Origin of the sequence: Noviherbaspirillum aerium, assembly GCF_008929045.1 — a bacterium.
Lineage (GTDB): Bacteria > Pseudomonadota > Gammaproteobacteria > Burkholderiales > Burkholderiaceae_D > Noviherbaspirillum > Noviherbaspirillum aerium.
In genome coordinates, this window is sequence record NZ_VFAH01000004.1 from 344,393 (window position 1) to 388,358 (window position 43,966).

A 43,966-nucleotide genomic window follows, 5' to 3' on the forward strand; every position below is an offset into this window, starting at 1 on the left:
CTGCGCCGGTACCGGTGGTCGAGGAAAAGCCGCAGCAGAACCGCGAGAGAAACGAGCGCGGCAACCGCAACCGCAATCGCGGGGGCCGCAGCCGCCGCGAGCGCGGCGACGAGCGCGATGTCAACCGTACCGAGAATCCCGGCCGCGAGGAAACCGCCAAGGCCGCAGTGCCCGTCGCGGAAACGGCGCCGGTTCCACGCCAGCCGCGCCAACCGAAGGAGCCACGCGAACAGCGGGAGCAGCGCGAGCCGAAGGAACCTAGAGAACAGCGTGAACCGCGCGAAGCACGCGAACCCGCCGAGGGCCGCCGCGAGCGTGGCGAACGCCAGCAGCGCCAGCGGGAGGAGCGCAAGGAAGCTCCAGTCGAGGAATTGCTGAATCCTTCACAGGTCGCTGGCAACGCCGATTTCCCCGCAGCAGTACCCGTTGCGGAATTCGCATCGATGGAAACAGATGCGGCAACGGACGGCGATGGACCGGACGAGGGCAATGGTGAGCAAGGTGAAGAGCGCCGTCGCCGTCGCCGCCGTGGCGGACGCAACCGTAATCGCCGCGACCGCGAAACCGGCGAACTGTCTGCCGTGGGTGGCGAGGCCGGCGAACTGGAAACTTCCGACGCCGGCATTCAGGTGGAGATCACCGAGGTCACATCGCAAGTCACGGTGACAACTGTCAGGGAAACCATCGAACCCGCAGCAACGTCGGCGGCCAATCCGCGGGAACAAGCGGAGGCCCATCCGGCGTCGGTGTCAATGAATGAAGTGGCGCCCGCGGCCGCACCTGCAACGGAACCGGTGGCGGTACAGGCCGTCCCGCAGCCGGAAGCCGAAACAGCTCCGCAAGCCGAGGTGCCCCAAGCCGAAACCATGTCCGCTCCCGTGGCGGCACCGGCGGAACCGGCCAGCGAACCCTCCATGGCGGCCGAGCCGGCACCGGAAGCGGTAACCGAATCGGCACCGGCAGCGGCTCAAGCCGAGATCGCCCCTGTCGTCACGGCTCCCGTCGAAACGGCGGCCGAGACGATGGCCGAACCGGTAGCGGCATCCGCGTCCACTGCGCCGGCCCATGCCGACGTTGACCGCCTGCAGGAAGTGCTGGCGAGGGCGGGACTGACCCTGGCGGTCACCGACCCGGACAAGCTGCGTGCGGCACAGGAAGCTGCTGCGGCGATCAGCCCCCCGCCACGCGTTCCGCGCGAGCGCAAGCCGCTGCCGCCGGTGTCCCAGGAACCGCTGATCCAGGTCGAAACCCGACGTTAAGCAGCAAGGAAGCGCATCGTTCACGATGTTATTCCACAAACATGAAAAAGGGAGCATGAGCTCCCTTTTTCATGTGCTCAGACTTCATCCAGGACAACGAATACGCAGATAGCGCCTGACAAGGCCGCTTGTTTCAACATGCACCCGACTTCCACTGTTCAGCCACACGATATCAGCCTGAAAGAAGCCTTTTGGTACTGGCTCAAACTGGGTTTCATCAGCTTCGGCGGACCTGCCGGCCAGATTGCCATCATGCATGCCGATCTGGTGGAGAAGCGGCGCTGGATCTCTGAGCGGCGCTTCCTTCACGCGCTGAACTATTGCATGCTCCTGCCGGGGCCGGAAGCGACGCAGCTTGCCATCTACATCGGCTGGCTGCTGCATCGGACAAAGGGCGGCATTCTTGCCGGCGTATTGTTTGTATTCCCTTCCCTGCTGATCCTCGCGCTGCTGTCATGGATTTACATGGTTTTCGGCAACGTGCCGGTCGTCGCAGGCATACTCTACGGGATCAAGCCGGCCATCGTTGCAGTCGTGCTCGCAGCGGCATGGCGGATCGGCATGCGCGCACTGCGCAACGGCATCCTGATTGCCATTGCAATCGCCTCCTTCCTGGCCATCGCCGTGGCCGATGTGCCGTTTCCGGCCATCGTGCTCGCAGCCGCCCTCATCGGCGTGATCGGCGGATTTGCAGCGCCGCAAAAATTCAGTGTCGGCGGCGGACATGCCTCCACGAAGAACATATCCTACGGACCGGCATTGATCGACGATCACACGCCAACGCCCCAGCATGCACGCTTTTCATGGGGCAAACTGGCAACGGTCGTGCTTGCCGGCGTCGCTATCGGCGTGGCTTGCGGGGCTGCTCTTGCCGCCAGCTTCGGTCTGCACGGCACCCTGACGCAGATGGCATGGTTTTTTACCAAAGCCGCCATGCTTACCTTCGGCGGTGCCTATGCCGTGCTGCCCTATGTCTACCAGGGTGCCGTTGATTCCTTCCAGTGGCTCACCGGCGCGCAAATGATAGACGGGCTCGCACTCGGAGAAACCACCCCGGGCCCGCTCATCATGATTGTCGCCTTCGTCGGATTCATCGGCGGATGGACGAAGGAGGCTCTGGGCGCCGGCCATGTTCTCGCCTCGGCGATGGCCGGCGCCGGCGTCGCGACATTTTTCACCTTCCTGCCGTCATTCGTCTTCATTCTCGCCGGCGGTCCGCTCGTGGAATCAACCAGGAACAACCTGAGGCTGACCGCTCCGCTGACGGCGATCTCGGCCGCTGTCGTCGGCGTCATCGTCAGCCTTGCCCTGTTCTTTGCCGATCATGTCTTCGGGTGGCGCCAGCCGGTCGGTGAATGGGACCTTGCCGCCATGGCGATCGCACTGGCAGCGGGAATTGCGCTGTTCCGCTTCAAAGTGGGCACCATTCCTCTGATCGGGGCATGTGCACTGGCTGGGCTCGTGGTATCTTATCTGCACTAGCGCAATATCGCGCATCTCCTTTTGCAAAAGCATGGCAGAGCGAATCATTCCCCTTGCCGACCACCGCCTGCTCAATGCAGCGCCGGCCATCCCGACCATCCTGGAAGCCCCGACCGGCTTCCTTGCCGATACGCTTGCGCGGCCGCTGCAGGACTTGCGGATCTCGGTAACCGACCGCTGCAATTTCCGCTGCGTGTACTGCATGCCGAAGGACGTGTTCGACAAGGATTATTCATTCCTTCCGCATTCGTCGCTGCTGTCCTTCGAGGAAATCACCCGCATCGCAAAAATCTTCGTCGCCCACGGCGTACGCAAGATCCGGCTCACCGGGGGTGAGCCGCTGCTGCGCAAGAATGTGGAGAAGCTGATTGCGATGCTCGGCGAATTGCGGACCATCGACGGCGAAGCACTTGATCTGACGCTGACGACCAATGCCTCTCTTCTGGCGCGCAAGGCGCAGGCATTGAAGGATGCCGGCCTGAAACGCGTCACGATATCGCTCGACGCACTGGATGAGACAACTTTCCGTCGCATGAACGATGTCGACTTCCCGGTCGCTGACGTGCTTGACGGCATCGACGCCGCACACAAGGTCGGCCTTGGTCCCATCAAGATCAACATGGTGGTCAAGGGCGGCATGAACGACCGGGAAATCCTTCCCATGGCGCGCTACTTCAAAGGCTCGCCTTTCATCCTCCGCTTCATCGAGTACATGGATGTCGGTGCGAGCAATGGCTGGAAGCTGGATGAAGTTGTGCCGTCGTCGGAAGTCGTGCGCCGCATCCATGCCGAAATGCCACTGGAGGAAATCGAGCCCAACTATACCGGAGAGACGGCCGAGCGCTGGCGCTACCAGGATGGCGGCGGCGAGATCGGCTTGATTTCCAGCGTCACCCGCGCCTTCTGCCAGGATTGCTCACGGGCACGGCTTTCAACCGAGGGCAAACTGTACACCTGCCTGTTCGCTACCGGTGGACACGATCTGCGCGCCTTGCTCCGGGCAGGCCGCAGTGATGAGGAAATCTCGTCGGCTGTCGCCCATCTCTGGCGCGCGCGGACCGACCGGTATTCCGAACTGCGCACAGCCAATACCGAAGGTCTGCAACGAGAGATCAGGAAAGTGGAAATGTCCTATATCGGCGGATGAGCGCAGCGCTGCTCTTCCGCCCTTCCCTGCATGCCATGCCGTGGCGCACCGCGCCCGTTCTCATGACGACCCTCTGGCCAGATGCGAGAGAGCTTCCTCGCTGCTTGCATAGAGCGAGGATTCCGCGCGATGCCGCCGGAACGCACTGCCGAAATAGCTGCGCATGAACGCGCTGCTGGTATAGCGGGTGACATTGCTGTAATAGCGGTCGGCGAGTCCCTGCACCATATCCACATAGGTATCGAGCAGTTCCGGAGTGATCGTGAAATTGTCGTAGTTGACGATGGCCGGCAGCTTTCTGCCCAGCGGGTCTAGCATTGCCGCCACCTGCCTGCGGATCGCTTCGATATCGCTGACATTGCGCACTTCAAAGCCTTCAAAATTCACGAAGAAGACATCCCGCTTGGGATCGTGCGTCAAGCGCTGTTCGAGCGGCAGGTAGAGGATGTCGTTGCGCAGTCCCATCGGCGCCGGCAGGAAAATGCGGCTGTCCATCAGCTTGAGGTCAGGGCTGACGACCGGCCGGAACTGCATCCGTGACAAGACATCCCGCTCAAGGTCGATGCCCGGCGCAATTTCCATCACTTCCAGCCCGGCCTCGACCAGGCGGAACACGCAGCGTTCGGTGATGTAGAGCACCGTCTGGCCGCGCCGCAGCGCGTAGTCGCCGCTGAAGGTGCGATGTTCGACCTCGTCGACGAATTTGGCCGATACCCCTTCGCGCCGGACATGCAATTGCCCGATGCCGATCGCAACCTCAAGGCCGCCGGCCGTGAAGGTGCCGACAAACACGACCTTCTTCGCATTCTGGCTGATGTTGATGAAGCCGCCAGCGCCTGCCAGGCGCGGCCCGAACTTGCTGACATTGAGATTGCCGCGCCGGTCCGCCTGAGCCAGGCCGAGGAAGGCGACGTCCAGTCCGCCGCCGTCATAAAAGTCGAACTGGTATGGCTGGTCGATGATGGCTTGCGCATTGGTCGCGGCGCCGAAATTCAGGCCGCCCGCCGGTATGCCGCCGATGACTCCGGGCTCGGCGGTGAGGGTGACCAGGTCCAGCACCTTTTCCTCCGCGGCGACGCTGGCCACGCCCTCGGGCATGCCGATGCCGAGGTTGACGACGTCGTTCGGCTTGATCTCCAGCAGCGCCCGGCGCGCAATGATCTTGCGCTCGCTCATGTCCATGGAACGGATGGATGACATCGGCACCCGGATCTCGCCAGCGAAGGCCGGACTATAGGGCTCGACGAAGGTCTGCATCTGGTATTCGGGCTTCTCCGCGATGACCACGCAATCCACCAGGATGCCGGGAATCTTCACCTGCCGGGGATTGAGCGAACCGCTTTCCGCAATGCGCTCCACCTGCGCGATGACGATGCCGCCGGAATTGTGGGCAGCCATGGCGATGGCCAGCGCTTCCAGCGTCAGCGCCTCCTTTTCCATCGTGATGTTGCCATCGGGATCGGCCGTGGTGCCGCGGATGATGCCGACGTTGATCGGCATGGCCTTGTAGAACAGATACTCATTGCCGCCCACTGTCAGCAATTCGACCAGGTCCTCGGTGGTGGAGTCGTTGATCTTGCCGCCGCCATGGCGCGGATCGACGAAGGTGCCGAGTCCGACCGTCGACAGGAGGCCCGGCTTGCCGGCAGCGATATCGCGGAACAAATGGGTGATGACGCCCTGCGGCAGGTTATAGGCTTCGATGCGGTTGCCGATGGCGAGCTGCTGCAGCTTCGGCACCAGCCCCCAGTGCCCGCCGATCACCCGCTTGAGCAGCCCTTCGTGGCCGAGGTGATTCAGGCCGCGCTCCCGTCCGTCTCCCTGCCCGGCTGCATAGATCAGCGTGAGATCGCGCGGAGAAGCGGCTGCCGGGGAAGCCTCCCGGCTTTGAAGAAACCGCTGCTCCAGTGCGACCGCGATATTTTCCGCAAAGCCGATGCCGACGAAGCCGCCCGTGGCAATAGTATCGCCATCGTGAATGAGGCACACCGCCTCGGCGGCGGTAACGATCTTGTGCCGGCTCGGCTGGCGTGATCCGCCCGACATCGGGTTGGAAATGCGATGTGCCATTGGGATCCTTCGAGGTCAGGAGTCAGGATGGTCTTTTGCAACGCCACAGATTATGACGCAATCAATCCGGCCGGGGTTCGTTTCCGGACACGATAGCAATCGCGATCCTTGACAGCCAGGTGCAATTGTGTTGAAGGCAACATCGCCGAGCTTCCGGCTCTTCCAGCGCGAAACTCAAGCCCATCCAAGCTTACATTGCAGGTGTCGCATCCTGCGCTTCGTTCGGCATCGGCGTTGCCAGCACCTTGTCGATACGTTTGCCATCGAGGTCCACGATCTCGAAGGTCCAACCTTCCCATTCGCAGCGGTCGCCGGTCAACGGCAAGCGGCCGAGCAGGAGCATGACCATGCCGCTCAAGGTGTTGTAGCGTCCGCGCTCCTCCTCCGGCACGATTTTCAAGCCAAGACGGTCCTTGAGCTCCGGAACCGGGATCAAACCGTCGAGCAGCCATGAACCGTCATCACGCTGTACCGCCCATGAATCTTCGGCACGGTGTGTCTTGAATTCGCCGGTGATGGCTTCCAAGACATCCTGCAATGTCACGATGCCTTGCACCTCGCCGTACTCGTCAATCACGAAGGCAAGCTGTACGCCGGAATTCCTGAAATTCTCCAGAAGCTCCATGCCCGTCAGCGACTCTGGCACGAACACCGCCGGTTGAAGATTGTTTTGCAATGTCGGCTTTTCTCCGCGCAGGGTCTGCGCCAGCAGCTGGCGCGCATTCGCCACGCCGACGACCTCGCTCCAGCCGCCGCGCAACACGGGAAAACGCGAATGGTCGCTGCTTTCAAAGCGCCGCAGGTTGTCTTCCAGCGTATCGTTGACATCGAAATAGACGATGTCGCTGCGCGGCACCATCAGCGACGCGATCTGCCTGTCGTCCAGCCGGAAGACATTGCGTACCATCTGGTGTTCATGATGTTCGATGACGCCCGCGCTCGAGCCTTCCGCCAGCATCAGGTTGATTTCCTCCTGCGTCACACTCGGTTCGGTGCTTTCCCTGACGCCGAAGCTACGAAGCACCAGCTGCGTGGAGCCGGACAGAAGCTTGACGAAAGGCTTGGTCAATGCCGCCAGCAGGAGCATGGGCCGAGCGACAAGGCGGGCGATCGCCTCCGGACTCATCTGCCCGAGCCGCTTCGGCACCAACTCGCCGAGCACGATGGAAAAGTAGGTAATGCTGAGCACCACGAGGCCGGTTGAAAGGTACTGATTGACCGGCGCCTGCACACCCATCCGGCCAAGCCATTCGCTGAACGGCTGGGCGAGCGTCGCTTCGCCGACAATGCCGTTGAGCACGCTGATCGACGTAATGCCGATCTGCACCGTAGAGAGGAAGCGATTCGGGTCGTCCCCGAGTTGCATTGCTGCAGCAGCCGACGAGTCGCCGGCATCGGCAAGACGCTGCAGACGTATTCTGCGCGCCGTCATGAGCGCAATCTCGGACATGGCAAAAATGCCGTTGAGAATGATCAGGCCCAGCAGTAGCGCAATTTCCATAAGAGGTGGATGACAGGGTTTGAGTCAGGGAAAGACCGCGCCGATGGGCAATGCATGCATCGACGTTGCGAAGTTATCATGAATTACAGACTGGACTTACCGGTTGCAGTTCGCACGAGTTATCCCAATCTCAAGTCATCACGTGCCATGCGACCGATGGATTTTTCGACTGGCGTGGCCTGGGTCGCAGATCAGGAATCCATAGCGGAGCTATGGATGACGAGCACAACCCAGGCAGGCGGAGAAGACGCGATTTCATGGCTTGGCCTGGCTTGGGATTGGAATTCCACGTTGGACTGGCGCGCGAGGGTTTCCAGTCCGCCTCAAGAGGCTGGAGGCCGAGCGATGACGGGTGCCCGTTCCCGCACATGCAAAAATGCCCGGCCGAACGGCCGGGCATTTAAAAGGTGTGTGGTCTATGAGGTTCGTGCGCTGCAGAATGCCATTCGCTCCGCCATCCCCTATTCCTCGACCGGATCCGCCAATTCCGTGCGCAGAAGCAGTTGCGCGGTTTCGCTAGGCAAGGCTTCCACCGACTTCAGCTTGCGCGTCATCTGGCGGGTGCGGGTTTCCGCCTGCTCAATATTCTTGGCGGCGCGTTCCAGGCTGGTCTTCGTGGCGGCGAGCACATCACCGAACTTGCCGAATTCGGTCTTGACCGCACCGAGCACCTGCCAGACTTCCGATGAACGCTTTTCCAAGGCCAGCGTCCGAAAGCCCATCTGGAGGCTGTTAAGCAACGCGGAAAGCGTAGAAGGCCCGGCAATGCTGATCCGACAGGAACGCTGCAATTCATCGGCAAGGCCGGGACGGCGTATCACTTCCGCATACAGGCCTTCGGTGGGCAGGAACATGATCGCAAAGTCGGTCGTGAGCGGCGGCGACAGGTATTTTTCGGCAATCGTTTTCGCCTCGATGCGCACCGCACGCTCGAGCTCTCGTCCCGCCGCCGCCACGCCTTCGGCATCGGCAAGCTCGGCCGCATGCGCAAGACGCTCATACTGTTCCTTCGGAAATTTCGCATCGATCGGCATCCAGACCGGGCGCATCCCCTCGTCCTGGCCAGGCAAGCGAATGGCGAACTCCACGCGCTCGCCGCTGCCGGGCACCGTCTCCACATTCTTCGCATACTGATCAGGCGTGAGCACCTGTTCCAGCAGCATCTCCAGCTGCACTTCACCCCAGGTGCCGCGGGTCTTCACATTGGTGAGGACGCGCTTCAAGTCGCCGACACCGATGGCAAGCTGCTGCATTTCCCCCAGACCCTGGTGTACCTTTTCAAGCCGGTCGGACACCAGCTTGAAGGATTCCCCCAGGCGCTGCTCCAGCGTCGCATGGAGCTTTTCATCGACGGTTTTGCGCATTTCCTCCAGGCGTGCGCCGTTGTCCGTCTGCAGATCACGGATCCGGGTCTCAAGAGTGCCTCGCACTTCCGCCATGCGCTGGGCATTGGATTCGGTCAGCTGCGCCAGCCCCTGTGACAGGGTATCGCCGAAACGCTTCAGGGAACCCGCCTGTTCCTCGCGGGCGGCCAGCGCATGCTGCGCGATTGACTGGCGCATGGCATCCAACTGTTGGGTATTGGCGTCGGTGAGCTTGGACAACTGTTGGGAGAAAGCGTCCATCTGCGCGTTCTGCAGGCGGGCAACATTGGTGAATTGCGTCATCAGCGTCTGCTGGAACTGCGCGAAGTTGCCTCCCAGTTCCTGGCGCGTTCCTTGCGCTGTCATCTGCACCTGATGACGCAGTTCCCGTTCGATGCGCTCTCCCGTCTGCAGCTCGTGTTTCTGCAGCTCCGCCTGCAAGTGCTGCAGCTGCGATGACATATCGCTACCGCGCGCGCGCAGCAGGATAAGAATTTGAAGCGCGATGACGACGGCAAATGCGGCCGCCATCAAGATGTCTGTCATGGTCATGGATTGTCAATGTTGATGATTGCACACAACGAAAGCCGGCATGCCGGCAGCGGCATCAGCCAGCCTTGTTGCGCATCCAGTCGGCAGTCTGGAAAAACGAATGCATCAGCCTTTCCTGCAGCGCCTCGTCGATACCGACGTCCTGCATTGCCCAGGCCATGCAGCGCAACCACTGGTCGCGCTCGACGGAGGCGATCGCATACGGCAGGTGCCGCGCCCTCAGCCGGGGATGGCCGAAGCGTTCGATATACATGTCGGGTCCGCCTAGCCATCCGCATAAGAACCAATACAGCTTGTCGCGGGATCCATCAAGCGGCGTGGGATGCAATGCACGGATGACGGCGAACTCGGGCTCGAGCTCCATGAGGTCATAGAAACGATCAACAAGCTCCCGCACTTTGCCGGCGCCGCCGATGTGTTCAAACACTGTCGTCTGCTGGGTATCTTCAGTAGTCATGCCGCGATCATAACGCATTCACCTGTCTCAGCGGAATCATGTCGCTCGGCATTTTTTCAAAGCCTCAAGCAGCTCAAAAATCGAATTAATAATTTTATTCCGCACGGAAATTATGCTCAATTTTTAAGCAGCAGTGTGGTGTTTTTGAGACTGCGCAACAGCAATTTTGACAGACAGCAACCGTCTCTTTGAGCGCCCGCAAGCAAAGATTACTTAGCGGTTCCCACCCAACTTTAATGATTACTATTGCTTAAAAGGTAATAACTGATTACCCCTGAAACGAATCTTTCGAACGATCTTGATCCGAGAAGAAAGATCCTTAAAGCAATTTCGGACCACCTTCAGCCCAGCTTACCGCAAGGTCCGGATCGTGCTTTGAGTTTCTTGCAACCGATGAACCTTTGACAGATATGCCATGCGAGACTTGATCATCACGAATTCTTCCCGGCTGGAATTTTCCATGCGACTCATGGACATTCTCGTCCTTGAAATCGCAGGAGCCATCGCGGCGCTGCTTCATTTCCATATTCCGCTTGCGGAAACACCGCCTATCCACACCGTGATGCTGCACTTCTGCAGCGCCCTTGCCTTCCTCCTCTTTCCGCAGTTCGAACTTTACGCATCGTGGCGCGGCCGTTCGCTCCCCGACATGTTCGTCCGCCTCGGAGCGGCATGGGGCGTGGTGCTGCTGATCGGCCTCTTCTTCAGCTTCCTTATCCACCATGTAGGCAACCTGTCGCGCCTGTGGATGTTCTACTGGTATGCCGTCGGCGTAACCGCTCTCGCCCTGTTCCGCTTTGCCGTCTACTTCGCATTGCGCTACATGCGGGCAAAGGGACTCAACAACAAGCGTGTCGTGATCGTCGGATACGGCAGCACCGGACGCGAGATGCACAAGCGCGCGCTGCAGCAGGACTGGACCGGATACGACGTCAAGGCCATTTGCGCCGATCAGGAAGATGCGGACAAACTCGTCGATCCGAACGTGGTGCGGATCAACAGCACGCAGGAAATTCACGACTATGTCGTCGCCAATCATATTCACGAGATCTGGATCACGCTGCCGCTGATGGCATCGCCCCGGCTGCAGGAGCTGCAGTACCAGCTGCGCAATACGCTGGTCGACATCCGCTGGGTTCCCGACATTCTCGGCCTGCAGATGCTCGGCAACAAGATGGGCAACTTCCTCGGCCTGCCGGTGGTGGACCTCAATCAGCCGATCTCCAGCGGCGTCAACGGCATCGTCAAAGATATTTTCGATCGCATGTTTGCGCTGGCCGCACTCATCTTGCTGCTGCCACTGTTCATTGTCATCGCCGTCATGATCAAGCGCAGTTCGCCTGGCCCGATCCTGTTCCGGCAACCGCGCCTGGGCCTGAACGGAAAGCCCTTCAACGTCTATAAGTTCCGCACGATGAAAGTGCATCAGGAACAGCATGTAGTAACGCAAGCCACCAAGAACGATCCGCGCATCACCCCTATTGGCGGCTTCCTGCGCCGCACCAGCCTCGACGAATTGCCGCAGTTCATCAATGTCCTGCTGGGCGATATGTCGGTTGTCGGCCCGCGTCCGCACGCATTGCAGCATAACGAGATGTACAAGGACCTTCTCGAAACCTACATGCTGCGTCATCGCGTCAAGCCCGGCATCACCGGATGGGCGCAGATCCATGGACACCGTGGCGAAACCGACACCGTCGACAAGATGGCGCGACGCGTCGAATACGACCTGCACTACATCCAGCACTGGTCGCTCTGGATGGATATCCGCATCATTATCTGGACCGCATTCAAGGGCTGGACTGGAAAGAACGCCTACTGACGCCGCTCCTGCCCTCCTCTGCCATGGCTGTATGCATGTTTCGCCTGCATACAGCCATGGCAAGCCCCTACCGCCGTCCCGGCAAATGCAAGAGCAAGGCAGATCGCCAATCGACGACACCAGCAACAGGAAATTGCACATGCGCAAATACAACCCTGCAAACAGAAGCCAGCTTCCGGCACAGGTCTCCGCACGGCAGCGGTGCCTGCCAACGGCCGCGATCCTGTTCTGCATGCTGATTTTCCTTGCTGCGATGCCTGATGCGCGGGCAGTGCTTTCCAGCCTTGCGGGTGAAAAGCTTTTGCGCTTCGTTGCCTACGCATTGCTCAGCACATTGCTGTACGCAGGCGTTTCCGGCAGCACGGTCGCACGCGCACTGATCACCCTGACTTTGGTCGGCGTCATGAGTGGTGTCGAACAGGCAATCCACTTGATGTTGCCTTATCACAGCGCAAATCTTCTTGGCTGGAAATTCGACATGCTGGTAGCACTGACCTGCGTAGGCATGCTCATGATGCTGCACCCGGTTTTCGCGGAACGCTCAACGTGGCAGCAGATTCGTCCGGCAAGAATTCCGACGCGATCGAGCCTGATGCGACAGCTGCATGAACGCGGGGACAGGCAGTAACAACGCAATTTTCTAAAGAATCAAGATATGCAAATCAAGATCAACAAGGCAGTATTTCCGCTCGCAGGGACAGGGGACGTCGCTCTTCCCGGCGCGAGGATGGGAAGCCTGCTGCCAATCATCGACAAGCCGCTGCTGCAGTACGCGATCGAAGAAGCGCTGGCTGCGGCGGTGACTGACATGATTTTCGTTGTGGAAGATGAAGAGCCGAACCTGCTGGCAACCATCTCTCAAATGCTGCCGGCCGGCGTCAAGGCCCGAGTCATCGCTGCCGGTACCTGCGAGCCGGTCGCTGCCCTTCTGTGCGCTGAAAAGCTGATTGGCAGTGAAGCCTTTGCCGTAATCTGCCCCGGCGACCTGGTCGATGCCGAGACACCGGCGCTGAATCAATTGCTCGCCATGCATGCATCGTATGGCACCAGCATCATCGGCGTGGAAACCATCGCACGGGAATACAGTGATGCGCATGCGGTCATTGCCGGCCAGAGCCTCGGCGAGCGCGCCATCGAAGTTCAGGACATCGTCAGCAATCCGGCGCCCATGCAGGCCCCTTCCACGTTGGCAGCCATTGGACGCTACGTACTGACGCCATCCATTTTCCACCACCTGCGGGTGCTGAAAGACACGGCACCGGGTCCGGCAGGATTGCACGGCGCGATCGCCTCGTCGCTGAAGACGGAGCGCGTCATCGCCTGCCAGTTCGAAGGCATCCGTTACGACTGCGGCACCACGCTGGGCTATCTGCAGGCCACGGTGCAGTTCGGCCTGCGGCACCCGGGCGTCTGCAATGAGTTCCGCGCATTCCTGCGCAATCTTCCCTTCATTCATCCCGCGCCGACTCTTCAGCTGGCTGCGGTTCTGCCTCAAGCAAACGAGGCGATTGCGATCGCGGGATAACCATGACAATGAAAAAGGATAACCCAATGACCACCAATCCCCAATTGCCCGAGCACCTGGTGCCGGCCCGACCAGCGCAGGTGCGCAAGGTCGCGCTGATCACCGGCGTGAGCGGCCAGGACGGGGCATATCTTGCCGAACTCCTGTTGAGCAAGGGCTATATCGTGCACGGCATCAAGCGCCGCACGTCGAAATTCAATACCGACCGGATCGATCATCTCTACCAGGGACCTCAGGAAGACGAACGCCGCTTCATCCTGTATCACGGCGACATGACCGACTCGTCGTCGCTGCTGCGCATCATCCAGGAAACACAACCTGATGAAATCTACAACCTGGCGGCACAGAGCCATGTTGCAGTCTCATTTGAGGAGCCGGAATACACCGCCAACTCGGATGCGCTTGGCCCCTTGCGCATATTGGAAACCCTGCGCCGCCTCGGTCTCGAAAAGAAAACGCGCTTCTATCAGGCGTCCACCTCGGAAATGTATGGGGAAGCAGCGCAGGCCGCCACGGAAACCACGCCCTTCCAGCCGCGCAGCCCCTACGCCATTGCCAAGCTGTACGCGCACTGGATCACGGTGAATTACCGCGAGGCCTATGGCATGTATGCATGCAACGGCATCCTGTTCAATCATGAATCACCGCTGCGCGGCGAAACCTTCGTCACTCGCAAGATCACCCGTGGCCTGGCTCGCATCATCCTCGGCCATCAGGACTGCCTCTATCTCGGCAATCTCAATGCGGAGCGCGACTGGGGTCATGCCCGTGACTATGTCGAGATGCAGTGGCGCATGCTGCAGCAGGAGCAACCGGAAGACTTTGTGATTGCCACCGGCATTCGTCACAGCGTACGCGATTTTGTCAACGCGGCGGCGGCCGAGCTTGGCGTGACGCTGCGCTGGGAAGGCAGCGGTCTCGATGAAACGGCATCCGTCGCCGATCCCGGCCGACATGCCAGCCTGGCGAAGGATCAGGTCATCGTCCGCGTCGATGCGCGCTACTTCCGCCCTACCGAAGTGGAATGCATGTTCGGCGACGCCGCCAAGGCGAGGGAAAAGCTCGGATGGAAGCCGACAGTCAGTTTCGAGGAACTGGTCAGGGAAATGGTGAGAGCCGACCTCGAAGCCGCCGGAAAGGATCACTTCTTCCAGCAGCACGACCACGTATCACACATCTACAACGTATGAATGTACGCAAGGCCGGTTGCGTCATTCATTGATTACCCCGGCAAGCGATCGCGAACAGCCATCAAGAGGAAGCACATGAAAAGCAATCTACAAAAACGTATCTATGTCGCCGGACATCGGGGCCTGGTTGGTTCCGCCATCGTGCGCGCCCTGCGCAAACGCGATTACACCAACGTCATCACCCGCACGCATGCCGAACTTGAACTGACTGACCAGCAGGCGGTGCGCCAGTTCTTTGCCGAGAACCAGATCGATGAAGTCTATCTCGCCGCCGCGCGCGTCGGCGGCATCCACGCCAACAATACCTACCCGGCGGAATTCATCTATGACAATCTGATGGTGCAGGCGAATGTCATCAATGAAGCCTACCGCGCCGGCGTCAAGAAGTTGCTGTTCCTCGGTTCCTCCTGCATCTATCCGCGCATGGCCGAACAGCCGATCCGCGAGGAGTACCTGATGAACGGCGCGCTGGAACCGACCAATGAACCTTACGCGATCGCGAAGATTGCCGGCATCAAGATGTGCGAGAGCTACAACCGCCAGTACGGCACCGACTATCGCAGCGTCATGCCGACCAATCTGTACGGTCCGGGCGACAACTACCACCCCGAAAACAGCCATGTGATCCCGGCACTGATCCGTCGTTTCCATGAGGCGAAGCTGAACGGCGCAAGCAAGGTGACCATCTGGGGAACGGGCACCCCGCGCCGTGAATTCCTCTACGTTGATGACATGGCCGATGCCTGTGTGCATGTCATGCAACTGGACCGTGATACCTACGATCAACATACGACACCGATGTTGTCTCATATCAATGTGGGTACCGGGGAGGACGTCACAATACGTGAAGTTGCAGAAATCATAAGAAAGGCGGTCGGTTTCCAAGGTGACATCGAGTTCGACACCAGCAAGCCTGATGGCACGCCCCGCAAGCTGATGAACACAGCGAAGCTGACATCTCTCGGCTGGCGGCCCGGCATGCGGCTCGGTGAAGGCATCAAGGAAACCTACGCGCATTTCCAGGCGGATTACAAGGCTTAACCATTTAAGGAAGCCCGATCCCGCCGTGAACAACGATAGAAAAGAGCGGGATCGGATCCTGCGGCAGCTACCTGCTGCAGGCCTGATCTCCGCGGTGAACCATCGGAGCATCAAGAATGCCGATTTGAGCTGATCCTGATCTGGCCCTGTTCACAGGCCCGCCGACAAAAGCCTGAACCTTATCGTGCAGGCCTGCAAGCGGCATTCCAGTGCGGCGCCTCGTCTCACATTCATCCAGCATAGCCATGATTACACCACCACTCACATCACCCACCGATGTCATGATCAACATGATTGCGGCCTTCGTCCTGATTTCGATCGTATTCGGTTTCGTGTTCAAGGCTCCCAAGTATGTGGTCTTCGGCTTTCTTGCCGTGCTGTTCATCTTCGCTGATTCGACCTGGGGACAGCTGAACGCCGACAGCGGCAACATCTATTCGCGCGGCGTAGGCATGTTCTACTTCTCGCTGCTCAATATCGTGCTCATCTTTGCCGGCGTGGCAGTGCTGATCAGAAGGCTGGCCTCTCCGCAAGGGCCGCAACTGGCGCCGCCGATGACCAAGTACTTTCTGGCATTCGCATTCATAATGCTCGGGCATATCGTGATAGGCCTGATGAGCGGCATCGATCTGAATGTGATTCTCAGCCTGAATGGCATGTTCAATGTCATCAACATGTTTGCCTTCATGTACCTGGCAATCCTGGCATTCGAGAACGATCGCGACACCGCGACACTGCTGTTCATGATCATCATCATTGCTGTCGGCCGCGGCCTGTACGGTGCAGTTCGCTATTTCGTGTTCGACGGCGACACTGCCAACCCTTACCGCAACTTCGAAGGCCTGGACATCAAGATCTTCTTCTTCGACATCAGCGACAACTTCGTTGCCGCCCTTGCCGCATTCTGCGCGGCCTGGCTGCTCACCACTCCGGGTGTCAAGCTCAATATCGTCACACGCATTTTCCTGATCGGTGTGGTCGTACTCGAAGTTGCCGCTGTCGCGCTCTCCTTCCGTCGTTCGTCACTGATCGGTCTGGGACTGATGTTCCTTTTCCTGTTCATGCGCCTGCCCGGCCGGCGCAAGGTTTTCTTCGCCTGCGCAGCTGCGCTCGCTCTGTCGCTGGTCGCCACCACCTTCTTCGAGCAGCGCCTGCAATTCAACACGACGCAAGGCGGCGGCATCCTGTCTTCCCTGATCTACGACATCTCGCCTTCCCGCGGGAGCATCAAGGACAGCCGCTTCTACGAGCTTTATGCCGCGGCGCAAAGCATGGATGGGAACTGGCTGTTCGGACGGGGAACTTGGGGCACCTTCACTGGCGACAGGGAAAGGCTTGCCTTCCATGAAGGAAACTGGGGCTTCGTCCATTCCGGTTTCGGCCACTTGATCCTCAAGGGCGGCATCGTGGCCGTGCTTATCTTCATCGGCATGCTGGCAAGCTACATTTCCTTCTACGTCCGGTATCGCAAGCACTTGTACGGCAACGCGGCCTTGCTGGCCGACGCCGGCTTCGCGGGCTTCCTCTTCTGGATTCCGACCCTGCTGATCGGCACCCCCATCATCGAATTCCGAACCATGCTGCTGTTGGGCCTGACACTGGCAATGCCGTTTATTGCCGTCGGACTGCAGAACTACCAGGTTCGCACTTACATCATGCGTACACAACAATATGCTGCTGCGTAATTCTCTCTGGAATCTGAGCGGTTCCGCCGTTCCCATGGTGGTTGCCCTGGCGACCGTGCCCCTGCTTATCCATTCTCTAGGCGTGGAAGGCTTCGGCATCGTGACCCTGGTCGGCTCGGTCATCGGTTACTTTGGCGTACTCGACATCAATCTCAGCGCCGGATCAATCAAGTACCTTGCCGAACATCACGCGGCCAATGACCGTGAGCGCTTTGCCGAAACCTTCTGGTTCGGCATTCTCTTCTACGGCGCACTGGGTTTGCTCGGAGCGCTTGGCATCTTCTTCGCCGCCGACATGCTTGTGGCAAGGTTCTTCGAAGTGTCTCCCGAGATGAAGGAGGCCACCATTACCTCCTTCCAGCTGGCAGGCCTCGGCTTCGCTCTCACGCAGGCGCAGAACTACCTTCTCGTCGTGCCGCAGGCATTGCAGCGCTACGACCGTTCCGCACAAAGCGAGGCATTCTTCGGCGTGCTCGTCAACCTCGCCTCGGTTGCCGCCGCCATCGGCGGCGCCGGCATCGTCGGCGTCATCATTGCCCGCGTCAGCGTATCGGCGCTCAACGTGCTGTTCCTGATCTGGCTGCTGCGCAGCTTCGACCTGAACCTGGAAATGCGCTGGCCGCGCCCGGATGTGCGCAAGGCGCTGACTTCCTTCAGCGCCTATGCCTACCTGAGCAAGATCGCCTCGACCTTGCATCAGCATGCGGACAAGGTCATCGTCGGCGCCATCGCCGGGCCCGTCGCCCTCACCTTCTATACGGTGCCGGTCACGCTTGCCGGGCGCATCCTCGGTCTGACCTATCGCCTCTCGAGCGTCATCTATCCGCGTGCTTCGGCTCTTGCCGGTGCAGGCCGCATCAGTGAACTGCGCCCCGTCTATCTCGGCGTGACACGCTATGTCACTTACATCAATCTGGCTGCCCTCGGCATCATCGTGCTGGCCGGGGACGAGTTCCTGCGCCGCTGGGTCGGCGAGGAATTCATTACCCAGGGCTACCCGGTCCTGGTGCTGATGACCCTTGCCCTGCTGGTGGATTCCCTGACGAACGTGCCGTCGCTGGTCAACGATGCACTCGGTCATCCACGCGTTACCGGACGCTTCGCGCTGGCCAACGGCCTGTGCGGGGTTGCCATGGTGTATCTGGGCACCCATTTCGGCGGCATCATCGGCGCGGCCTCAGGTCACCTGATTTCATCGATGGTGCTTGGCCTGGGATTCCTGCTGTTCGTCCACGGGCGCACCGTGCCGGTCAGCTTCAAGGAAAGCCTGGTCAGCGGATTCGGCCGCAGCCTCGCCATCGGCGCCGCAATCATCTGCATCCTGATTCCGATGAAGTGGCTGGTGCCCGGCGGTCTCCTGAGCACCGTCGCCATTGTTTCCGCCGCCATGGTTACGCTGGCGCTGGCAGGCTTGTTCTTCATTGTCAGCGTCGACGAACGCGCCGCCATGCTCTCGATGGCTCGCCGGCTGCGGTCATGAGGAGAAACAGCATGCGTATCCTACTTGTCAGTGAAGACATTCCTTATCCGAACATGGGCGGCCTCGCCAAGCATGTTCTGAACCTGGCGCGCGCGCTGGTCCGCGCCGGTCATCAGGTGGACCTGCTCGGCAACGCCGAAAATCCGATTGAAGTATGCGGCGATGAAGGCCAGTTCGGCGGGAGGTTCTTCGGTGAATTGACGGGTCATCATGCCGGATGGAAGGAAATCAGTTTCGGCATGTTCATGCCGCCGAAGCGTACTTCGATTGCCAGGCGCTTTGCGCAGATCATTCTGCGTCACGCCCCTGCTTACGATGTGGTTCATTACCATGGCCATATCCCGAACGTTGCCGCCTTTCTTCCCGAAAGCCTGAACTTCGTGCAGACCCGCCATGACCAGGGCAGCGATTGCTTCACGCATACCCGCTTTCATGAGGGACAGGTGTGCGAATCGCCGGATCCGGCCGTCTGCGCCCGCTGCATCACCAACGATCCCAACTTCGTCCAGCGCGCCGTCTCTACCGCCGCCGTCAAGCGCTACAGGGAGGAAGTTGCCGACAGCTTCCGCAAGCACAAGACGGTATTCGTGTCCGACATGCTGTTGCGCAACCTGAAACGTTCACTCGGCCCAGGCGATTGGGGAACGACGGTGCACAATTTCGTGGACCGCGCGAAGCTCGAAGGTGTACGTGCAAAGGCCGAGCTGCTCCCCGCCGCACCCGGCTTTCGGGTCTTCATCGCCGCCAAGCTGTATCCGTCCAAAGGCGTGGAGCCGTTCCTGAAGGCGCTTGCGCCGCGCCTGCCGCCGCACATGCACCTCTCCATCGCGGGAGACGGTCCGGATGAAAAGCGGCTGCGCGAGGAATTTGAAAGCGACAGGATCGAATTTCTCGGCTGGTGTTCTCCTGAGCAGACCCTGACACTTGCGGCGGCATCCAACGCCATCGTTGTACCTTCCGTCTGGGAAGAGCCTTGCGCCACAACCGTGCTGGAAGGTCTTTTCCTTGGCAAACCCACCTTTGCGCTGGAGCGCGGCGGCACGCCGGAATTGGCCAGATACCAGGCCGAAGCCGGGCAGCTGCGCCTGCACAAGGACATGTCGTCTCTTGTGGACGATCTGATCCGTTTCGATCCAAAAACCCGTTACGGCTACGCACTGGAAGGTTTGGGAGGCGCCGACAGTGCGGCAGAGCAATTGCTCGAGATTTATCGCATGCCATCACGCCATCCCGCCAGCTCCATCAGTTGAAAGGCATTACCCCATGGCGCTTACATTTTCTGTCATTACCTGCACTTGGAACAGCGCGACCTATTTGCAGGAGTCGATCGCATCCGTGCTTGCGCAAGACCATCCTCATATCGAATATATCTTCGTTGACGGCGGTTCCACCGACGGCACGCTCGAACAGATACGTGCGCTCAACCGCCCGTACCGGTTGCTTGAGAACGTCAAGGGCGGCGTGAGCCGGGCAATGAACGAGGGCCTGCAAGCCGCAACCGGCGACGTCATCGCCTACATCCATTCCGACGACTACTATCTTGCCCCGAATGTGCTGTCCACCGTGGCGCGCCATCTTGAAGAAACCGGGCGGCAATGGCTGTTCGGCCGCACCATGACCCTGACTGACGGCAAGCTGCAGGCCGATGAATGGGTCGCGCCCCGCTTCAGCTATGCCAACCTGTTGCGCGGCAACTTTATTCCGCATCCGGCCACCTTCGTCAAGCGAGACCTGATGCTTCGCGCGGGAGGTTTTTCGACGAGCCTGAAATACGCCATGGACTATGACCTGTGGCTGAAAATCGGCAAGCTGGCCGACCCGGTACAGCTCGACGAACCTCTGGCCGCGTTCCGCGAGCACGAAGGCAGCCTCTCAAGTTCATCACGTACACGCCTGGCGGCCATGGCGGAAGACTTCCGCGTCCGCCTTGCGTACTCCAGTTACAACCCGATCGAGCGGCTGGCGCATTATGCCCGTTACTATGTGCGCCGCCAGCGCGTTATCCATGCCAAGGGGAATGCATGAGAACACCTGATATTTCCTTGATTCTTGCGACCGTCGGCCGCACCGATGAACTTGGACGTCTGTTCGATTCACTGGCGGCCCAGACTTACAGCAACTTCGAAGTCGTGGTCGTTGACCAGAATGAGGATGACCGCCTCCTGCCGCATCTCGAGCGAGCCCGTTATCTCGGGATGGCGATACGCCATCTGAAGCATCATCCCGCCAACCTTGCGGCCGCACGCAATGTCGGTATCGAGGCCGCCACCGGTAAATGGATAGGCTTCCCCGATGATGACTGCTGGTATGCTCCGCAACTGCTTGAGCGCCTGGCCACCCGCTTTGCCGCCGCTGACCAGCCGACCGGAATTATCGTGCGCTGGGTTGAGCAAGACGAACAACCGCTGTCAGCAGCCGACTTGTCCTGGGAACGTTCCCGTGCCTTCCGTGACATTCCGGTGAGCTCGATCACGCTGTTTTGCAGCAAATCCCTGTTTCAGCAAATCGGAGGCTTCGACAGCCGGCTCGGCGTAGGCCAGTGGTTCGGCGCCGGAGAAGAAACCGATTTTGCCTTGCGCGCCTTGCGTGCCGGCGCGCATTTCACCTACGAACCTCTCGGTGAAGTCCATCATGCGGTCAATCCGCACAAACCCAAGGCCACGCCGCAGACCCGCATCGCCGTGCGCCATCGCGCCCGCGGCACCGGCGCCCTCTACGCGAAGCATCGCCTGCCGGTCTGGGTGGTGCTTCGCGGCCTGGCCGCCCCGCTTTTGCGCCCTTTGCTCAAAGGATCGTTCGGTGCTGAACTGGCGCTTGGCTACGACACTGTTCGCGGCCGCATTGACGGCATGATCGGGTGGCGTCGCCGCCACTCCTGAATCCGCACCGGAAGCGGTCCTTATCCGTTGCCGTGCTCTGCCACCCGCGGCCCGAGCACGGCTGGCACCTGCATACGTTGGAACGGCCTGCAGGTGCGTGTTCGCCCAACGTACGTGCACCCAGACTGTGCTTGTTAAGTGTCGCGAACGGTTGGGAATGGCGCTGAGGAACGGGAGTGCACGCGTACGGACGTACGGCGAGCACCATAGGCGCGGATCCGGACCGCACAGCAACTTGGCAAACACCGTCTTAGATTGCGCATTGGCGACGACAGCGTTTGCCATGCCCCGGCCAGCTATTCCATGGATTGCCTATTCCCGACGATGCGCGTGGCCTGCGGTGTACTTGCACGTCCGATCGATACCTCAGAACCCGAATGCCATCGCAGTACGCGGCCACGGGAAGCGATCACGAAAAAGACAGTGATTTTTGCAGAAAACCGACGAGGTTAAGGAAAGTTACAAAAGAGTCGCATGGAAATAACGGTCCTTTGATTTAACACCGGACGGCATTAATGATGGGATTCACAATGAAGTTCAGTACGGCAAATCCGCGATGGCATATTCAGGTCGGGTCGATTAACTGGAGTGCAGTAGATTGCTGTCAATTCAGAAGGGAGAACCGAACCGTACACCTACTGCCGAATCAATGCTTTCCGCCTGCGCATTAGTCTGAAGAATACTGGTTGTACCGCAGCGGGCAAAGGTACGGTGGCTGGCATTTCCAGCCCTGGAATCTGCTGCTGCGATCCCGCGGACTCGTCTTAATCGAATACGACACTTGCTGATGGAAGAATCAACGAACAACAAGAATCACGCAGCGCAAGTTACGGAACTCAAGCCCCATTCCCCCCGGAACGGCAGGAGTGCCGGGCTGAGAATCGCGCTCGTCACGAACCACCCGCCGCCCTTTCGCATTCCCATTTACGAACGCATTGCCCGTACACCGGGGATCGATCTGCACGCCGTCTTCTGCAGCGAACGCGAACCGAATCGACAGTGGGCGTTGCCGCCCCTGCGCTTCAATCATGTCTTTCTCAAGGAACGCTATATCTCGCGTGGCGCCAACTATATCCATAACAATCCTGACGTACTTACCGCGCTGAACAAGATAGCGCCTGATGTCATTGTCACGACGGGCTTCAATCCGACCTTCCTGTATGCCTTTGGCTATGCCGTTGTCCGCAACGTTGGGCATGTGCCGATGACGGATGGTACCGATATCTCGGAAGCCGCACTGTCGCGCTGGCATCGCGCGGTACGCCGCATTGTCTATGCACGCTCACGCGCGTTCATCGCTGCCAGCCTCGGCGGACTGCGCCTGTATGCCGATTACAGCATTGCCAGGGAGTCCAGTTTCCTGTCCTGTCTGTGCATCGACAACGACGCTTACGCCGAACAGGCCGACACCCAGCAGAAGCAGTACGATCTAATGTTCTGCGGACGTATGGTCGCTGACAAGAATCCCCTCTTCGCGCTTCAGGTCGCGGATGGCCTGGCGACCCGCCTGGGCCGCAGAACCAGCATCCTCTTCGTCGGCAGCGGCGCACAGGAAGCCGAACTCAATGCCATGGCAGACAAACTGGCCCTGCGCGTGGACGTCACCATCAATGGACACGCGGAGCAGCATGAATTGCCGTCGCTCTATGGCGCCGCCAAGGTCTTTCTTTTCCCTACGGCGCGTGATGTCTGGGGCGTGGTCGCCAACGAGGCCTGCGCTTCGGGACTGCCTGTCATCGTGACACCGGAGGCCGGTGTGGCCGGCGAACTGGTGCTGGATGGCGAGAACGGCTTCATCTGCGGCCTGGATCTGGCTCAATGGATCGATCGGGCGGAGCTACTGCTGACCAATCATGTGCTTTACCGGCGTTTCTCGACACGCAGCCGCACGCTCGCATCGGGCTACACCTTCGATCATGCCGCCGATGGAATCATCCAAGCCTGCCTGCATGCCGCCGGAAAGCGAAACGATGATGTGTTCGGTGCGCACGGAAGAAAGGTCGGGTGACGCAATGCATGCAGCGAGTCTTGATTTCAATCGACATGGGAGAACGCGATGAGAGTCCTGGTTGCCCATAATACCTACCAGCATCGCGGCGGAGAGGATGCCGTCGTCGATGCGGAAGTCGCACTGCTGCGCGATCACGGGCATGAGGTTGAAGTCTATGCGCAACACAATGACGCGATCAACAACATGCCGCGTGCCGCGGCGGCAATGACAGCCATCTGGTCGCAGCGTTCCGCGGGCGATATTGAAAGCCTGTGCGAGCGTTTTCAGCCTGATGTCATCCATGTGCACAACACTTTCCCCCTGATCTCGCCTTCCCTTTACTGGGCAGCGGCACGGCGCCACGTACCCGTGGTGCAAACCTTGCACAATTTCCGGCTGCTCTGTCCGCAGGCGATCTTCCTGCGCGAAGGGAAGGTCTGCGAAGATTGCATCGGCAAACTGCCTTGGCGTGCAGTGACCAGAAAATGCTATCGCGAATCCGCAATCCAATCGGCGGTAGTCACAAGCATGTTGGCAACCCACCGCGCCATCGGCACTTATCGCGATCGCGTCACACGTTATATCGCGCTCAACAGCTTTGCGCAGGCGAAGTATGTCGAAGGCGGCCTGCCCGCCGGACGGTTCCGCATCAAACCGAATTTCGTTGCGTCTTCCGCGCATCCGACGTGGGAGCGCCGCAGCGGCGGCATGTATGTCGGACGCCTGTCGTCGGAGAAAGGACTCGATGTTCTGGCGCAGGCCTCGCGGCTGGCGCCAGGTGTTGGCATTGACGTGATCGGCAGCGGCCCGCTGGAGCCCCTGGCGAGGGAAGCATTCGGCGACCGGCTGCTGGGCTTCCGCTCGCTGTCGGAAATCATGAACCGCATGGGTACCGCAGAGTTTCTGGTATTGCCCAGCATCTGCTACGAGAACTCGCCGCGCACCATTGTCGAAGCTTTTTCTTCCGGGTTGCCGGTAATTGCGAGCCGGCTGGGCGCCCTGATCGACATCGTGCGCGACGGCGAAACCGGGCTGCTGTTCAATCCGGGAGATCCTGCCGACCTTGCCGCCAAGATGACTTGGGCCGCCGCCAACCCGGAGCAAATGAAACGCATGGGCCGCGCAGCCCGCAGTGAATACGAGGCGAAATACACGCCGGAACGCAATTATGACTTGTTGATCGACATATATGAAGATGCAATTTCCACACTTACAAGAGAAGCCCATGCAGCGTAAGGGCCATGCAGTCCTGGAAGCATTTATCGACGCCGTTAGCTGGGATGAAGCGGTCGGGCAGATCACGCGCTGGGGAGCGGATCACCAATCGCGCTACGTTTGTATTTGCAATGTTCATTCCGTAGTCACGACAACCAGTGACGTCGAATTCAAGATTGCAGTGAACAATGCAGATATGGCGACTCCCGACGGTGCTCCCATCGCCTGGGCACTGCGCCGGCTCGGCCATCCCATGCAGGAACGCATCAACGGGCCCGACCTGATGATGAAATACCTGCACGAAGCGGAACGTCTCGACCAGGTCGTGTTTTTCTACGGGAGCACGGAAAGCACGCTGGCCAAGCTGCGCGTCACCCTCGCCAAGCAGTTTCCGCGTCTGCGCATTGGCGGTACGTATTCCCCGCCCTTCCGAGCCCTGTCACTTGAAGAGGATGAACAGATCATCGAGATGATCAATTCATCCGGCGCCAATGTTGTTTTTGTCGGCCTCGGCTGCCCGAAACAGGAAAAATGGATGGCCGATCATCGCGGGCGCGTCAACGCGGTGATGATCGGCGTCGGTGCCGCATTCGATTACCATGCCGGCGTGATCAAGCGCGCCCCGCTATGGTGGCAGCGCAATGGCCTGGAGTGGCTATATCGGCTGGGCTCCGAGCCCCGCCGTCTGTTCAAGCGTTACATGGTCACCAATACGCTATTCGTCTTTGGATTTCTCAGGCAATTCGTCAGTGCCAAGCTGCCCGCCGGCGATGCGTGATTTTCCGCCGCAACCGCGCCTCCGGCCATGCGAATGAATGGAGGCGCGAGTACAGCGCAAGCATCTGAACCCCAGTCTGAACAGAGCCGCCACCGCGACGGCCTTGCCTTCCTCGGCTGTGATGCCTGCAATCCGCTCCAGAGCGTTTTCACCCTGACCGGCCTAGTCGGGGCCGAAGCAGATTGCCGCTGGAACAAGGCGCGACGACGCGACATGGCCAAGCCATGGCAGGCAGTCACAACGCCGTGCCGGCGGCAACCTGTCCGGGATCGGCGGGCAGGTCAGCGTGAACACGCTCTAGCGACCTGAGCTGGAAATTTGTAGCGAGGAAATGCGGGGAAATGGTATCGGGACAAGAAATCAGCGTAGCAAGGCCACAGCCTTGCGGGCATGCATGGTTGTCACGGGATCGGCTCGAGTTCGGTCTCACTGGAAAAACAAGTTGCCGACTCGCTCCGCCAAAGCCTGCTGCACATCGGCAGGGATATCCGAGGAACGTCAGAGTGCACCAGAGGCAAGGCGTGACAACGCTATTGTAATGGGTTGCTACAAGGAGCCGCGCCGCGGCAGGCGGTTCGCTAAGATGGCTCCCGGTCCCTCATGCGGGATGTATAACCGGCTCCAGAATGCCGGTCTCATTTATCCCGCCTTCCAGGATTTCAAGCCCAAGCCATTTCGTGCCATGAGACCGAGTCTTTCTCCGCCCGGCTGCGTTGCCTTTTTCATCCATTGCCCCGCCATGGATACCTTCCACGCCTAGCCAGTCGAAAGAACCGAATGAATTAATCCGGAAAATTGTGGCTCGGGACTGGCTTTAGGCAGCAGGGGAACCCAACAGTTGCGCGGCATCCGTAACTGCTCTTACGAGATATCAAATTGGTAATGCGTGCCAGTGTAATCATAGTGCCTTCTTGATAATTTTTGGCGTTCCCGTAACCAATGTCATTTGCATTCTGCGACAGGAGAAATTGATGAATCAGGCTGCCCATCTCGCCTACCGTCCGGATATTGATGGCTTGCGTGCCATCGCCGTACTGGCGGTTATTGCATTCCATGCGAGTTCGGTCATCGTGACCGGGGGTTTTGTGGGCGTTGACATCTTCTTTGTCATTTCCGGATTCCTGATTACAGGACTCATCGCCAAGGGCATGGAGACCGGCACCTTCACCTTTGTCGATTTCTATACGCGTCGCATCAAGCGCATCTTTCCCGCGTATATCCTGGTGGCGCTGGTGACGTTCATCATTTCCTCCTACCTGCTGATACCGAACGACTATATCTTCTATACGACTTCGCTAGCCGCATCCTGGGCATTCCTGTCAAACGTATTTTTTTCCATGCTGAGCTGGGGGTACTTCGGCCAGAGAACCGAGGAATTTCCCCTCCTGCACACTTGGTCGCTGTCAGTCGAGGAACAGTTTTATTTCCTGTTTCCTGTTGTCCTGATGCTGCTCTTTCGTTATTGCCGCAAGCAGATCATTCCAGTCCTTCTTGCAGCAGGGACGGCGTTCGCCATCCTTTCGGAATTCAAGACCGGCGAAATCAAAGCCTACTTCCTGCTGACATCCCGAGCGCATGAACTGATCATTGGAGCACTGGCCTATTTCATCTCTCAGAAATATCCGTTGCGTTCAGCCGGCGCTTCCAACGCGCTGGTGACGCTCGGCATGGGCCTGATGCTGGGCTCCATGTTCATGATCGAAAAAGGGACTCCCTTTCCCGGCGTTAATTCCCTGTATCCATGCATCGGCACCGCCCTCGTAATTTATGCGGGTACCAGGGAAAACATGCTCAGGCCCTTGCTGGCAAGCCGGCCGATGGTATCGGTAGGACTCATCTCCTATTCCCTCTATCTGTGGCATTGGCCCATCTTTTCCTTCCTGCGCTATCGCCGCATCGATATCACGCTCTGGGTCGGCATCGGTGCGGTGGCGCTGGCTTTCCTGCTTTCCTGGCTGACCTGGAAGTATGTCGAGACCCCGGTACGAAAAAGCAAAGGCTTGAATTTCAAGAAAGCATTCGTGCGGCTCTACGCGCTGCCCGCGGCCGCATTCATGTCGGTTGGCCTGGTGTCGTACGTGACCGAAGGCGCTCCATACCGTTTTTCGAATGAAATGCGCGAACTGATTTCCAGTTACTCCTTCGAACGCGACCTTACCCGTTCCTGCTCCATCAGGGCAGAGGATTATCACAAGGTCACCATGGATTATCTGATGGCCAACTGCGCATTCGGCGACACCAGCCGGACCAAGGCGGAGGTGCTGCTGATGGGCGACTCGCATGCACATCATTTCAAGCCCTTCGTCGATGCGCTGGCCAAGGAGGCCGGAGTGAAGGCGGTCTACCATGTGCAAGGCACCTGCTTTCCCACCGCGCTGCAGGTCACCGACAAGCATCCCGAGAAAGGTCCGGACACCTGCCAGCAGCGCAACCTCGATCTGCTTGCCCTCGCACCAAGCGTGAAATACGTGGTCATGGCGGGATTCTGGGCTTCGGAACCCTGGCGCGATCTGGAAAAGGAAATGATGTATATGGCGGGTAAGATCGTGGAGGCAGGTGCCATACCCGTCATTTTCAAAGACAACCCTTATTTCGAACCCGACCTCTCCCAGTGCATTCTGCACCGCACGCGCGGCTGGATGCCGGCGGACCGCAACTGCAACATCCCCTACGGCTTCGTCGCGCAAACCCAGACACCCGTGGATCAGATCATCGAGAAGGTACAGGCACACTATCCTTCGGCACGTATCATCGATCCCAAGAAGATCATGTGCACCACGCAGGAATGCGTTACATACATGGGCAATGTTGCGCTCTACAAGGATGCCAACCATATCAATACCAAAGCCTCCAAATTGCTCGGCGAGCAATATGTCGCCCGTGTGAACAATCCACTTGCCGATGCATCGGCATACATGTCGCAGATGAAGCGTTCAGACGATGTTGCCCAGGCCCGGCAAGTAAGGTGAAGTGATGCGTGGCAAAGTCGGAACGGGAAAATGGATACCTCCCGTGCAGTGCAAAGCGCAAGGGATTCGCAGCGGGCTGACATTGGCTTAACTGTAAATCGCTGATCCGCCTCTCGTACGGTGCTGGCTCCGCGTCAGCCCGCGAGGGTCAGTTTAAAAGGCATCCTTTGCCGAAAAGCATTCCACCAGGTCCTTCGTCAACCTCTATTGACGGCGGCAGACGCGTCAACTAAGATTGACGCATGCTTGATCTCACCTCCCTACCCTCTCCAGACAATCCCGAAGATGCACTCGCCGCTGTTGTTGCGCTTCGCCGCATGGCAGACAGACTGGAACGGGTTGCCGTGGCCAATGCCATCAGGCAGGGATGGTCATGGACGCAGGTCGCCGACGCGCTCGGCGTATCCAAACAGGCAGCGCACAAGCGCCTTGCCGGATTGATTCATACCGACGAACTTTCATAGGATTGCCCATGTTCCGCATGCTCAAGCAGCGCATCAACGACATCCGTACGATCAACAGCCTATGTCTTTCAGCCGAGCGCCATGCGAATGCCGATGGCGAGAAGGAACCAGGGCTGGAACATTTTGTCCTGGCTGCGCTGGACCTGCCCGACTGCACAGCCCGCAAGGCATTCGAACGCCTCGGTGCGGACCCGGACGGCTTTCGCGCAGCGGTCGCCGCGCATTATCGAAATGCGCTGAAGAGCGTTGGTGTTGATACGCCGGAGCAAATGATTTCTTACGGCGCCGCCGGTGACATCCCGCCGGGCAATGGGCTATACCGGAGCAAGCACCAGGTGAAAGAGTTCATGCAGCGGTTGGCGAACCGGAAGATGAAAGATGGCGCGAGACCGTTGCTGGGAGCGCATGTATTGGAAACTGCGGCAGGCTTTGAACATGGCGTCGCATCGCGCACTTTTGCGACGATGGGCATTCACCGGCAGGCGATGGGGGAAGCTGCGCGTGCAGAGGCTGAGAAAGAAGGCCAGAGAGAGGCCGAGAGCGCATAAAAGAGGTTGAGAAGAGACGCCAGCATGCATGCGGCAATGTGAGGATGGTGCCTAGAGCGGATTGCAGATGGATGGTCGGTCGCCTCGGCTTGTCTTGGGCGCATGGCGACGTTGGTCGTCGCTGGTGTGGCCCGCCACACGGCGCTTCTCCCGCCTTGCCTTGCATCCCAAGGCAAACCGATGCTTCCGTACCCTCATCCGCAATCCGCTCTAATTAGAGGACACATACGGTCAGCTTGGAAGCACTCCACTGTGAAGTGCTCCTGCACTGTACATCACCAAGCTGTTTGATAAGCGGCGCGAGCGGTTCGAAGTCGCGCCGAGGAGCGCACGCGTACGGATAGTAAGCAACGCTTATCTATCACACGCCGTCTTGGGCGGATTGCTGCCTTTCTCAAACAGATTCCACGACCGGCGTCCGTGTCTCGGGCACCCACAAGGAGCGTATTGCAAGCTCTTCATTGCTGAGCCTGTCCTGCGCCGCCACACTTTGGGCAACATAGGCAAAGAAGTCATCCAGTTGTTTCCAGGCGTTCAGTTCATCAAACTGTTTTGAATGTCCCCATAGATGAAAAACGCCGCGCGTGCGTACCGCGTAGTCAAACATCGCATAGAGCCGCTTGATCCAGTCTCCGTGCTGCAGGGCCAGCTGCAGACCGGCGGCCCGATCCAACCAATTGCCCGAGCCGCCGAAATTGCGGATATAGACGGAACGGTCATGCGGATAGAACTGCAGCGTGGTAGGCATCTCGTATGGTCGCTTGCCTGCGTTGAAGCACAGATTCATCGTGGTGCGGGCATAAGTGAAACGGCAGGCATGCACTAGTTCAACATCCCGTTGCTTGTATCGGCCACCGGGGTAGCAGAAGCCATTGACCGGACGGCCGAGGACATCCTCAAGGTACTTCTTGCCGTCCATGATTTGATGGTAGGCATGCCAGATGTCAACGGTTTTCAAATACCGATGATCCATCGTATGCGAGCCGATTTCAAACCGGCGGCCCAGTTCGCGAATTTCTTCGTCCGGGAGGACGGCATCGCCTTCGCAATTGCGAATAGGCACGAAGAAGGTGCCGCTCAAACCATGTTTGCTGAGCAGTTCCGCTGTCTTCATATCGGACGGATGACCGTCATCGATTGAACAGGTAAACATAGGGCCCATCATTGACTCCACTCTTTTTCACTCTTGCTTCCGGCAACTTTCGCAACCATCCGGCACCCACAGTCACGTCCGTGTATCGAAAGCTCCTCCCCAGGACTCGTTACAGCCGCTACCATGCGACTGCCCGCTTATTATGAACTGATTGCCCGTGTCTCCCTGCGCGGAGCACCCGACGATAATGCATAGCGGCAAGCATCCACGACGCCAAGCGCCGCATTGTCGAAGCTGTACTCCTTGACCAGGGAAAGACTACGACGCGAAAAACTTTCCCACAGTTCCACATTCGTCAACAGCGTCGCCGCCTTGTCCGCCCAGGCTTCAACATCAAGATCAAGTACATAACCGTTCTCACCGTCCTGCACCAGTTCGCCGGCAACCCCGGCATACGGCGTCACGATGACGGGCAAGCCCGCTGCGCAGGCTTCATTGGCTACGACGCCCCAAACATCCGCATGCGTTGGAAAGAGGAACAGACGAGCCGAACGATATAGTCCAGGCAATTCGCCTTGCTTGGCAAAGCCATGAAAATGGGCGTGCACGAGATTCTGCTTGCCCTGTGCGGCCGCCTTCAGTCGCGCTTCCTCGCTCCCGGAGCCGGCATACAGAATGCTGACCCGGCGTCCAAGCCGCCGCGCCATTGCTTCGGCCACTTCTAGTGCGAAGACCGGCCCCTTTTCAGGGACCATGCGACCGCAGAAAATCAGATCGTATTTCTTGCCATCATATTCTGGAGTACGCTGGTAGGCATCATTGTCTATGCACAGATAGGACTTGAAACACTGTTCCGACGTCACCCCATAACTTTCGAACAAGCGCTGGCCGCCCATGCTGGCGGAGAGAAACGCCTTGGATTTTCCATATACGATGCGGCGTATCGCCTTGTGCACCCGACTCAATCCCAACTCGGATTCATAAGTGCCATCGGTAAGCGGTATATGCGGGATGCCTTTGAACATCGCGTACGCAAACGCATATAGCTGGGTGGGATTGAGGCCATCGGAGACGATGACATCCGGCTTGAAACGATTCAATGCAAGCACAACATCCGGGTTGTTATGGATATACCGGCCCTTGACCGTTGTTATGCGTTCCCGCAGGAAACAATGATCGAATTCGAACGCAGGCAAATCCCAATGCCTGTTTGGTTCTCTGCGAGCACAGAAAATAACTTGTAACGTAATGCCTTGAACACGTGCGATACGGTTGAAAACCGGAATTCGATACGGAGGCGGCTCGTTGGTGATAAGTGCAAGTTTTGTCATGGGCTAATGGTAGTGTTTGCATCGTTACGGCAAATGACGTAAATCATGAAATGAGGCAAAACTCCGCCAGCTTTTGATGCACGGCATCTTTTGTAATTCCACCTGCCCATTAGTGGAACAGCTACAAAGCTTGTAGCGGCAAAGTCGTGGAAGAGAAGGCGGAATAGAACTGCTGAGCCAGAGCGCGGATACGATACCCGGCCTATGCCATGAGGCATAACATCCAGGTATCGAAGCGTGAACGCCAGTTGCAGCTTCGCGCCGGTTTCGGAAGGACACTCAGGTCGCAGTCCTGCCATGCACAATACTGCCCGCCGCCCGCTTCATATCCCGCACGCGCTTGAGCACATGGCGCGCTTGATGAGCCAGGTCGGTTTCGCCGTACTTGAGCCAGACCTTGGTCTGTCGCAGGTATCCGTTCTTGGCCTGAGTCCAGGCCAGTCCGGGATGCAGTATCTGTCTTATCCTTGAACGATAGACCGTCACATTGTCGAGGTCGCGCTGAACAGCGCCCAACGTGAATTTGTAATCGTAGCGCCCCCATAAAAAGTGGAACTCGTCTCCTCCGCGCTCGATACATTCACATACGGTCTGGTAGCAGCACAGAAAACCTATCCAGTAATCGTCATAGCACGGATCATGTGCCAGCACATTCAGAAAGTAGTTCTGCCCGGCGCGAAAACTCAAGGCACCGGCGGCAATCCGGCCGTCGATTGTTGCGATACCCACCAGGCCGCATGCCTTCGCAAGGGTAATGATGCGACGCGTCTCTTCCTCATCGATGACCGACTCGATGTTCTTTCCCGCCATGCGCCGGCGGTTGAACTCAATCATCGCGCGAAGATCCTCTTCGCGAATAGCGGCCGCCTCGTAGACATTGAATTGGTATGACGGGAAGGTCTTCTGCAATCGCTCCGTATAGCGCTTGATATTGCGACGGGTGTTCTTCCCAAGACTGGCAAGATAGCTTTCCCTGCCGGGAGGAAGCTTCAGCGTGAGGTCTTCCAGATGATTGAAGCGTTGATGCGGATACGAAAGTCTTTTCATATCGGTCTCAATCGCCTTGAAGGAAATAGCGTCCACATCTTCATATTTTGAAAAAATGAAGTTGGAAAAGCGGCGCATTTCATCTTCCTGCAGGCAGATGCCTTCATTGAGCACCTGCACTTTCCGCTGCTGTTTCTTGAACAGCAGCAGGGTCCTGATTTCTCCATTTTCACTTACGACATAGGTGCTGGTCGTCCCTGCCACCCATCCATAAACCTTGAATTCCAGCAGCGAAGAAAAGATATTTCCATACAAGCGCTCCATCGCCGACTCGACAAAGGATGGAACTTCATTTTCAAAGCAAGCAACACTGAGTTCATTGAACATTATTTTTTACCTGACAGCGTTATTGAAGAAGATATATCGCTCTCCGCGCCGAAGCCTCCACCCATGTCATCTTCCGTCGCCCATACTCCCTGTGCCTGAGGATAGAAGAAATTACACTGCTCGCTGCGCGAATTTACGAATGCCTCTTTACTCTTGTCTCACCGTTGAATGTGATCCTTTGCGAGAATCGTCCCACATCCAAGGTTGTCTCCTTTACACCAATATTGCCTATCCCTGCTGACTGTAGGTAGACAATTCATTTGAAGCAAAAGATAGGCCATGGCTTTGCCAACTTCGATCTTGCATCCTGAGCCATTCAACTCGCCCAACAAAGGCGTGCATGCTTGTGCGATACGACATTGCAGCAAGCACTCTCCTCTTCGACACGATAGGGAAGCCTTGTATTCCTGTTTAAGGTGCCCACAGTTTGAGTAAGCCCAAGCTTGCGCTGTCTCGTTTTCAGGAGAGGAAACAAGTCGTCTCATAGGCAAGCATGCGTCTGCCTATTCCGTGTTGCATGCCCTCTGCAATGCATACACTGCAGGACATAAGACGCTTTGAGAGCAAGCAGGAAAGAGCCTACGGCTCATCTTCAATGCCCTACCCTCCAAAAGAAAAAGGCCGGCTAAGCAGCCGGCCTTTCAAACGATCCGAATGATCGAAGAGGTCTATTGGTTGAATGCATTCAAGTTTCCGCAACGCTCTTCATTGAGCAGTGGCGATGGAAGGGATAACCCAATGCGGCACACACCTCTTCAACGTCTTATTCAATGAGTATGACGGTGCACATGACCGTCTCTCTTCATTTCGTGCGCTCCACACAGGACACCAGAATTTGTTATGCCAACTCCCTGGAATATGCAGCCAATGATATGCAGCCAATGGCGTCGCCATTGACTGCTTCCTCGTCGCACCGGCCAAGAATTTTCCGGTTTCCCTTGTCAAGGAGATGCGCAATCAGTATTACTTGAACTGCCAGGCACGCACATAGTTGACTTCGAAGGAGTTCGACTTGCCCTGCGGTGTCGAATCATCCGGCGTGCCGGACGCGCTGCCGTACCACAGGTCCAGCATCAGGTACATCGGATCACCCATCGACACGTTCAGCGTCAGCACTTCCTTGCCATCGAAATAGTAAGTCTGCTTGTTCGGTTCCCACTTCACTGCATACTTGTGGAAGCCGGCCGACAGATCCGTGCCGGTGTCGTACTGGCGCGAGCCGACCAGCTGGCCTTCCTGATCGCCCTTCCATACTGTCGGCGCATAGGCTTGCGGATGCGCCACGCCATTGACGTCGAAGCCCCATGGTGCTGCGCCGCCTGCGTATGCTTCCATCACATCCATCTCGGGACGACGATCGTTGATGTGGTTGAACAGCCAGAAGGCGGGCCAGGTGCCTTTGCCGACCGGCAGACGGGCTTCGACTTCGAAGTAGCCATAGGTCTGGTAGAACTTGCCGTCGGTATCGATGGTGCGGTTGAAGAAGTTGCCCGATGCATCGCGCTGCGGCCAGATCTTGAGTTTGCCGTCTTCGACCGTGTAGTTCTTGGTCGGGTTGGATGTCTCGTACCACATGTGGTCATTCCAGAGATTGGTGTTATAGCTGTTGAACTCTTCGGAGAAGGTCAAAGTATAGGCGCTGGCATCCTGGCCGAAAGGCATTGCGGCCGCGGTGGCGGGCGCAGGTGCCGGAGAGGATGTCGGAGCAGGTGCGGGCAGCGGAGCTGGGGTCGACACAGATGCAGGTGTCGATGTCGGCGCCGGCGTCGGTGTCGATACAGGTGCAGGGGTAGATGCAGGTGTCGGCGTCGGCGTCGGTGTCGACTCGGAAGTCGTCTCGGCAACAGGAGTTTGAACGGCTGCAGGTGCTGTTTCAGTCTGCTTGTCAGCGCTTGCATCGATCGTTGCGGCAGTGGTTGCGGTGCCTGAATCAGCAGGCTGTACTGCCACTGCTGTACTGCTGCTTGCTCCAGTCGCGCTGGTAGAGGTAGCGACCTGCGGCTGTTCCGCGCTAATGGAAGTTTGAGCTGCGGTAATCGATTCGGAAGAGCCACCGCCACCGCAGGCGGTCAACAGCACAGCAGCGCAAGCGCACGTCAGCGTCGAAATCGAGAAACGGTGAAAAGTCGAGTTTTGCATGGTAAGTCCCCTATCCAGTTAAGTAGCGTTCGCCGATATTCCAAGCGGCAACGTTTCATCAGAGCATTGCTTGTCGGAATTGGTTCCGAGAAAATGTCAATAAACTGCATTTATTTTTTGACGGAATGAATGTGTTGTGCAGCTAACAAACAACACATTGGAAGGCGAACAGCGTCGGTCTCGGCGTCTGTGCGATTGAGGTCGAGGTGGGAGCAATGAAGAATGGACGAAAGCACTGACCCGCTAGAGCGTTTTTGCCCTGACCGGCCTAGGCTGTGTTTGATAAGCTGCTGCGCGATCCGGATTGGCGCCTGCGGTGCTCAGCGTTCCCGGCATATGCGTGCGCGCCTCTGCGCCAATCTGAACCGCTCGCAACGCTTATCAAACACAGCCTAGTCGAGGTCGAAGCAAGGAATCACAATGCAGTGCCGGCGCCAATCTGTACGGTATCGGCAGGCAGGTGAGCGGAAACCGCTCTAGCTTCAAGCGAAGTCAAACGGGGCAATAAAAAAAGGCTGGCGATGTGTATCGCCAGCCTGGAAAACGCGAGCAACCAGTTCGCGTCACATGCTACATTTCGATGCGCCTTTAAAGCGCCTCCGATTTACTAATATCAGTGTTAACTCAGACCATGGCATACGATCGTCTTTTTCCTGCCTGGCCGCGCTGCGCTCGCCATCCACTGGCCTTAGCTTGGCCATCGATTTCTGATAGTGCGCAACGGCCTTGCCAGTCAAAAAACTCCATCGACTTCATTTGACATGGCAGGGCTTGAGATTGATATAAATCGTGATGCGGCAAGATGATTATTTGAACTGCCAGGCACGCACATAATTGACTTCGAAGGAGTTCGACTTGCCTTGCGGTGTCGAATCATCCGGCGTGCCGGACGCGCTGCCGTACCACAGGTCCAGCATCAGGTACATCGGATCACCCATCGACACGTTCAGCGTCAGCACTTCCTTGCCATCGAAATAGTAAGTCTGCTTGTTCGGTTCCCACTTCACTGCATACTTGTGGAAGCCGGCCGACAGATCCGTGCCGGTGTCGTACTGGCGCGAGCCGACCAGCTGGCCTTCCTGATCGCCCTTCCATACTGTCGGCGCATAGGCTTGCGGATGCGCCACGCCATTGACGTCGAAGCCCCATGGTGCTGCGCCGCCTGCGTATGCTTCCATCACATCCATCTCGGGACGACGATCGTTGATGTGGTTGAACAGCCAGAAGGCGGGCCAGGTGCCTTTGCCGACCGGCAGACGGGCTTCGACTTCGAAGTAGCCATAGGTCTGGTAGAACTTGCCGTCGGTATCGATGGTGCGGTTGAAGAAGTTGCCCGATGCATCGCGCTGCGGCCAGATCTTGAGTTTGCCGTCTTCGACCGTGTAGTTCTTGGTCGGGTTGGATGTCTCGTACCACATGTGGTCATTCCAAAGGCCGCTGTTATAGCTGTTGAACTCTTCGGTGAAGGTCAGCTTATAAGCATTTGCATCCTGGCCAAACGGTGTTGCGGCTTCGGAGGGTGCGGCGGGAGTAGCCTCAGGAATGGAAGCACCAGAAGTTGCGGTTGAGCTATTGCTGGTAGTCGCGGTCGAGGTATCGGTCGTTGCGGGTGTGGCTACGGGTGTTGCTGCAGACGCTGCGACGGTAGTCTCGGGACTGGTTTGAACTTGTGCAGTTGCAGCCAGTGTTGCACTATCGGCAGCAGTATCCGAGCCGCCACCACCGCATGCAGCGAGGAGAACGGTTGTGCAGGCGCAACACAGTGTGGAGATAGTCAGTCGGTTGAGGGAAGTTTTAAACATTTCGTTTCCTTTGTCGTCCGGTTGATGGTAGCCAATAATTCTCATCAGCAAGTGCAATGTCAGAGCTTGCGTTCCGGAAAATGGTTCCGACAATCATCAATTTTTCGGAATATTTTTTCCGAAATGAATCAAATTGCTACGGATTACCTGTTTAAAACACCATAAATACCTATCTTTTCATCAACTTTCTTTTTTATTTCCATGTAAGCCGTACTACGTTTTCCGGCGATTGGCTGGGAACTGAGCCATGTATGCCCCAGCTTTATGTACCTGTTCATGCAACAGCGGAACTACGACAACCAAAGCGTGGGGAACTCCGATACGCAAACATGCCCTGCCTACCGTTTCTGCATTTCCATAAGTTCAAGCGGCTGTTGAACCAAAAAAAGGCCGGCTTTTCAGCCGGCCTTTTTGCATTCTTGTCATTCGCTAAAGTGATCGCCTTGAAATGATGCCAATGTGATCAAGAGCGTTAGAACAAGTTATTTGAATCTCCAGGCGCGTACATAGTTGACTTCGAAGGAGTTCGACTTGCCTTGCGGTGTCGAATTGTCCGGCGTGCCGGACGCGCTGCCGTACCACAGGTCCAGCATCAGGTACATCGGATCACCCATCGACACGTTCAGCGTCAGCACTTCCTTGCCATCGAAATAGTAGGTCTGCTTGTTCGGTTCCCACTTCACTGCATACTTGTGGAAGCCGGCCGACAGATCCATGCCGGTATCGTACTGGCGCGAGCCGACCAGCTGGCCTTCATAGTCTCCCTTCCATACTGTCGGTGCATAGGCCTGCGGATGCGCCACGCCATTGACGTTGAAGCCCCATGGTGCTGCGCCGCCTGCGTATGCTTCCATCACATCCATCTCGGGACGACGATCGTTGATGTGGTTGAACAGCCAGAAGGCAGGCCAGGTGCCTTTGCCAACCGGTAGCTTGGCTTCGATTTCGAAGTAGCCATAGGTCTGGTAGAACTTGCCGTCGGTATCGATGGTGCGGTTGAAGAAGTTGCCCGATGCATCGCGCTGCGGCCAGATCTTGAGCTTGCCGTCTTCGACCGTGTAGTTCTTGGTCGGGTTGGATGTCTCGTACCAGATATGGTCATTCCACAAGCTGGCGTTATAGCTGTTGAACTCTTCGGTGAAGGTCAATGTATAGGCATTGGCATCTTGGCCGAAAGGCGTTGCGGCCGAAGGTGCCGGTGCCGGTGCCGGTGCCGGTGCGGGTGCCGGTGCCGGTGCCGGTGCCGGTGCGGGTGCGGGTGCAGGTGCAGGTGCTGGTGCTGGTGCTGGTGCTGTGGTTGTCGAGGACGAAGATACATCACAGACTTTGTTTGCACCCGGATTCGGGTCGCCGAAGACATTGTTGTTGCAGCCGATGGAACCGGTTGCAGTACGGGTTGCCCACTTGTCGCCCAGGCCATAACGAACAGTCTTGGTGCCGGTGAAATTACATGTGCCGTATTCGCTGGCGCAACGAGTCCATGTCGTTGCCGGTGCAGGTGCAGGTGCAGGTGCAGGTGCAGGTGCAGGTGCAGGTGCAGGTGCAGGTGCAGGTGCAGGTGCAGGTGCTGTTGTAGTCGTCGCTACGTCGCAAACCTTGTTTGCGCCCGGATTGGGGTCGCCGAAGACATTGTTGTTGCAGCCGATGGAGCCGGTTGCAGTACGAGTTGCCCACTTGTCGCCCAGGCCATAACGAACAGTCTTGGTGCCGGTGAAATTACATGTACCGTATTCGCTGGCGCAACGAGTCCACGTCGTTGTGGATACAGGTGCAGGTGCAGGTGCAGGTGCAGGTGCGGGTGCGGGTGCGGGTGCGGGTGCAGTAGTCGTAGTCGCCACATCACACACCTTGTCCGCGCCGGGATTAGGATCGCCGAAAATATTGTTGCTGCAAGCAACCGGGCCAGTAACAGTTCGAGTTGCCCACTTATCGCCCAAGCCATAACGTACGGTTCTCGTGCCCGTAAAATTACAAGTCGCGTTTTCAACAGCACAACGTGTCCAGCTTGTGGTGCTGACAGCAACCTCCGGCAGCATCATGCTGCTTTGCGTTGAAGCGCCGTCGGTGGCGGTTTCGCCGGAGCCGCCGCCGCAGGCAGCTAAAAGGACGGTAGCAGCTGCGCACGAAAGCGCCGATACCGAGAAGCGGTGAAATGATGTATTAGTCAAGGTAGTCCCCATCTGAAATAGATAACGCTCGTGCTTGTAGGCAACAAGAGTTTCTTCAGAGCATTTCCTTTGGGAAATGGTTCCGGGGAACTTTGAAATTTTTTAGGGAGAATGTAACAAAATGTTCGCGTGCTTGGTAAATGTTACCTGCACAAGCTTGCGTTTATTGCAATGATTTCGGGACATCAGATTCCTTGGCAGGAAATAGAGTCGTCTTGCACCCTCCGTCTCGGATGGCTGCAGCGCAACGAAATTCATAAAAATCCGCTGCATTTGGGTATGAGGAGAAAAATCGCGGAATGGGCGCATGACAGTCCTGTGCCAACAGACATGCATGAGGGCATGAAGAGCGTGTGCGGCGCAGGAAATTGATTACTGATTGATGAAGCGCTTCATCTGCCAGGCGCGCACGTAATTGATCTCGAAAGAATTGGACTTGCCCTGGGGTGTGCTCGCGTCAGGATCTCCACTGGAGCTGCCAAACCAGAGATCGAGCATGATATACATGCTGTCAGTCATCCTGGCCTCTACCGTATGTACGGGCTTGCCGTCAAAGTAAAAGGTTTGACGGTCAGGTTCCCACTTGACGGCGTAGCGGTGGAAACGCGCGGACAAATCTTTGCCGACGTTATGCTTGTACTCCCCTGCCTTCACACCTTCGTCGTACCACACCGTTGCGCCATAAGCTGTTGGACGTGACACGCCATCAGCGTCGGTATAGCCCCACGGGGCCTCGCCTCCGGGGTAGGCCTCCATGACATCAATTTCTGGACGGCGCTTGTCAGGATGTGCGAATAGCCAGAACGCAGGCCAGGTGCCCTTGCCTTTCGTCAGTTTGGCTTCAATCTCGAAAAAGCCGTAGCGCTGCTCGAACTTGCCATCAGTATCGATGGTGCGGTTGAAGAATTTCCCGGATGCGTCACGCTGCGGCCATATCTTCAGCTTCCCATCTTCGACCGTGTAATTCTTGGTGGGATTGGGACGTTCGTACCAGATATGGTCATTCCAAAGCTTGCGGTTGAAGGAATCGAATTCGTCGGCAAAGGTAAGCACGTATTCATCTTCGTTCTGGCCGAACGGACTGCGAACGGATGACTTCTTGGTCTTGGCCAGCTTGTCGGCGGCAGCCAATGTCTCCTTGCTGAAGGATGGTTCTTCACCGCATGCGGAAAACCCGAAGGTTGCGAATGCGGCGACCAGTACGCCGCGCAGTAAGAATTTTTTCATCTGCAAGCTGATGTGTCCTTGTCGTCCGTTGCACCATTCATGGATGAATACGATGCTTTCAGGCAGCCTTCACGGTTGGCTCGACCTGGAATCCATTCGGATTCAGGCTCTGCCACCGCCAGTGGTCCGCGCACATTTCTTCCAGTCCCTTGCGGGCGCGCCAGTCAAGCACATTCCATGCATTCATCGGGTCGGCATAGCAAGTGGCGATATCACCGGGCCGGCGCGCAGTGATTTCATACGGAACGCGACGGCCGCTTGCGAGTTCGAATGCACGCACCATCTCCAGTACGCTGTACCCCTGCCCCGTACCGAGATTGACCGTGAAGCTGCGGCCCGTACGAAAGATTTCTCTCAACGCTGCAACATGCCCCTGGGCGAGATCGACGACATGAATATAGTCGCGCACGCCGGTGCCGTCAGGTGTCGGATAGTCGTTGCCGAACACCGAAAGTTTCTCTCGGCGCCCCACGGCAACCTGTGCGATGTATGGCATCAGGTTGTTCGGAATGCCGCGAGGATCTTCGCCGATAAGGCCGCTGGGGTGAGCCCCGGCGGGATTGAAATAGCGCAGCACGCCGATCGACCAGGACGGATCGGACTTGCCAAGATCTTCAAGCACCTGTTCGACCATCAATTTGGAACGGCCATAAGGATTGGTGGTCGACAGGCGTGCATCTTCGCGGATGGGTACCGATTCGGGGTCGCCGTACACCGTCGCAGAAGAGCTGAACACAAAATTCTTTACTCCCGCTTCGCCTAGTGCTTCAAGCAGATTCACCGTGCCGCCGACGTTGTTCTCGAAATAGGACAAGGGCTGGCTGACGGATTCACCGACCGCCTTCAGTCCGGCAAAGTGAATGACGGCATCGATACGATGCGTCTTCAGCAATGCATTCAAGGCGAGCCGGTCGCGGATGTCCGCTTCATAGAACGGGATCAGATGTCCGGTAATTTTCTCTACCCGCTTGAGCGACTCGAGCGAGCTGTTGCACAGGTTGTCGAGTGCAACCACAGAGTGTCCCGCGGCGAGCAGCTCCACGCAGGTATGCGAACCGATGTAGCCGGCGGCGCCGGTGACGAGGATGGTTTTGTGTGTCGACATGATCGGAGTTCCGATGATTACAGTGGATTGGCATGTCAGACGATGGCGAAGGCAAGGCCATGCAAACCGGAAGGATGAGAGTCTGCCTGGAGAGCATTGCCCTATTGAGAAACACTCTCCATTCGCGGATTCCGTCTGGCTGTAGTTAGTGGTTCAGTCTGGCTATGCGGCCTCCATCGCCAGATCGGCGGTTGGACGCTTCACTTCGCGCACCAGGTGTTCGGAGAGCCTGAATGCCAGCGCGGCCAGCGTGATGGTCGGGAAATTGGCGCCGCAAGTCGGGAATACCGAGCTGCCGGCAACAAACAGGTTCCCCATGCCGTGCACCTTGCAGTTGCGGTCGACCACACCCTGCTTGGCGGAATCGTGCATGCGCGTCGTCCCCATGTGGTGCCAGGTGCCTTCCAGATCCGAAGGCCATTTCTTGCCTTCGATCGCCGGATCGAGCTCGACTTGCGCCACGCCGCTGCGGCGCATGTCGTCGGCGAGAATCTGCAAGGTGCGATCGAAAGTACGCTGTACTTTCGAGGTTAATCTCCAGTCGACACGAACGCGGTTCATGCCAAGTTGATCCTTCTGTGACGGCGACAGCATGACGCGGCTGTTCGGATCCGGTTCCGGCTCGACAATGAGCTGAAACTTCACACCCTGGATCAGCCAGCGCGGCTGGAACAGGCGGGTATAGCCGTAACCCAGCGTATCGAGCGGATGGCCGACCATGGTCAGGATATCCTTGGTCAGACTCCAGTCCTGCTGATCCTTCTGCAGCAATGCCTGCTTGATGCGGAACAGTGCCTGCGCGCCTTCGCTGCCTTCGCCCGGGAAAATGGAATTGAACCAGACGCGTGCATTGAGGATTCCCTCTTCCTTCAGCGTTTCCGGCGTCAGTGCGAACTGGTGGGCGACGTGTGTGCCGTGCGCTGCCACCGCGGCGTTCATGTAGTGGTACTTGACATCCGACAGCTTGTTGCGCGACCAATCCTTGGTGAAGCGGATATTGCCGGTCAAGAGGCGCGGATGGTCCATGAAGAAGCGTCCGACCAAATCGTTGCCGTTGCCAAGGCCCGCTGCCTGCACCTTGTTCGAGGCCAGCAGCAGGCGTGCGTTTTCGATGCCGCCGGTGGCCAGCACATAGAAACGCGCCTTGACGTCCATCCGTCGGCCTGTCAGCGTCGCGACCTGAATCCGTGACACGTTCTGCGCCGTGCTGTCAGTGTCAATATTCGTGGCATTCGCATATAGATAGACGCGGATGCGCTTCGAATTCTTCAGTGTTTCGCGATACATCTTGCCGAAGCGCGCCGGCGGACTGAATTGCGAAATCGTATCGCGCACTTTGCCGGACACCAGCGGCATGCGACGCACATCGGAACGACCGATGGAGCGCTCCCAGAAGTCGGGATCGAAATTGTTCGGTCCCAGCTTCAGCAGCGCGTGCGTGCGGTCGTAGTAGGGCATCATTTCATTCAGCCCGAACGGCCAGCCGCTGTGATCGACCCAATCGCGCTTTTCGAAATCCCAGGGATCAAGCGGACGGCACCAGCCGCCCCAGCAGTTGCTGCTGCCCCCGAGGAAGCGGCTGCGGCTGCCGTCGGCGAAGTTATAGCGCCATTCGCCAACATCCTCGCCGCGATACAAATCGCGTGTGCCGTCATCCGGCTTGAAGCCCCCGCTTTCCAGCAGAACGACGTCAATCCCCTGTTTGTCCAACTCCATTGCCAGTGTGATGCCGGCAACGCCGCCGCCGATGATACAGACCGTGCTCTCTGCCACGGTGCCTTGTTCAACTTGTCGGGTATCGATAAACATTGTTGTTTTTCTTCCGTCAAATAAATAATGTCCCTGAATCGCGCCGCATTCCCATTTATGCCGGCGCAGCTCCCTTACCGTTTCTGCAGCCTGTGCACCTAGCAGTCCGGGCACCCTTGTAGTGTCACCATGTTTCGGTGTGCTGTATCCAAGATAGATTGCCTTTCGTTACTTCACTTTGACGTAAGTTAGAAAATCTTCATCGACGCCATGCAGAGAGCGTTAAAACGACAGCTTGGCGTCCGCCTTGGCGGCAAGAATGGCGCGCTTGAAGTCGTTCTGGATGCGCTCCAGCGCCTCTTGCGACTCGCCTTCGAAACGCATCACCACCACCGGCGTCGTGTTCGACGAGCGCGCCAGGCCGAAACCGTCCGCATATTCCACGCGCAGGCCGTCGATCGTCACGATCTGCTCGGCATCCGGAAACTTCGCGTCCTGCTGCAGCTTCGCAATCAGCGCCACGTTCTCGCCCTCTTCCAGGTGCAGGTGCAGCTCCGGCG

General features: G+C 58.0%; 33 protein-coding genes and 1 pseudogene (1 of these 34 only partly in view). 20 read left to right on the forward strand and 14 right to left on the reverse strand.

Annotated features, from left to right (window positions below; genetic code table 11):
* The 3 genes from FH061_RS09140 to moaA form a co-directional block, all read left to right on the forward strand.
* Positions 1–1,259: the end of an Rne/Rng family ribonuclease gene (locus FH061_RS09140; RefSeq protein WP_151635172.1), read on the forward strand. The gene continues 1,741 nt to the left of window position 1, outside the view; the window shows 1,259 of its 3,000 coding nt (coding positions 1,742–3,000); its start codon lies beyond the left edge, outside the window; its stop codon occupies positions 1,257–1,259.
* 138 nt (positions 1,260–1,397) lie between these two features.
* Positions 1,398–2,741: a chromate efflux transporter gene (chrA, locus tag FH061_RS09145; RefSeq protein WP_151635174.1), complete on the forward strand. Its 1,344-nt coding sequence runs from the start codon at positions 1,398–1,400 to the stop codon at positions 2,739–2,741.
* A 31-nt stretch (positions 2,742–2,772) separates the two neighbouring features.
* Positions 2,773–3,888 carry a GTP 3',8-cyclase MoaA gene (moaA, locus tag FH061_RS09150; protein ID WP_151635176.1) on the forward strand — a complete coding sequence of 372 codons (1,116 nt, stop codon included), beginning with the start codon at positions 2,773–2,775 and terminating at the stop codon, positions 3,886–3,888.
* A 60-nt stretch (positions 3,889–3,948) separates the two neighbouring features.
* Here moaA and FH061_RS09155 read toward each other — a convergent pair whose 3' ends face one another.
* From FH061_RS09155 to FH061_RS09170, 4 genes are all read right to left on the reverse strand, one after another.
* Entirely contained in the window at positions 3,949–5,958 is a 2,010-nt protein-coding gene (locus tag FH061_RS09155) for an acyl CoA:acetate/3-ketoacid CoA transferase (protein ID WP_151635178.1), read from the reverse strand.
* A 190-nt stretch (positions 5,959–6,148) separates the two neighbouring features.
* Entirely contained in the window at positions 6,149–7,459 is a 1,311-nt protein-coding gene (locus FH061_RS09160) for a hemolysin family protein (RefSeq protein ID WP_151635180.1), read from the reverse strand.
* Between the two features lie 461 nt (positions 7,460–7,920).
* The gene (gene rmuC / locus FH061_RS09165) at positions 7,921–9,375 is read right to left on the reverse strand and encodes a DNA recombination protein RmuC (protein WP_192804975.1); all 1,455 of its coding nucleotides are present in this window, start codon (positions 9,373–9,375) and stop codon (positions 7,921–7,923) included.
* A 55-nt stretch (positions 9,376–9,430) separates the two neighbouring features.
* Positions 9,431–9,832 (reverse strand): group II truncated hemoglobin, encoded by a 402-nt coding sequence (locus FH061_RS09170; RefSeq protein ID WP_192804976.1) that lies wholly within the window; start codon positions 9,830–9,832, stop codon positions 9,431–9,433.
* A 460-nt stretch (positions 9,833–10,292) separates the two neighbouring features.
* Here FH061_RS09170 and FH061_RS09175 point away from each other — a divergent pair, with 460 nt between their 5' ends.
* From FH061_RS09175 to FH061_RS09250, 16 genes are all read left to right on the forward strand, one after another.
* Positions 10,293–11,654, forward strand: coding sequence for an undecaprenyl-phosphate glucose phosphotransferase (locus FH061_RS09175; protein ID WP_225984554.1), 1,362 nt, complete (start codon positions 10,293–10,295; stop codon positions 11,652–11,654).
* 139 nt (positions 11,655–11,793) lie between these two features.
* Positions 11,794–12,282: a hypothetical protein gene (locus FH061_RS09180; RefSeq protein WP_151635186.1), complete on the forward strand. Its 489-nt coding sequence runs from the start codon at positions 11,794–11,796 to the stop codon at positions 12,280–12,282.
* A 27-nt stretch (positions 12,283–12,309) separates the two neighbouring features.
* A complete protein-coding gene (locus FH061_RS09185; RefSeq protein WP_151635188.1) occupies positions 12,310–13,179 on the forward strand; it encodes a sugar phosphate nucleotidyltransferase in 870 nt (289 codons plus the stop codon).
* Between the two features lie 80 nt (positions 13,180–13,259).
* A complete protein-coding gene (gene gmd / locus FH061_RS09190; RefSeq protein ID WP_151635274.1) occupies positions 13,260–14,369 on the forward strand; it encodes a GDP-mannose 4,6-dehydratase in 1,110 nt (369 codons plus the stop codon).
* A 75-nt stretch (positions 14,370–14,444) separates the two neighbouring features.
* Positions 14,445–15,410, forward strand: coding sequence for a GDP-L-fucose synthase (gene fcl, locus FH061_RS09195; protein ID WP_151635190.1), 966 nt, complete (start codon positions 14,445–14,447; stop codon positions 15,408–15,410).
* A 245-nt stretch (positions 15,411–15,655) separates the two neighbouring features.
* Positions 15,656–17,095 carry an O-antigen ligase family protein gene (locus FH061_RS09200; RefSeq protein WP_151635192.1) on the forward strand — a complete coding sequence of 480 codons (1,440 nt, stop codon included), beginning with the start codon at positions 15,656–15,658 and terminating at the stop codon, positions 17,093–17,095.
* Positions 17,082–18,575 (forward strand): oligosaccharide flippase family protein, encoded by a 1,494-nt coding sequence (locus tag FH061_RS09205; protein WP_151635194.1) that lies wholly within the window; start codon positions 17,082–17,084, stop codon positions 18,573–18,575. The genes FH061_RS09200 and FH061_RS09205 overlap by 14 nt, the downstream gene beginning before the upstream one ends.
* 11 nt (positions 18,576–18,586) lie before the next feature.
* On the forward strand, positions 18,587–19,825 hold the full coding sequence (locus FH061_RS09210) for a glycosyltransferase family 4 protein (RefSeq protein WP_192804977.1): 1,239 nt from the start codon (positions 18,587–18,589) through the stop codon (positions 19,823–19,825).
* Between the two features lie 13 nt (positions 19,826–19,838).
* Positions 19,839–20,600: a glycosyltransferase family 2 protein gene (locus tag FH061_RS09215; protein ID WP_151635198.1), complete on the forward strand. Its 762-nt coding sequence runs from the start codon at positions 19,839–19,841 to the stop codon at positions 20,598–20,600.
* Positions 20,597–21,454 (forward strand): glycosyltransferase family 2 protein, encoded by an 858-nt coding sequence (locus FH061_RS09220; protein WP_151635200.1) that lies wholly within the window; start codon positions 20,597–20,599, stop codon positions 21,452–21,454. The genes FH061_RS09215 and FH061_RS09220 overlap by 4 nt, the downstream gene beginning before the upstream one ends.
* 787 nt (positions 21,455–22,241) lie before the next feature.
* Positions 22,242–23,462: a glycosyltransferase gene (locus FH061_RS09225; protein WP_151635202.1), complete on the forward strand. Its 1,221-nt coding sequence runs from the start codon at positions 22,242–22,244 to the stop codon at positions 23,460–23,462.
* A 48-nt stretch (positions 23,463–23,510) separates the two neighbouring features.
* The gene (locus FH061_RS09230) at positions 23,511–24,680 is read left to right on the forward strand and encodes a glycosyltransferase family 4 protein (protein WP_151635204.1); all 1,170 of its coding nucleotides are present in this window, start codon (positions 23,511–23,513) and stop codon (positions 24,678–24,680) included.
* The gene (locus FH061_RS09235) at positions 24,670–25,437 is read left to right on the forward strand and encodes a WecB/TagA/CpsF family glycosyltransferase (protein ID WP_192804978.1); all 768 of its coding nucleotides are present in this window, start codon (positions 24,670–24,672) and stop codon (positions 25,435–25,437) included. Before FH061_RS09230 ends, FH061_RS09235 begins: the two co-directional genes overlap by 11 nt.
* 971 nt (positions 25,438–26,408) lie before the next feature.
* On the forward strand, positions 26,409–28,406 hold the full coding sequence (locus tag FH061_RS09240; RefSeq protein ID WP_151635208.1) for an acyltransferase family protein: 1,998 nt from the start codon (positions 26,409–26,411) through the stop codon (positions 28,404–28,406).
* Between the two features lie 242 nt (positions 28,407–28,648).
* Complete coding sequence (locus FH061_RS09245) at positions 28,649–28,870, forward strand: helix-turn-helix domain-containing protein (RefSeq protein ID WP_151635210.1); 222 nt, start codon at positions 28,649–28,651, stop codon at positions 28,868–28,870.
* 8 nt (positions 28,871–28,878) lie between these two features.
* Positions 28,879–29,418, forward strand: a complete 540-nt coding sequence (locus FH061_RS09250; RefSeq protein ID WP_192804979.1) for a Clp protease N-terminal domain-containing protein — start codon at positions 28,879–28,881, stop codon at positions 29,416–29,418.
* 394 nt (positions 29,419–29,812) lie between these two features.
* Here FH061_RS09250 and FH061_RS09255 read toward each other — a convergent pair whose 3' ends face one another.
* The 6 genes from FH061_RS09255 to FH061_RS30365 all read right to left on the reverse strand — a co-directional run bounded on the left by FH061_RS09255 (position 29,813) and on the right by FH061_RS30365 (position 38,305).
* On the reverse strand, positions 29,813–30,583 hold the full coding sequence (locus FH061_RS09255; RefSeq protein WP_225984555.1) for a polysaccharide deacetylase family protein: 771 nt from the start codon (positions 30,581–30,583) through the stop codon (positions 29,813–29,815).
* Between the two features lie 128 nt (positions 30,584–30,711).
* The gene (locus FH061_RS09260) at positions 30,712–31,842 is read right to left on the reverse strand and encodes a glycosyltransferase family 4 protein (protein ID WP_151635214.1); all 1,131 of its coding nucleotides are present in this window, start codon (positions 31,840–31,842) and stop codon (positions 30,712–30,714) included.
* A gap of 279 nt (positions 31,843–32,121) precedes the next feature.
* Positions 32,122–33,216, reverse strand: coding sequence for a GNAT family N-acetyltransferase (locus FH061_RS09265; protein ID WP_151635216.1), 1,095 nt, complete (start codon positions 33,214–33,216; stop codon positions 32,122–32,124).
* Positions 33,217–34,179: 963 nt separating this feature from the next.
* Positions 34,180–35,166, reverse strand: coding sequence for a glycoside hydrolase family 16 protein (locus tag FH061_RS09270; RefSeq protein WP_225984556.1), 987 nt, complete (start codon positions 35,164–35,166; stop codon positions 34,180–34,182).
* 995 nt (positions 35,167–36,161) lie between these two features.
* Positions 36,162–36,773 carry a glycoside hydrolase family 16 protein gene (locus tag FH061_RS30915; protein WP_225984557.1) on the reverse strand — a complete coding sequence of 204 codons (612 nt, stop codon included), beginning with the start codon at positions 36,771–36,773 and terminating at the stop codon, positions 36,162–36,164.
* 866 nt (positions 36,774–37,639) lie between these two features.
* Positions 37,640–38,305: a glycoside hydrolase family 16 protein gene (locus tag FH061_RS30365; RefSeq protein WP_192804980.1), complete on the reverse strand. Its 666-nt coding sequence runs from the start codon at positions 38,303–38,305 to the stop codon at positions 37,640–37,642.
* A gap of 302 nt (positions 38,306–38,607) precedes the next feature.
* Here FH061_RS30365 and FH061_RS31470 point away from each other — a divergent pair, with 302 nt between their 5' ends.
* The gene (locus FH061_RS31470; protein ID WP_264158733.1) at positions 38,608–38,733 is read left to right on the forward strand and encodes a hypothetical protein; all 126 of its coding nucleotides are present in this window, start codon (positions 38,608–38,610) and stop codon (positions 38,731–38,733) included.
* 964 nt (positions 38,734–39,697) lie between these two features.
* Here FH061_RS31470 and FH061_RS09285 read toward each other — a convergent pair.
* The 4 genes and pseudogenes from FH061_RS09285 to FH061_RS09300 all read right to left on the reverse strand — a co-directional run.
* Complete coding sequence (locus FH061_RS09285; RefSeq protein WP_225984563.1) at positions 39,698–40,552, reverse strand: glycoside hydrolase family 16 protein; 855 nt, start codon at positions 40,550–40,552, stop codon at positions 39,698–39,700.
* 58 nt (positions 40,553–40,610) lie between these two features.
* Positions 40,611–41,657, reverse strand: coding sequence for a UDP-glucose 4-epimerase GalE (galE, locus tag FH061_RS09290; RefSeq protein WP_151635218.1), 1,047 nt, complete (start codon positions 41,655–41,657; stop codon positions 40,611–40,613).
* A gap of 162 nt (positions 41,658–41,819) precedes the next feature.
* Positions 41,820–43,466, reverse strand: coding sequence for an FAD-dependent oxidoreductase (locus tag FH061_RS09295; RefSeq protein WP_151635220.1), 1,647 nt, complete (start codon positions 43,464–43,466; stop codon positions 41,820–41,822).
* 222 nt (positions 43,467–43,688) lie between these two features.
* Positions 43,689–43,966 (reverse strand): annotated as a pseudogene (locus FH061_RS09300) (phosphomannomutase/phosphoglucomutase); the annotation flags it as partial.

Coding starts and splice junctions, on each gene's coding strand:
- chrA (WP_151635174.1), top strand. CDS start 1,398: ATGCACCCGACTTCCACTGTTCAGCCACACGATATCAGCCTGAAAGAA.
- moaA (WP_151635176.1), top strand. CDS start 2,773: ATGGCAGAGCGAATCATTCCCCTTGCCGACCACCGCCTGCTCAATGCA.
- FH061_RS09155 (WP_151635178.1), bottom strand. CDS start 5,958: ATGGCACATCGCATTTCCAACCCGATGTCGGGCGGATCACGCCAGCCG.
- FH061_RS09160 (WP_151635180.1), bottom strand. CDS start 7,459: ATGGAAATTGCGCTACTGCTGGGCCTGATCATTCTCAACGGCATTTTT.
- rmuC (WP_192804975.1), bottom strand. CDS start 9,375: ATGACCATGACAGACATCTTGATGGCGGCCGCATTTGCCGTCGTCATC.
- FH061_RS09170 (WP_192804976.1), bottom strand. CDS start 9,832: ATGACTACTGAAGATACCCAGCAGACGACAGTGTTTGAACACATCGGC.
- FH061_RS09175 (WP_225984554.1), top strand. CDS start 10,293: ATGCGACTCATGGACATTCTCGTCCTTGAAATCGCAGGAGCCATCGCG.
- FH061_RS09180 (WP_151635186.1), top strand. CDS start 11,794: ATGCGCAAATACAACCCTGCAAACAGAAGCCAGCTTCCGGCACAGGTC.
- FH061_RS09185 (WP_151635188.1), top strand. CDS start 12,310: ATGCAAATCAAGATCAACAAGGCAGTATTTCCGCTCGCAGGGACAGGG.
- fcl (WP_151635190.1), top strand. CDS start 14,445: ATGAAAAGCAATCTACAAAAACGTATCTATGTCGCCGGACATCGGGGC.
- FH061_RS09200 (WP_151635192.1), top strand. CDS start 15,656: ATGATTACACCACCACTCACATCACCCACCGATGTCATGATCAACATG.
- FH061_RS09205 (WP_151635194.1), top strand. CDS start 17,082: ATGCTGCTGCGTAATTCTCTCTGGAATCTGAGCGGTTCCGCCGTTCCC.
- FH061_RS09210 (WP_192804977.1), top strand. CDS start 18,587: ATGCGTATCCTACTTGTCAGTGAAGACATTCCTTATCCGAACATGGGC.
- FH061_RS09215 (WP_151635198.1), top strand. CDS start 19,839: ATGGCGCTTACATTTTCTGTCATTACCTGCACTTGGAACAGCGCGACC.
- FH061_RS09220 (WP_151635200.1), top strand. CDS start 20,597: ATGAGAACACCTGATATTTCCTTGATTCTTGCGACCGTCGGCCGCACC.
- FH061_RS09225 (WP_151635202.1), top strand. CDS start 22,242: ATGGAAGAATCAACGAACAACAAGAATCACGCAGCGCAAGTTACGGAA.
- FH061_RS09230 (WP_151635204.1), top strand. CDS start 23,511: ATGAGAGTCCTGGTTGCCCATAATACCTACCAGCATCGCGGCGGAGAG.
- FH061_RS09235 (WP_192804978.1), top strand. CDS start 24,670: ATGCAGCGTAAGGGCCATGCAGTCCTGGAAGCATTTATCGACGCCGTT.
- FH061_RS09240 (WP_151635208.1), top strand. CDS start 26,409: ATGAATCAGGCTGCCCATCTCGCCTACCGTCCGGATATTGATGGCTTG.
- FH061_RS09245 (WP_151635210.1), top strand. CDS start 28,649: ATGCTTGATCTCACCTCCCTACCCTCTCCAGACAATCCCGAAGATGCA.
- FH061_RS09250 (WP_192804979.1), top strand. CDS start 28,879: ATGTTCCGCATGCTCAAGCAGCGCATCAACGACATCCGTACGATCAAC.
- FH061_RS09255 (WP_225984555.1), bottom strand. CDS start 30,583: ATGATGGGCCCTATGTTTACCTGTTCAATCGATGACGGTCATCCGTCC.
- FH061_RS09260 (WP_151635214.1), bottom strand. CDS start 31,842: ATGACAAAACTTGCACTTATCACCAACGAGCCGCCTCCGTATCGAATT.
- FH061_RS09265 (WP_151635216.1), bottom strand. CDS start 33,216: ATGTTCAATGAACTCAGTGTTGCTTGCTTTGAAAATGAAGTTCCATCC.
- FH061_RS30915 (WP_225984557.1), bottom strand. CDS start 36,773: ATGTGGTACGAGACATCCAACCCGACCAAGAACTACACGGTCGAAGAC.
- FH061_RS31470 (WP_264158733.1), top strand. CDS start 38,608: ATGTGCCGTATTCGCTGGCGCAACGAGTCCATGTCGTTGCCGGTGCAG.
- FH061_RS09285 (WP_225984563.1), bottom strand. CDS start 40,552: ATGAAAAAATTCTTACTGCGCGGCGTACTGGTCGCCGCATTCGCAACC.
- galE (WP_151635218.1), bottom strand. CDS start 41,657: ATGTCGACACACAAAACCATCCTCGTCACCGGCGCCGCCGGCTACATC.
- FH061_RS09295 (WP_151635220.1), bottom strand. CDS start 43,466: ATGTTTATCGATACCCGACAAGTTGAACAAGGCACCGTGGCAGAGAGC.